Consider the following 57,671-nt stretch of genomic DNA (forward strand, 5'->3'; position numbering starts at 1 on the left):
CACCAGCTGCAGCTGCGATAGTGTTCACAAACGCGAGCGCAGCGATACTATTTGCACTTCCGGCCGAACCTGCATTGAAACCAAACCAGCCAATGAATAATATGGAAGTTCCCATAAATACCATAGGTAGGTTATGAGGTTTAATAGCTTCTTTCCCTAACCCGGTGCGATGCCCCAGTAAGTAAGCACCAACTAAGCCTGCAACAGCCGCATTAATATGAACAACCGTACCTCCAGCAAAATCTAATGCGCCATCTTGCGATAAAATACCGCCTCCCCACACCATATGTGCCATTGGCAAATAAGCAAACGTAGTCCAAATAAGTGTAAAAATTAAAATTGCAGAAAATTTAATTCGCTCTCCTAATGCACCAATCACTAATGCAACCGTTAAGCATGCAAATGCACCTTGAAACACGACGTGAATAAATTGAGGGATCGGTCCAGATAAGCTTTCTACAGTAATATCTTTCAACATGATCTGGCTAAAACCACCGATAAAATCATTTCCCTCACTAAAAGCTAAACTGTATCCATAAACAATCCAAATAACAGACACCAAAGCAAAAATAACTGCAGTTTGAGCCATCAAAGAAAGAACATTTTTACTTCTTAGTAACCCGCCATAAAATAATGCGATACCTGGTAGTATCATAAAAATAACTAAAGCAGTCGCTATCATCATAAATGCGTTATCCGCTTTATCTAGGGTTTCCTCTGCAGCAAACACGGTTATTGGAAAACCACCCATTAATAACAATAAGAATAAGTATTGGAACCCTTTGCGCATAGTTGTTCTCCTACAGTGCTTCGTCTTGTTTTTCACCTGTACGAATACGTACCGCTTGTTCTAATGACAAAATAAATATTTTTCCATCCCCAACTTGGCCCGTATAAGCTTTTTTTTCAATTGTTTCAATTACCTGCTCCACTAACTCATCAGAAACGGCTATTTCCATACGTACTTTAGGTAAAAAGTCGACAGTATATTCAGCACCTCTGTACAACTCGGCATGCCCTTTTTGCCTACCAAACCCTCTAACTTCAGTAATGGTAAGCCCTTGAACTCCAATATCTGATAACGCTTCTCGGACTTCATCTAATTTAAATGGCTTAATGATCGCGATGATATATTTCATGTTCACTCCTATAAGTCAGGTGAATAAACTGCTCAATGCTTTGAACAGCACTGACGTTATAGCAAACCGTGTGCCAAAATATATTTATTCATATAATTCAATAAGAAAGGGCAAAATAAAAAACCACTCGGATGAGTGGCTTTAGAGGATGCATTATAAGAGTGCAGAACAATTAACTAGGTATAGCCTCAACTTCAGCATCACTATGGGCATTCAGTGATTCCCCAACTTGTTGCAACTGGTACATTTGATAATAGCGTCCTTTTTGTTGCAAAAGCTGTGAATGCTTACCTTGCTCAACAATTGCACCACGATGTAACACAACGACCTGATCAGCATCGACGATCGTCGATAAACGGTGAGCTATCACAACTAGAGTCGTATGTTGGCGGATCATACGTAATGCTTTTTGTATCGCTTGCTCTGTTCCTGAGTCAATGTTCGCGGTTGCTTCATCCAAAATTAAAATTTTAGGTGTCACCACAAGAACTCGAGCCATCGCTAGTAATTGTCTTTGCCCAACAGATAACGTATTTCCTTGTTCTCCGAGCACGGTATCTAACCCATCAGGTAACGCACGAACCAACTCAGCAAGCTGAACAGTTTCAAGAACTTCCCAGACTTTATCTTGGCTAATTTCACGTCCTAATGCGACGTTATCAAAAAAAGAAGCGGCGAGAACAACAGGGTCTTGTTGCACCATTGCAATACCATTACGTAATACTTGATGAGATAGTGAACTTAAATGACGCCCATCTAATAAAATATCCCCTTCTTGCCATGGGTAATATCCCATAATTAAATTTGCAATGGTACTTTTACCACTTCCTGTATGGCCGACCAACGCAATAAAATTATGATCAGGCACTTGTAAATTAATGTCTTTAAGCACAATGTTGTTATCACGATAGGCAAAGGATAAATGGTTAATTGAGATTGAACCACCTTGTAACGGCTCAATACTTGCGCCATAGCCTTGTTGCGGGCTATCCATTAATTCAAAAACACGCTCACCAGAAACAACGGCTTGCTGCAACATTGACTGCTGAGAAGTTAATTCAATGAGCGGTTCATTCAAGCGGCCTAAATAATTAATAAAAGCATATAAAACACCAACACCAATGGTGGTCGTTCCTTCGAATCCAAATAGCAATAGTAAACCACATAATACTGAGGCAGAAAGTAAGCTCAACAATGGCCTTAATAATAAGCCATCAAGCTTTAATGCTTTCATTCTTGCAAAATAATGGTCTTGGCTAAGACTTTGCATTTTTTCGCCAAATCTAGCTTGCTGGATAAATTGCTGAATAACTGTCATTCCATTAATAACTTCATTAAAACCGTTATTAATATCAGCAAGATAAGATCTCACACGACGTACAATCGGTGTGCTTAGGCGCTGATAAACAAGCATTACCACAAATACAGCAGGAAAAATCATCACTGCAATTGATGCCATACGCCATTCCAATGAAAACATGGCAACCAGCATAGCGCAGATCAATGCTAAGCTACGAAACACGGTTGGTACAACCATCACAAATAGATCTTTAATAACCTCAGTATCATTTGTAACTCGTGAAATTAATTGACCAACTGGCTGCTTATCAAATGCACTTAGAGGCTGCCTTAGAGCAGCATTCATCACATCTGTTCGTAATGTTTGCACTACCCCCACAGAAGCTTTATTAAATAAAATAATTTGATAGTAATGTAATAGTGCAGCAATAACTTGGAGCAATATAAACCCAACAGCCATATATAAAGCCAGTGGCATGATGATTTGTTTTTTCGCTATCATGTTATCAATAAAATAACTGATTAGCAGAGGCCCACTAACTTCTGCAATAGCAGCTAGCCATAGCATTGCAATGGCAATACCCATGGTTCCTCGGTACGCTTTTCCATAAGCAAGTAAACGCTTAAGTGCTGGCCACAGCGGTTTCTTTTGGCTCATAGATCACCATCCAAAGCTGCTTCAATCTGTTGATATTGATACATATCTTTATACCAACCCGATTGCTCAATAAGCGCGTCATGTCTACCTCGGCTAACAATAGTACCTTGAGATAGCACTAGAATATTGTCCGCCTCCACCAATGCAGATAGGCGATGGGCGCTGATGATCATGGTTCTACCTTGCCGCCAATGACTTAAATTTTGTAAAATTGTAAACTCGGTCTGCCCATCAACTGCAGAAAGAGCATCATCTAACACCAAGATTTCCGCATTCTGCAAGATAGCCCTTGCAATAGAAATTCGTTGTTTCTGCCCGCCAGATAACATGACGCCACGCTCACCAACCTGAGTGGAATAGCCTTCAGGTAAACGTAAAATATCATCATGTACACAAGCAATGCGTGCAGCCTGTTCAATTTCTTCTTGAGTGGCATCAGGTCGCCCAAGCGCGATATTGCCTGCGACGGTATCTGAAAACAAAAATGGAGACTGATTTACGATAGATAACCGAGCACGCCATTCATCTAAACGAATTTCGGGTAACGGTAAACCTTGATAGAAAATAACCCCTTCCGTAATATCAAATTGACGTTGTAATAACGTCAACAATGTTGATTTTCCAGATCCTGTTGGCCCACATATCCCTAAAAATTGCCCAGGTTTTAGGTCAAACTTAATATCATGTAATGCTGTTCTCGAGGTTTCTGGATAACTAAAGTTGATGATATTTACATTCAAATTCCCCTTTTCAGGCTGTAATGAATGCGAACCATCCTGAATGACTAACGGTTCATTGAGTAAACTAAGAATACGGCTATAAGCTGCACTACCCCGTTCAACGATATTAAACATCCATGCGAGCGCTAACATCGGCCAAATCATTAACCCTAGATACATCACAAAGCTCGTTAATTCGCCTAGCGTCAGTGTATCGTTTAATACCATCCAGCTTCCCCCTGCAATAGCGAGTAAGTTGGCCATACCAATCGCCATAAAAATTGTGGGGTCAAAACGGGCATCAACTTTAGCAACATGCATATTGCGACGCCCTGCCTCGGTAGCTACCTGTTCAAATTGATTTGATTGATGATCTTCGAGGCCAAAAGCTTTAATCATGCGAATACTTGTTAAACTTTCTTGTGCATGATTATTTAAAGACGAAAATGCCCCTTGGGCATGCTTGAAACGCTGATGAAGCTGATCCCCATAACGTTTAATGATTAATGCCATAATTGGCATTGGAATAAGTGCAAGTAAAGTAAGCTGCCAACTAATTTCAACGCTCATCATAATGAGCACCGCACATCCCATCACTAATGAGTCAACTAATGTTAAAACTCCCTCTCCTGCAGCAAACACAACTCGGTCAACATCATTCGTTGTACGTGCAATTAAATCTCCCGTTCGGTACCTAAGGTAAAATGCTTGGTTTTGCAGACTTAGTTGCCGATAAAATTTTTGTCGTAGTTGTACGGCTAACTTATAAGAAGCACCAAATAACCATAAACGCCAGACATAGCGCAAACCATACACAACCAATGCAATCAACAGCATGACTAAAACATAAGTGATCAATTGCTTTGTCGACATTGCCCCTTTACTAATTCCATCAACAACAACACCAACAATGCGTGGGGGAACTAATTGTAAGATAGCAATGATAATTAAAAAGCAAACAGCGCCGAGATAGCGCCGCCATTCACTCAAAAAATACCAACTTAGTTGTGAAAATAATCGCACGTAATACTGCCTTGAATATATTGATTTATTGATGCCTAAGAATGAGAGCCCGTAATTATCTAAGTTATTACAGGGTTAATCAGGAATAGGCAATACTGTCGTATACTTGATTTTTTCCATTGCAAAGCTTGAAGTTACATCGATTAAACCATGAACACCATTAACTAACTTTTTATAAAACAAGTCATATGATTTCATATCATGAACTTCCACTTGCATAAGATAATCATACTCCCCAGCCATACGATAAAACATCAGAACTTCAGGAAGTTGACTAACAAAAGAAACAAATTGCTCATACCACTCACTATTATGATGCTGTGTTTTAATTGTCACAATCACCGTTAAACCTAAACCTAACTTCTCACCATCGAGTAAAGTGACTCGCCCTCGAATATAACCTTCATCTTCAAGCCTTTTTAATCTTTTCCAGCACGGAGTAGAGGTTAAATTAACAGCTTCCGCAAGGGTATTTAAGGATAAGCTGCTGTCATTTTGCAATAAACAAAGCAGTTTTTTGTCTATTTTATCTAACATGATTGCTCTCTTGGCTTGGGTGTAAGTGCTTTTATCGTTATTTTATTAGCTGTATAACTATATTATGCAAAATTGAATAATTAAAAAACAATAAAAATGTTACCAAATACCATGATTATAGAATATTTTTATACAGATAACCAAATCAGCATATAAATAGTCCTTCAATCAAACTAATTTGATAAAAATAGAACTATGAATTACATCCCAGTATCGCTAACATGCTTTACTCTCTTTCCATCACATTTTGATAATGATATATCACCAAGGAGTACCTATGAAACGCGCAGTTGTGGTTTTTAGCGGAGGCCAAGACTCAACAACCTGTCTTATTCAAGCTTTGCAAAACTATGATGAAGTTCATTGTGTTACTTTTGATTACGGCCAGCGCCACCGTTTTGAAATCGAAGTCGCACAGAAATTGAGCGTATCTTTAGGTGCTACAGCACATAAAGTGTTAGATGTCACATTACTCAATGAATTAGCAATCAGCAGCTTAACTCGAGATAACATCCCAGTTCCTGATTTTTCAGAAAGCGAGTCCAGTACTTTACCCAGCACTTTTGTTCCAGGGCGCAACATTTTATTCCTCACATTAGCAGCAATTTATGCTTACCAAGTACAGGCAGAAGCAGTGATAACCGGTGTTTGTGAAACTGATTTTTCAGGTTACCCAGATTGCCGAGATGAATTTGTCAAAGCCCTCAATCATGCTGTAGACCTCGGTCTTGCCAAAAATATTCGCTTTGAAACCCCGTTAATGTGGTTAAATAAAGCCCAAACATGGGCTCTTGCCGACAGTTATGGCCACCTTGAAACCATCAGGCAGCAAACACTAACTTGTTATAATGGTATTCAAGGTGATGGTTGCGGTGAATGTGCTGCCTGCCATTTAAGGAGCAAGGGCTTAAATGAATATTTAAATGATAAAGAAGCCACTATGCTCTCATTAAAGCAAAAACTATAATAAATTAGCTAAACACACAGCCTACCATTAGCTTATTCGTAATATTCAAGCTAATGGTAGGCTAGTTTTGAATAAAATCTTCAGAACCCACCTTGAATGACTCTAACTTCTCACGCAGCTGTTCATCGATAATAATTGCTTTATTCTCGATATTATTGATAAAAACAAATGTCACATAAGCATCTGAAACAACCTCTTGAATTCCTGCTTTAGTGCGAATAATTTGTTGATAACATACTGCGCTTTTACTGCCTATTTTGTCCATACGGGTCACCACCGTCAGCTCATCACCGAGTAAGACACCTTGGATATAATTTACATTAATATTCACCGCAGCTATTGTTAAATTGTTTTCTATAGCCCACCTAATAAAATTGCGTTTATTCATCCATTCCCAGCGGTCTGCTTCATAGAATTCTAAGTAACGTGCATTATTAACGTGCTGAAAAATATCTATATGATAACCATGAACTTTAATGTGTGTTGTCATAACTACTCCGACCAGTTTATTTTTTAATAACATAAAAATAACAAATGTACGGAAAATGTGCTGAATGATTATCAAGAATAAGACTTAGCTCTCAAATTATTTACAAGATGCTTAGTTTTCTGCTTAATTATTAACCTTAAATATATTCCCCCCATACTTTGTATGGGGGATTTTAGTTACAAAGTTAACTTATCTTTATTCTTTTCTAAAAATGCAGGACCTATCCCCTGAACTTCTAAAATATTCTCAATGGAATTAAAAGCCCCATATTTTTGCCTATATTCAACTATAGCTTTAGCTTTTTGCCTACCTATGCCATTAAGTTTTTCGGCAAGTTCCTCTTCACCTGCTAAGTTAATATTTACTTTATCAGACTGTTCATGGTTAGTTGATGGTGAGTTATTACTTACTTGTTTTTCTTGAATGACAGCCGTAGTGGCTTTTTCTGGCTCAATTTTCTTAGCCAAAGAAAAAGAAGAAAATGAGCATAATAAAGAAAGGAGCAGAACAATACCTAATCTGCATTTATTGACTGAATTCCATAACATATTTGTTCTCCTGTGTATGTTGAGACACAACGATGCCATAGAAAAATATGGAACACTTTTCAATAAAATTAAAAATACGAAAGGCCACCCAAAGGTGGCCTTCTATTCATAACGTTGCAATTTTACTTGCGAAGCTGCTCGCAATTATTCAATATTCAGCACTTCAATTTTTGCATTTTCACGCAAGTTAAGCATCAAAGCTTCGTTAACCGCAGAACTCATAGCGCCTTGGTATTCACGAGTTAGTTGTTTTAACTCGTCATCCGTTGGCTGACCTAATGTTACTTTATCTAGCTGAATAACCACATAGTTATCAGACTCATCACGTGCAAGTCCGTAGCTTGGTTTACCATCAACAGGTTGTGGCATTTCCATTGTCGCATTGATAACCGCTGTTTGTGGCATTAAACGAGAAACGGTTTGAGCATCAGAGAATTTAACACCCGTGGCACTTAGAGCTTCAGCCCCTTTACCCGCTTTTAACTCAGTAAGTAATTTATCGCCCGTAGCTTTCAACTCTGCTTCGGCTTTTTGGCGTTTAACCAGTGTTTCAATTTCTGACTTAACCTGTTCAAAAGGTTCAACACTTTCAGGTTTGTACTCTGTAACACGCACAACAAATGCACGGTCACCTTCCACGTTAATAACGTCTGAGTTGATTCCTTTAGAACCATTTTTATCCACTAAACGATCGCTAAATACTTCACTGACCACTTTAGGGAAATTAAGCGCAGCAGGTGGGTTTGTTCTATCAAACCAATCCGTTGTCACAGCCTTCAAACCAGATACAGACTCAACTGATACTAATGATTCCATATCACTCGTGGCCGCTTCACTGACTTTTTGCTGTAAGTCATAGAATTGCTTAATGTTTTTATCTTGAAGTAAGCTAGTTTTAATACTTTCTTCAACTTGCTCAAACGGTTTAATCGATTCTGGCTTAATATCATCTAAACGAAAAATAACATAGCTATTTTGTGATTTAACAGGTGCCGAAAGCTGCCCTTTTTCTGTTAATTTAGCATCCACAATTTCGCTTGGCGTTGATGCAGCTTCCATCCAACCAATCAGGCCTTTTTGCCCTGCACTGAATTTATCCGTTGATTTTTCAGCGGCTAACGTTGCAAAGTCTGCACCTTGTTTTAATTCATCCAGAATATCATTCGCTTCTTTTTCAGAAGCAACCTGAATCATACTGTACTGCTTTTGCTCTGCTTGAGTATAATTTTTCAGGTTTTGCTCATAATAGGTTTTTACTTCTTCATCAGACACTGTCGCTGGTGCCATCGATGCTGCATCCATTTCAACATAGCTTACTTGCACCTTCTCAGGTGAAATAAAGCTATTTTGGTTAGCATCATAATAGGACTTTAATTCTTCTTCAGAGGCTGTTTGTTTTGCTTGAACCTCTGCTAAATCTAAAATTGCAGTGCGAATTTCACGCTCTTGCATAAATAATTCAGCATACGCTTTAACTTCAGATGGTAAAGCGAAATCCGTTCCAGTAAAGGTTTTGGCTAGCTGAGCACGTGTAAGATCTTGGCGAATTTGAACCGCAAGGCTATCTGCATTAATGTTGTTACGGCTTAAGATCTCACGATATTTTTCGCTATCAAACCGGCCATCTGTTTGGAAAACAGGCATTGAGAAAATATATTGCTCAATTTGCTGATCGCTTGCTGAGAGTTGTAGTTCATTAGCATACTGATTAATCAATTCATTGTTAATCAAGTTATCAAGAGCTTGGCGGCGCAGTAAATTCATGCTTTCTTCATTACTAGCGACTTCTGAAAATTTATCCCCCAGGTACTCTTGTAATGATTGGCGCTCTTGTTGAAAAGCCTGCTGTAGCTGCTCTCGGCTTATTGACTGCCCGTTAACTTCAGCGGCATTATTTGCACTGTTGCCACCAAGGCCACCCATCATAACGCCACCCAACACGAATGAAAGGATAATCAGCGCCAGTATTATTTTGAGCAAAGGACTATTCGCCTTTGTGCGTAAATTTTCCATCATAAAAAGGCTTAACTCCGCTTTGTTGAATTCAATTTCCTGATAATACGCTAATCTTAACTCAGAAAGAAAAAAAAGCGCACCATTTCAATGGTGCGCTTATATATTAGCTGATTAAAGACATTCCGTCAGTTTGAGTTTTCGCAAAAATACGAGAAAGACAAACTTAAATACCTAATTAGCTATTTACAGCGTCTTTAAGACCCTTACCTGGACGGAAAGCAGGAACTTTCGCCGCAGCTATTTTAATTTCTTTACCCGTTTGAGGGTTACGGCCTGTACGTGCTGCACGCTCACGAACAGAGAAAGTCCCAAAGCCAACTAGAGCAACATCGTCCCCTTTACTCAAAGAACCCGTTACGGTAGCAACGAACGCATCAACAACACGACCTGCTGCAGCTTTAGAAATATTCGCATCAGAAGCGATTTGATCAATCAGTTGAGCTTTATTCACTCTTATCATCCCCATATTAGTTGGACTATAAATCTCTTAATTAACTATAGCAGTTATTAGTATAGTTAATTAATGATGCAGCCGTTATATCAATCCTGATTACCAATGGCAAGAGAACAGATTGCATACAAACAATTATCAGAATCATCGTTAAATTAGCGATGAAAAAAAAGGCTGACAAGCCCTAAATTAGCTGTCAGCCTTAATTTTATACAAACTTCTTGATTCAGCTCACTCTTTTAGCTTTCTTTTTAACTACTTCAGCTCCAAAAGGAGGATTAACTAAAGCCAAAGATAAGACTTCTTCAATCGTTTTCACAGGGTGAATTTCAAGATCTGCGATCACATTTTGAGGAATTTCTTCTAAATCACGTTCGTTTTCTTTAGGAATTAATACTGTTTTAATCCCTCCACGGTGTGCCGCCAATAATTTCTCTTTTAAGCCACCAATTGGGAAAACTAACCCTCTTAATGTAATTTCACCCGTCATAGCAACATCTGCTCTCACCGGATTACCCGTTAGGCAAGAAACTAATGCTGTAGACATCGCAATACCTGCACTTGGACCATCTTTTGGCGTTGCCCCTTCAGGTACGTGCACATGGATATCGCGTTTTTCATAAAAATCGCTATTAATACCCAGTTTTTCCGCTCGAGCTCTAACAACCGTTAATGCGGTTTGAATAGACTCTTGCATCACTTCACCTAAAGAACCGGTATAGGTTAGTTTGCCTTTACCGGGCACACAAGCAGTTTCAATAGTGAGTAAGTCACCACCAACTTCAGTCCAAGCAAGGCCTGTAACTTGCCCAACACGGTTTTCTGTGTCTGCTTGGCCGTAATCAAAACGACGAACTCCCAGATAATCTTTCAGGTTGTCCGCATTGATTTCAATGTGCTTGAGCTTTTTGTCCATAAGTAGCGCTTTAACCGCTTTACGGCACAATTTAGAGATTTCACGCTCTAAACCACGAACTCCAGCCTCACGAGTGTAATAACGAATGATGCTCATTAAAGCACTGTCATCGATAGTTAACTCATTCTTTTTCAACGCATTACGTTCAATCTGCTTAGACAGCAAATGTCTTTTCGCAATATTCAGTTTTTCATCTTCTGTATAACCAGAAAGACGAATCACTTCCATACGATCTAACAATGGCGCAGGGATGTTCATTGAGTTCGATGTTGCAACGAACATCACATCAGACAAATCGTAATCCACTTCTAAGTAGTGGTCGTTAAAGGCAATATTTTGTTCTGGATCAAGCACCTCTAACAATGCAGAGGCAGGGTCACCACGCATATCAGATGACATTTTGTCAATTTCATCCAGTAAAAATAGTGGGTTTTTGACGCCGACTTTTGCCATCTTTTGGATCAGCTTACCTGGCATTGAGCCAATATAAGTACGACGGTGACCACGGATTTCAGCTTCATCGCGCACCCCACCTAATGCCATACGTGTATATTGACGCCCCGTAGCCTTAGCAATAGATTGCCCCAAAGAGGTTTTACCTACACCCGGAGGCCCAACCAAGCAAAGGATTGGCCCTTTAATTTTACTGACGCGGCTTTGTACTGCCAGATACTCTAAAATACGGTCTTTCACACGCTCTAAACCGTAGTGGTCGGTATCTAACACTTCTTGTGCTTTAACTAAGTCTTTTTTGACTTTGCTACGTTTATGCCATGGAACCTGCACCATCCAATCAATATAGCTACGGACAACAGTAGCTTCTGCTGACATCGGAGACATCATTTTCAGCTTCTGCAATTCTGCTTCGGCTTTTTCTTGTGCCTCTTTTGGCATTTTCGCTTCTTCGATTTTACGTTTTAGCGATTCATATTCGTCTGGCGCATCATCCATTTCACCCAGCTCTTTCTGAATAGCTTTCATTTGCTCATTCAGATAATACTCGCGCTGGCTTTTTTCCATCTGTTTTTTAACACGGTTGCGGATGCGTTTTTCCACTTGCAGCAACTCAGTTTCTGACTCCATCATGGCCATCAAAAACTCTACGCGTTCAGCAATATTTGCCATTTCTAAAACGCGTTGTTTATCTGCTAATTTTAATGGCATATGAGAGGCAATGGTATCTGCCAGTTTATCTAGCTGATCTTGTTCAATTGCATGTAACGCAGTTAGTACTTCAGGTGGAATCTTTTTATTCAGTTTTATATAGCTTTCAAACTGACTAACAATAGTGCGATACAATACTTCGTTTTCTTTTTCATCAAGTGCATCTGATGATTGAGAACCCGCTGCCGTTTCATCATACGGTGCGTGTTCAGATTCACTATTTTGCTCTGTTGCCAAATACTCTGCTTGCGCTAAGAAATATTCGCCATTATCTGTCAAACTGGTAATACGTGCGCGTCGTAGCCCTTCAACGAGGACCTTAACTGTACCATCAGGCAGTTTTAGCATCTGGATAACGGATGCAACTGTACCGACAGCAAATAAATCATTCACCCCTGGCTCATCAGTCGAGGCTTCTTTTTGTGCAACCAGCATTACCTGCTTGTCATGATCCATCGCTGCTTCCAGACTGTGAATGGATTTTTCACGTCCAACAAACAGTGGGATCACCATATGTGGGTATACCACTACATCACGCAGAGGCAATACTGGTATTTCAATGCGTTCGGAACGCTCAGGATTCATAAAGCTCTCTCTTCGTTTAGCTCACGCTAGTTTAAGGGTTTCTGTCTCTTGCTTTAAAATTGCTTTCTAAAACAAGGAAACCACACCTCAGAATATAAACTATATGGGGACAAGATTTTAGCATTCAATGGCTAGTTGAACATAAAAAACAAAATGAGGGAAACCCCTCATTTCGTTTGATTAACTATTGAACGTTTTATATGGGATTAGTTATCGCCGGAAGCTTGAGCATCAGGTTTGCTATATATCAATAGCGGCTCTGATTGCTCATTAATGACGTTTTCATCAACGACAACTTTTTCAACATTACTCATTGAAGGAAGGTCATACATCGTATTTAACAATGCAGCTTCAACAATAGAACGTAAACCACGAGCTCCGGTTTTACGTGCCATGGCTTTCTTAGCGATGGCTTTTAATGCTTCCTCACGGAACTCAAGCTCTGTATTTTCAAGACTAAATAAGGCTTGGTATTGCTTAGTTAATGCGTTTTTAGGTTCTTTCAGAATCTGAATTAATGCTTCTTCACTTAATTCAGTTAATGTTGCAACAACAGGCAAGCGACCAATAAACTCAGGGATTAAACCAAATTTAATTAAATCTTCTGGTTCTGCCTGCGTTAATAATTCGCCTTCCGTTGCTTTATCTGATTCACCTTTCACTTCTGCAGCAAAACCGATACCTGAACGGGTATTTAAACGCTGACCGATCACTTTATCGAGCCCTGCAAATGCCCCGCCACAAATGAAGAGGATCTTTGAGGTATCAACCTGCAAAAACTCTTGCTGAGGGTGTTTACGTCCCCCTTGTGGTGGTACTGCCGCAACTGTTCCTTCAATTAGTTTCAGAAGTGCTTGTTGCACACCTTCACCGGAAACGTCACGGGTAATTGATGGGTTATCTGATTTACGTGAAATTTTATCAATTTCATCAATGTATACGATACCACGTTGGGCTTTTTCAACATCGTAATCGCATTTTTGCAGTAATTTTTGAATAATATTTTCAACGTCTTCACCAACATAACCAGCTTCAGTTAATGTCGTTGCATCAGCCATTGTAAATGGTACATCCAAATAACGCGCTAAAGTTTCAGCTAAAAGTGTTTTACCACTACCTGTTGGTCCAATTAGCAAAATATTACTTTTACCTAATTCAACACCATCACTGGTTTTATCACCATTACGTAAGCGCTTGTAATGGTTATATACCGCAACAGCTAAAACTTTTTTCGCTTTTTCTTGACCGATGACATAGTCGTCAAGATGCTGCCGAATTTCATGTGGTGTAGGCAGTTCACTACGCTCACGATGCGGCGTAAGTTCTTTGATTTCTTCACGGATGATATCGAGACATAAATCTACGCATTCATCACAAATATAGACTGACGGACCGGCAATCAGCTTACGTACTTCATGCTGACTTTTTCCGCAGAAAGAGCAGTAAAGCAGTTTTCCTGTCCCCTCTTTGCGTTTATCTGTCATCAGTTGACCTCACTTTTATCCATATTGTTTTGTTTTCGTTGATTAAAAAAACAAAACAACGATTTTCTTTAAAATAGTTTATGGTATGAACTAATTATACCAAAAGTTAACCCATTAACGGCTACTATAAATTTGGTCGACTAAACCATACTCTTTTGCTTCATTTGCAGATAAGAAACGGTCACGCTCTGTGTCTCGAGTAATTTCTTCAATGGATTTTCCCGTATGCAGAGCCATTAACTCGTTCATTCGAGATTTCACTTTAAGAATCTCTTGGGCATGGATTTCGATATCTGACGCTTGGCCTTGATAACCCCCTAACGGTTGGTGGATCATCACGCGTGAATTTGGTAAGCAGAAACGTTTACCTTTGGTACCCGCCGTCAATAAAAAAGCCCCCATGGAACAAGCTTGTCCCATACAAATAGTGCTTACATCAGGCTTGATAAACTGCATCGTATCGTAAATTGACATTCCTGCGGTAATAACGCCACCTGGTGAATTAATATACAAATGAATATCTTTTTCAGGGTTTTCTGCTTCAAGAAATAACATCTGAGCGACGATTAAATTCGCCATATGGTCTTCCACTTGACCGGTCAGGAAGATAATACGTTCTTTTAATAGACGTGAGTAAATATCATACGAGCGCTCACCACGAGAAGTTTGCTCTATGACCATAGGCACAAGGGCCATTTGAGATGCTAATTGTTCCTGACTGCCAAAATGTGACATCGAAATCTCCTATTAAAAACGTTCTGGTGCTTGCGCCTAATTTGCTGTCTGCCTGCTATTTTGAGCAGAGATCATGCCACAAACAACGGTTTTAAAAAATTCCTGTGTCTGCAGGCTCTTTCAATTCTCTTATTTTTCTAGTTTAGCTAATATTTAACCAAATAACTGCAGAAATAAGAAGAAAATGCAGCTAAGTATGCTGCAGTAAATAAGACGCTCTTTAAAAGAGTTTAACACAAGTCTATTGGGTTACATGGAATTATACCATTAGAAAACCATACTTGATTTTCAAGGGAAACAAAATAACTCAGTTGGTTAATATCACCGTTTTCGACAATGTTAAGCTATTCAAAATAGTTCAAATTGCAATTAAAATCCCATTTAGACTACTTGAAGTATAGATAATATAATTAGGGTTTAAATGTGTTTTTCAAGGGTATCCTAATTAAATTCGCTAAAGTGATAATTTAAAGGCTTTAATTGACAAAAAACCCGTAGCAGTACACCACGGGTTTCATTATTTTATACAGCAAGAAAAAATTAACCTGCTTGAACTTGGTTCATCAGTTCAGTGAAGTTAGTTTCTTTTTCTGTCACTTTAGCAACTGCCAATACAGTTTCAACAGCTTGTTCTTCTAAAGCTAAATTACGAACACTGTTCATCAGCTCTTCGTTTTTGCTGTAGTATTCGATAACTTCAGCTGGATCTTCATACGCAGAAGCCATTTCTTCGATCAGCGCTTTAACACGATCTTCATCAGCTTTCAGTTCGTTTTTGTTGATCACTTCGCCTAACAGCAGACCAATCACTACGCGACGTTTTGCTTGTTCTTCAAACAGTTCACGAGGTAATTCCATCGCTTGTTTTTCGTCGCCACCAAAGCGTTGTGCCGCTTGACGACGCAGAACATCAATTTCACCATCAACAACTGCAGCTGGAACTTCGATGTCATTCGCTTTGATTAAGCCATCAAGAACTTGTGCTTTAACACGGTTACGCACGGCATTTTTCAGCTCACGTTCCATGTTTTTACGTACTTCTGCACGCAGGCCATCTAAAGAACCATCAGCGATACCAAAACGCTTGATGAATTCTTCAGTGAATTCAGGCAGTTCACGTTGTTCTACTTTCTTCAGAACGATAGCAAATTTCGCAGCTTTACCTTTCAGGTTTTCAGCATGGTAGTCTTCTGGGAAGTTAACTTCGATATCGAATTCTTCACCCGCTTTATGACCAACAACACCTTCTTCGAAACCTGGGATCATACGACCTTCGCCCATAACCAGAGCGAAATCTTCTGCTTTGCCGCCTTCGAATTCTTCACCATCGATAGAACCGGTAAAGTTGATAGTGATGCGAGAGTCAGCTTCTGCTGCCGCTTCAACTTCTTTCCACTGCGCTTGTTGCTTACGCAGAGTTTCTAACATATTTTCCAGATCTTCGTCTTTTACAGAAACTGCTGGTTTTTCAACTTCAATAGTTTCTAAACCTGCTAATTCGATTTCTGGGTAAACTTCGAATTCAACTGAATAAACAAAATCTTTACCATCTTCGAGTTGCTCAGGCTTGTAGCTAGGCGCACCCGCTGGATTGATTTTTTGTTCAATAATTGCGTTGATGAAGTTACGTTGCATTACATCGCCCAGAACGTCTTGCATAACAGACGCGCCATAACGCTGTTTAACGATGTTCATTGGTACTTTTCCTTTACGGAAACCATCAACACGTACTTTTTTAGCAACACTAACTAATTCGCTATTAACTGCTTTTTCAATATCAGTGGCAGGAACGGTGATTGTTACACGACGCCCAAGGCCTTGAGTCGTTTCAACAGAAACTTGCATCTTCTTACCTCAAAATAAATCTTAGTGATCGGTCTACTCCAGAGTTATGCCATTAAATCATAATGGCTGTCTCCCTTCCAGAACCGGGGGCGTTACTTTCGTAACGGTCAATCCCTGATATCAGAAGCGTCCCGAAACCTTACTGAAAATTAGACGCAGCATTATACCGATGCATGCGCCCTGAGTCGAGAAAAGCTGAGAAAAGAAGCGTTTTTTCCTCATTATTTGTGACTTTTCTGACTAAATTTTTTGTTTTTTCACCTAAAGTGAAGAAAAAACATTCACCAAGCTCATCATTGAGCATGGCTGATTATGTAAAGCATAGTCTCAGTGTATTAACTGAAACGAAAAACTACCGATTAACACCGCCAACACCACGACAAGCTGGTGATTTTAACGCAGTGTCAGCAAGCTCATTCCACTCTTGTTGTGTATATGTATGCAAAGCAAGGGCATGGATCCCTCCCGATAATTCGTCCGCTAAAATAGCATAAATTTCGCGGTGACGGGCAAGCATTCGTTTATTTTCAAATTTATCACTCACTAAAATAACTTTGAAATGGCTTTCAGACCCCGGTAACACATTGTGTTGGTGGCTTTCATTAATGACCTCCAAATGTGTAGGTTCAAAAGCAACGTGTAACTTTTGGTTCACGAGAGATTGCATACTTTGAGCTGCATTAGCGACCATAAAATGTTCCTTAATTAAAAATTATGCCCAGAGGCAATTATTTTTATTGTACGCGTTGATTATTGCTATCTTCTTATTATAGAAATATCCGATAATAACTTGCCAATGTTATGATAGCGGCACATTGATGCGAATTTTTTCAAAAATTGTTGTCTAATAGTTCAGGATAAATAAGCCGCTAAGCTTTATATTGAACGACGGCTACCCGCACCATAACGAAACATTTTCAATTAGGAAAGATGAACTGGAAAAAATTATGTTAAGAAAACTGTGTTTTCCACTTTTAGGGTTATTTCTTCTTGCGGGCTGTGCAACCAGCAGCAATACATTATCACTTGAGCCTAAGATAGCTTTACCTGCGAAAAACCCTACACTGAATGCAACTTCAATTAGTGTCAGCAGTGTCGATAACCGTACGAATAAATCCTTAGCAGAAGTTAATCGTAATGGTAGTTTAGTTGTACTGAACCCTTCACGCGATCCTCGTTATCTGATGCAAGAAGCCGTCGAAAAGCAAATGGCTGCACGTGGGTTTATGGTGACATCACCGGCAAATGTGAATTTAGTCGTTCAATTGAATAAACTCGATACCAAAGTAAGTGAAGGCAGCCTGCGCCATAATATTACTGTAAACTCCAGTGTCAGTATTATTGCAACAGCGCCAAATGGCTCGACAAAAACACGTTCATTTACCCGTAATTTTAATACACAAGAATTATTGGCTGCCAATAATGCCAAGATAGAAACGGCTATCAATAGCGCATTAACTGATTTAATTGCAGATATGGCAACAGACCAAGAAATCACCGATTTTATCAGACAAAATTCACGCTATTAATTGAGCAATCATTATCATTAAGTATTAAGCTACCTAAGCTCTCATTGATTGAGCTTGGGTAGCATAGCGCAGCCAATACCTCTGCAGCGCAATGTATTGCAGCAATATCACACTGGCTTAGAGGGAAATAATGCCTCGTTTTACTCTACCAAATAACATCACTTTAATCCTTTTAGGCTTTGTTTCTGGTCTACCTTTAGCTTTAACTGCAGGTACATTACAAGCTTGGCTAACTGTTGAAAATGTCGATATAAAAACCATTGGTTTCTTTTCATTAGTCGGACAGGCTTATGTCTTGAAATTTCTTTGGTCTCCAATGATGGACCGCTATACCCCACCCTTTCTTGGTCGTCGAAGAGGATGGCTATTAACCACTCAAATTCTGTTGATTATCAGCATTGCCGCTATGGGCTTTATGAATCCGTCAGAACATTTGTGGTACCTTGCTGCACTGGCGGTCACTGTTGCATTTTGTTCAGCCTCGCAAGACATTGTTTTTGATGCTTATAAAACCGACTTGCTGAGTGCAGAAGAACGTGGAATTGGCGCTGCAACCTCAGTTATGGGTTACCGGATCAGTATGTTAGTCTCAGGCGGTCTTGCACTTTGGTTAGCGGATAAGTTTTTAACGTGGAAACAACTTTATTTAGTCATGGCAGGGCTAATGATTATCGGTGTTATCGCTACATTACTCGCGAAAGAACCCGAAGAGAGTTGCGCCGCGCCAACGTCACTAAAAAAAGCGATTTACGAACCGCTGGCTGAATTTTTTAGCCGGAACAATGCTTGGCTAATCTTACTACTGTTAGTTTTTTACAAACTCGGCGACGCCTTTGTTATGGCGCTCAACACCAATTTTCTATTAAATGCCCTTGGTTTTAGTTTAAGTGAAGTGGGTACCGTCAATAAAACTGTCGGTATGGCCGCAACCATTATTGGGGCGTTACTTGGTGGTTACTTAATGAAAAACATGAGCTTATTTAAAGCTCTGTTTATTTTTGGGCTTCTACAAGGTGGCTCTAATATAGGCTATTGGTTCTTAGCGATAACACCACCTCATATCCTAACCATGGGGTCGATTATATTTCTAGAAAATATCTTTTCTGGTATGGGAACCGCTGCTTTTGTCGCCCTATTAATGACACTATGTAATAAATCGTTATCCGCAACGCAATTTGCACTTCTTTCCGCTCTTTCGGCTGTTGGCCGTGTTTACATTGGCCCAGTTGCGAGTATTTTCGTCAGTAATTATGGCTGGCCACTATTCTACCTTATTTCAATCGCAGTTGCGGTTCCAGGTGTTTTGCTTTTATTAGCTTGCCGGACATCCCTAATATACACACAAGCAACAGGGTTATTTCAGCGGCGCCAGCTGTATACAAAAGGCTATCGCATTGCCGTATATGCACTTATTACTGCCGTTAGCTTCCTTGCTATTTGGTTACTTTCATTACTTGTATTTTCATTTAGTGGTATGAAAGTTTATCTATTTACTACACAAATTGAATTTTGGCTGAGTTTACCTCGCTACCAAAATCTTATTTTTAATACTGGCATTAGTATTGGTGCTATCAGCCTAGTTATTGGTGGTAGTTTAGACTACCTCGCCGTTCGCAAGACAGTACAACAATAACCCTTTCTATACTTTTCTCATTAACCTAACAATTACCTAAATAAAGTTTATTTATTTAGGTAATTTGATCTTTTCCTATAAATTAGATCTAAATAACAAAATAAAGCGATAATGTCAGAATATCGTGATTACGATCACTTCATTCGTGTAAAATATTTCTTAATTGCAACTTTCAAGTCTAATATATCACAAGTTACAAGTTGGTTAGCTAAAATGTTAATAACTAACGCTTTACCAAACCCCATCAATCTATAAGTGAAAATAATCTATATATGAAAAAAATCATTTACATTGCCACCTTAATTTCTCTAGCAGGTACGGCATATTCTGACGATATTATTGGCTATAAAAATGGCTTTGCTGATGTCAATGTAAACTATTTAGATTGGTCACATCGTACTGAAAATAAAACAGAAAATACGACACGTAAAAAAGACTTTGCCTATATTGAACTTGAAGGAGGTGCCAATTTTAATTGGGGGGAGTTATATGGTTTTTTTGATCTCGAAAACCCATTCCACAGCCAACACACCGATTCAGGACGAAATAAACGTTATACCATTAAAACAACAGGCCGCTTTTATTTAGGTGACACTGGTTTCAACCTATATGGCCACGTTTATGGTACTTGGTCATTACCTGGTGCCAAATATGGTGGTAATTTCCATGATGTGAACACTTTATATGGTATTGGCTATAACACGGCATTCGGTGACTTATGGTTTAAACCTTTTATTGCTCTTAATTACACCGACCAGACATTCTATTCAGGTAATAATGGATATGTAGCGGGTTGGGTAGCCGGTTATAATTTCAGCGTATTTGACGAAAATTTCATGATAACGAACTGGCATGAAATGGAGTTTGCTAGGAACAAACGCTATAACGGGGGCAAGAGTAATGGCATAAATGGCGCTCTCGCTTTTTGGTGGAATGCCACAAACCATGTTTCTGCTGGGGTACAATACCGCTATGCTGATAATAAATTAGGCGATACTTTCTACCAAGATGCAATCATTTATACATTAAAGTATACCTTTTAGCGCTCGATAGAAAATTGTATCAGAGTTAATAGTTTTCTTTTTTTTATCAGTAAAATAAGAGTTTTTTTTATGATTTAGCCGATAAAGCAACCAAAATAGCTTTATCGGCAATAAAAACTGTAACTTCCCTTAGCATATTGCTAATCATTTATATCAGTTTCACTGTTTTTTCATTTCTTTTGTATATATTTTTCTTTGAAAAATTACTAAGATAATTTACTATTAATTGAGTTTTATCAATGCATACTTATAAATCGCATCAATTTTAACGTTTTCTTTATAAGCTCTTTACATGTGATCATATTAACATAAAGAGCTAACAATTCCGTTTCTTTGCCTTACAATCATTTACACTCGCATAACCTTACCGTAAAATGCCCGCACTGATGAAACGACAATTAGAATCTTTGTCATTTGGGGTCGTGGATGAGACTTATGAACTACAAAAAAAGCATTGGAGCAATCTCACTCGTTGTAGCTACCTTACTATTAGGTGGTTGCGATATGGTGTTGATGGATCCAAAAGGCGCCGTTGGCGTTAAACAAAAAGAGCTAATTCTTATTGCAATTGGCTTAATGCTACTTGTTGTTATTCCTGTTATTTTCATGACGATTATCTTCGCAAGAAAATACCGTGAATCCAACACGTCAGCTACTTACCGTCCTAACTGGGCTCACTCGAATAAAATTGAGTTAGTCTGCTGGACTGTTCCTATCATCATTATCATTATTCTGGGTGCTATCACTTGGAAGACGACACATGAGCTGGACCCGTATCAGCCATTAGTGAGTGATCAGGAACCTGTCACGATTGAAGTTATTTCTGCTGACTGGAAATGGATATTCATTTATCCAGAGCAAGGAATTGCGACAGTTAACGAAATCGCATTCCCTACAGGTGTGCCAGTCAACTTCAAAATCACGTCAGATTCGGTGATGAACTCCTTCTTCATTCCATCTTTAGGTGGCCAAATCTACGCGATGGCGGGTATGCAAACAAAACTTCACTTAATCGCTAACGAACCAGGTACTTATAAAGGCTTCTCTGCAAGCTACAGTGGCCACGGTTTCTCTGATATGAAGTTTAATGCTATTGCAACTCCAGATCGTCAAGGTTTTGATGAGTGGGTACAAAAGGTAAAAGCTTCTCCTAAAACAATGGACACCATGCAGGCATTCGACGAAGTCGCTAAGCCAAGCATGAACGTTCCTGTTACCTACTTCTCTAGCGTGAAGCCTAAACTTTATGAAGATATCGTTCTGAAGTTTGGTCATGAGCACCATAAAGGTCACGCTCCTGTAGAAAATCAAAGTCATTCAATGACTGACCATAACGATGCTACAGGCAATTCAATGCAAATGAGCCACAGTGCTCATGCAGCAGGCGCTGAGGAATAAGGGCATGTTCGGAAAATTAACACTAGATGCAGTTCCGCTCCATGAGCCGATTATCGTTGTTACACTGATTGCTATTGTCCTTGGTGGGCTTGGCTTAGTCGGTGTGATCTCCTACTTCGGTAAGTGGAAATGGCTGTGGAAAGAATGGTTAACCTCTGTTGACCATAAGAAAATTGGTGTCATGTACATCATTGTGGCGATGGTCATGTTATTCCGTGGCTTCGCTGATGCAATCATGATGCGTGGGCAGCAAGTTCTAGCTTCTGCTGGCCAAGAGGGTTTCTTAAATCCTCATCACTATGACCAAATCTTTACCGCGCACGGCGTTATCATGATTTTCTTCATGGCAACTCCATTCGTTGTTGGTCTGATGAACTTAGTTGTGCCTCTGCAAATTGGTGCACGAGATGTGGCGTTCCCATTCCTTAACTCATTGAGCTTCTGGTTCTTTGTTGTTGGTGTTGTATTAATCAACATCTCTCTAGGGGTAGGTGAATTCGCACAGACTGGTTGGCTGGCTTATCCGCCGTTATCAGGCTTGGAGTACAACCCTGGGGTCGGGGTCGATTACTGGCTCTGGAGTCTCCAGATATCCGGTATTGGTACACTATTAACAGGGGTTAACTTCATCGCGACTATTATCCGTATGCGTACGCCGGGTATGTCGATGATGAAAATGCCTGTATTCAGCTGGGCTGCGTTATGTACTAACGTATTGATTGTTGCTGCTTTCCCTATCTTAACTGTTACATTAACGCTTCTGACGTTAGACCGTTATTTAGGTACCCATTTCTTCACTAATGATATGGGCGGCAACATGATGATGTACATCAACCTGATTTGGGCATGGGGTCACCCTGAGGTGTATATCCTTGTTCTCCCAGTGTTCGGTGTATTCTCTGAAGTTGCAGCAACCTTCTCGAAAAAACGTTTATTCGGTTATACCTCATTAGTTTGGGCGACAATCGTGATTACCGTTATGTCCTTCATCGTTTGGTTGCACCACTTCTTTACGATGGGTTCAGGAGCGAACGTTAACGCCTTCTTTGGTATCGCCACAATGATTATCGCAATCCCTACAGGGGTTAAGATTTTCAACTGGTTGTTTACCATGTACCAAGGTCGTATCGAATTTAAATCACCTATGCTGTGGACTATCGGTTTCATCATCACCTTCTCTGTCGGTGGTATGACGGGTGTTCTGCTTGCTGTTCCAGGTGCAAACTTTGTTCTGCATAACAGTTTATTCCTGATTGCTCACTTCCATAACGTTATTATTGGTGGTGTTGTATTCGGATGCTTCGCGGGTATGACTTACTGGTTCCCGAAAGCATATGGCTTCACGCTAAATGAGAAATGGGGTGTTCGTGCCTTCTGGTTCTGGATCATCGGTTTCTTCATGGCCTTTATGCCACTGTATATTCTTGGCTTTATGGGTATGACCCGTCGTTTAAGTCAGAATATTGACCCGACTTACCACACAATGCTAGTTGTTGCTGCGGGTGGTGCTGCGTTAATCGCAATCGGTATTGCATGCCAAGTTATCCAAATCATCGTGAGTATCCGTGACCGTCATGAAAACCGTGATTTAACCGGTGACCCATGGGGTGGACGTACACTTGAGTGGGCGACATCTTCTCCACCACCATTCTATAACTTTGCGATTGAACCTCACGTTCAAACTCGTGATGCGTGGTGGGATCTAAAAGAAAAAGGCCTTGCTCACAAGAAACCGGCTTCATATGAAGAAATTCATATGCCTAAAAATACAGGCGCTGGCGTTATCATCGCTGCATTTAGCTTGGTTTTAGGTTTCGCAATGATCTGGCACATCTGGTGGCTCGCAATCATTGGTTTCGGTGGAATGATCGTAACTTGGATTGCAAAAAGCTTCGACGAAGATGTTGATTACTACGTACCTGTGGCTGAAATCGAAGAAATCGAGAATAAGCACTTTGAAGAATTGCGTAAGGCAGGTGTGAACGATGTCAACTAATACAATGACTAACCAAAATATCGCCCATGCTGAGCATGGGCACCACGATGCAGGTGGAACAAAAGTATTCGGTTTCTGGCTCTATATTATGAGCGACTTGATTCTGTTTGCTTGTTTGTTTGCTACCTATGTTGTTTTGGCCGATGGAACTGCCGGCGGACCAGCTGGTAAAGATATCTTCAGTCTGAAGTTCGTATTAGGCGAAACCTTCTTACTGTTAGTGAGTAGTATTACTTACGGCTTCGCAATGATCGCGATGCATAAAGGTAAGATTGCTGCCGTTAACTTATGGCTGTTTGCAACGTTCCTGTTAGGCCTTGGCTTCGTGATCATGGAAGTCTATGAGTTCCATGAACTGATCGCAGAAGGCTTTGGTCCTGACCGTAGCGGTTTCTTATCTGGCTTCTTTGCACTTGTTGCAACACACGGTCTGCACGTAACAGCAGGTCTGATTTGGATTATCATTATGATGATTCAAGTGACTCGCCGTGGCTTGACTGATGTCAATAAAACACGTTTAAACTGCCTAAGTTTGTTCTGGCACTTCTTAGACGTTGTTTGGATTTGTGTATTTACCGTTGTTTATCTTCTGGGGGCTATTTAAATGAGTCATGCAAAAGATGCTCACACTGGAGCAAGCCACGGTAGCGTTAAAACATACCTAATTGGCTTTATTCTATCAGTTATCCTGACAGTGATCCCTTTCTGGATGGTGATGGAAGGTACAGCGTCAACCTCAGCAATCCTTTGGACTGTAGTAGGTATGGCCGTTGTGCAAATTCTAGTTCATTTGGTTTGTTTCTTACATATGAATACATCATCAGATGAGCGCTGGAATTTAGTTGCCTTCCTGTTCACGATGCTAATTGTTGGTATCGTGGTCATCGGCTCGCTGTGGATTATGTACAACCTGAACATCAATATGATGCTCGACTAAAGAGTTGCCGATATGTTTAAGCAATACCTGCAAGTGACCAAACCAGGAATTATATTCGGAAACTTGATTTCTGTGATCGGTGGTTTTTTATTGGCTTCAAAAGGGTCAATTGATTACCCACTGTTCGTTGCGACTTTGCTAGGTGTATCACTGGTCGTGGCTTCTGGTTGTGTTTTTAACAACTACATCGACCGTGATATCGACCGTATCATGGAAAGAACGAAGAATCGCCCTTTAGTTAAAGGGTTGATTGATCCGAAAGTTAGCCTGATTTACGCTGCTGCATTGGGTATTGCTGGTATGGTGCTGCTACTTGTAGCAGCCAATGCGCTGGCAATGCTGCTTGCAGTTATCGGTTTCATTGTTTATGTAGGTGTTTATAGCCTATATATGAAACGTAAATCCGTTTATGGCACGCTGATTGGCAGCCTTTCAGGCGCAGCACCACCGGTTATCGGTTACTGCGCTGTTACAAATGAATTCGATATGGGTGCTCTTATCCTGTTATTGATATTCAGTTTGTGGCAGATGCCTCATTCTTATGCCATTGCTATCTTCCGTTTTAAGGATTACAAAGCCGCAAACATTCCTGTGTTACCGGTTATTAAAGGAATTTCCGTCGCGAAGACGCACATTTTCCTGTATATCCTAGCGTTTATGGTCGCAACATTAATGTTAGCTATCAGCGGATACGCGGGCTATAAGTACCTCATCGTAGGTGCAGCAGTCAGCTTATGGTGGCTAGGTATGGCAATTTCGGGTTTCAAAACCGAAAATGACGACCGAGTCTGGGCAAGAAAACTATTCATCTTCTCAATCGTAGCAATTACTTCATTGAGTGTAATGATGTCAGTTGATCCTATAGTCTCAAGCGATACTGTTATAGCTCTCGTCAGATAACTTATCTGTTTACTGATGATAACAATGTCTAAACGGCGGGCCTTCCCCGCCGTTTTTATTTGTCTCTAACTGCTTTTACAACTCACTTTTACTTATTCTGCCTATCCTTATGAATCTATTTTATGGTTAAATAGCCGCTTGCCATTGATAAGCTAGATATTAAATGCACTATTAAAATTCTAATAGATTGATACTAAAAATATAACACCACAACGTACTGCATATCTGTTCAAGTTGTTGTATTTACTAATATGTGACCTAAGTAGCAGAGAGAAGCCAACACCGCTACAGCACGAAATATGAAGAATAAAAATGAATGATAACAAAATGACATCCGCAGAGCTTAGATCCACTTGGGGATTAGGCTCTGTTTTCTCCTTGCGAATGCTTGGAATGTTTATGGTATTACCTATTTTGACCAGCTATGGGATGCATTTACAGGGAGCTAACGAGTTCTTAGTAGGTGTCGCTATTGGTATCTACGGTCTTAGCCAAGCTATTTTCCAAATCCCTTTTGGTTTGATGTCAGACAAAATCGGAAGAAAGCCTTTAATTATTATTGGGTTAGTCATTTTTATTATCGGAAGTATCGTTGCAGCATTAAGCGATTCTATTTGGGGAATTATTATTGGGCGTGCTTTACAAGGCGCCGGAGCAATTTCTGCTGCTGTTATGGCGCTACTCTCTGACCTAACTCGAGAGCAAAATCGGACTAAAGCCATGGCATTTTTGGGTATTAGTTTCGGTTTAACTTTTGCCATTGCCCTAGTTCTTGGCCCAATACTCACCAACGTGGTGGGGTTAAGTGGCCTATTTTGGGGAATTGCACTACTTGCAGCTGGTGCTATTGCAGTGACTGTTTTTATTGTTCCTAGTACCAATACTCATGTTCTAAACCGTGAGTCTGCATTTGTGCAAGGTAATTTAAAAACGGTTTTAATGCACCCTCAGCTATTCAAGTTAAATATAGGTATCCTCAGCTTACATACCCTACTGATGTCCAGTTTTGTTGCTCTACCTCTTATTATGACTGATTCTGGTTTTTTAGCGAAAGACCACTGGAAAGCCTATTTAATCACAATGTTAATCGCCTTTGTTACCGTACTTCCTTTCATAATTTATGCGGAAAAATACCGCAAAATGAAGCAGGTCTTCTTATTTTGTATTGTCGTTTTAGCATTAGCTGAAATTACCTTATGGCTTTCTGGTAATCACTTATGGGTGATTTTCTTAGGTATCCAACTATTTTTTATTGCTTTCAATATCATGGAAGCTATTTTGCCGTCTCTCATAAGCAAAGAGGCACCTGCGGGTTATAAAGGAACTGCCATGGGCGTATACTCCACCAGCCAGTTTTTAGGTGTTGCCATTGGCGGTATTGTCGGTGGGTGGTTGTACAGCTTTGAAGGTGCTAATACGGTTTTTATTGGCGGACTAATATTAACCATTATCTGGTTTATCATTAGCTTAACTATGCAGCAACCTCCGTATGTCAGCAGTATTCGTATTGAATTACCCAATCATATTGGAGATACAAGGGCTCTTGAGAAGAAATTACAAGCCCAGAAAGGGGTGATGGAAGCACTCGTCGTTGACGAAGAATATAGTGCTTATGTTAAAGTTGATAGAAAAATCATCAATCGAGAACAACTTGAAGCGCTCATAAATCAGTAAAAATTAGCCCGCTAGCGCGGGCTTTAAACGAATACTTGAAAAATAACTAGTCGCGGAAGTTATTAAACTGAAAAGGTTGTCCTAAGTTCCCGCCACGAACTAATGCCATAACCGATTGTAAATCATCGCGGGCTTTACCTGTCACACGCACTTGGTCACCTTGAACTTGTGCTTGGACTTTCAGTTTACTGTCTTTAATCAATTTAACGATTTTTTTGGCAATTGCAGCATCAATACCTTGCTTGAACGTAACTTCAACACTATAGGTTTTTCCACTATGAACGATATCTTCAGGCACATTCAATACCGCACCATCAATACCACGTTTTGCCATTTTTTCTCTTAAAATATCAACTAACTGAAGTACCTGGAAATCAGATTCGCTAGTGATTTTAACTGATTCATTTTTGTCATTGAGCTCAAAACTGGCTTCGACATTTTTAAAATCCCAACGGCTGGTTAACTCACGCTGCGCATTCTCCACCGCATTACGTACTTCATTCATTTCCACTTCAGATACAATGTCAAATGATGGCATAGCTAGAACCTCACTGATAATTTTTAGATTGTGCGCATGATAACGTTTTTACTCACATTACTTCAAGTTATCGGAGCCTATGATATTTCGTTAACTACAACTTCGTATGGTAAAAGGTTATACTGGCGATAAATCAATTCCGCCTTACCTTATAAGACGTTAAAGTCCCATATTCAAAGGGGAAACAATGAAAATAACTCTAATTGGTTGTGGTGCGATAGGTAAACTGTGGCTTGCTTCACTTGCAATACAAGGGCATGACATACAAGGTTGGCTACGTGTTGCACAGTCTGATTTATTCGTCGATGTTAATGAACCTGATGGACGTACTTTCCGAGAGCTGATTCCTTCTAATAATATTAACCACTTACAAACCAGTGAATTAATCATTGTCTGTTTAAAAGCATGGCAAGTTTCTGATGCTTTATTACCTTTGATTAATACTATCCCAGAAAATACGCCTATTTTATTACTGCATAATGGCATGGGAACGGTTGAAGAGCTGACGCCTTTACGCCATCCTATCTTAGCGGGCGTCACAACCCATGCGGCTTGGCAAGAAAATAACCAAGTATTTCATGTCGCAAATGGGATCACACATATTGGCGCTATCAATTCCCAAGCACAAGCATACTACCCAATAGCAGATATCTTGCATGAAGCCTTACCTGATGTGGCTTGGCATAATAATATTTTAACCACTTGCTGGCGTAAATTGATTGTAAACTGTGTCATTAACCCACTAACAGTAGAACATGACTGTAAAAATGGCGAATTAATCCAACATTCTGCACAAATATCTCGGATCATTGATGAAATATGTCATGTTATGGCAGCAGAAGGGCTGCATACGGATAAAGCAGAGCTAACAGAGTATATTTACGGCATTATTGATAATACCGCTGATAACTATTCTTCTATGTTACAAGATATACGAAACAATCGCCGGACAGAAATTGATTACATCACTGGCTTTTTAATCAAACAAGCACGAGCTCATGGGATCAGTACACCTGAAAACGATCGCCTTTACCATTTAGTCAAAAATAGAGAACAACAATATGACGACTTCCGTTCTAATCTGCATCGCTCATGGTAGTGAAGAAATTGAATTTACCATTACTGCTGATTTATTAGTTAGAGCAGGCATTGATGTGACTTTAGCGAGCGTGACGGAAGATGGTTCTTTAACCATTACCGCTTCACGAGGGCTAAAAATTAGTGCCGATACCCCATTAATTAAAGTTGCTGATGAACCTTTTGATGCCATTGTACTGCCTGGTGGTATGACTGGAGCGGAAACATTTCGTGATAGCCCACTGGTTGTGGAAAAAGTTCGCCGAATGCATCTTGATGGTAAAATTGTGGCGGCTATTTGTGCGGCGCCAGCGCTTGTACTTGAATATCACCAATTGTTTCCGCTAGGTAATATGACTGGTTTTCCATCAATGAAAGATAAAATCCCAGCCCATAAATGGGTCGACCGCCGAGTCTACTTTGATGAACGCGTTAATTTATTAACAAGTCAAGGGCCCGCAACGTCCTTTGATTTTGCCTTAAAATTGATTGAGTTATTGGTCGGACGCGAAATTGCAGGACAAGTTGCAGCCCAATTAGTTTTACCTAATGGTATTAATGATTATTTAGAGGATTAACGGAAAAATTCGCTATTAACAACGAATAATTAAAATAATTTAATTGTTTGAATAATAAAGAATTAAAATCAAAACCCTCAACAAAAAACCTTTGTTTATCACCATTTTTTGCTATGATTGCCGCGGGTGCTTGGATCAGTTTAGTTCAAGCATTTGTGAGAGCCAAAAAGACGAAAGCCCCGAATTTAGATGTTAATCTTAATCCGAGGCAGTTTCCAAATCTCAACAATTTGATTCTGTCTCCTTTTAGAAAAGGAGTCAAGAGGAATGGCCAAAATTGCCCTTCTGGGGCTAGTTACCGTGTGCCTTACGGTGTTGTGTTTTTCGTTATTGATGCAAGAAAGGCTGTGCTCTTTCAGTATCAGTAGCGGAAACACACTGGTTCAAGCTACGTTATCTTGCGATAACTAGTCTTGTGGGGGAAATTCCCCCACATTTCTCTTTAATGATGATTTGGTGGTACAAGCACCCTGTTATTCTTCTACACGCTTTTTCATTGCTATCTCAGCTAAATCAACAATCATATTAATACCAATGATTATCAAACCATCTTAATTGCATGAATTTAAACAATTTATTATCGAGATTTAGCTGTAATTAGATTTGTTTATCACCATTTTTTGCTATGATTGTCGCGGGTGCTTGGATCAGTTTGGTTCAAGCATTTGCCAGAGCCAAAAAGACGAAAGCCCCGAATTTAGATGTTAATCTTAATCCGAGGCAGTCTCAAACCCTCACAATTTGATTCTGTCTCCTTTTAGAAAAGGAGTCAAGAGGAATGGCCAAAATTGCCCTTCTGGGGCTAGTTACCGTGTGTCTTACGGTGTTGTGTTTTTCGTTATTGATGCAAGAAAGGCTGTGCTCTTTCAGTATCAGTAGCGGAAGCACGCTGGTTCAAGCTACGTTATCTTGCGATAACTAGTCTTGTGGGGGAAATTCCCCCACATTTCTCTCTGATTGTGAATTGGTGATACAAGCACCCTGTTTTAAACTATGGGCGATAAACCTTTATATTTTCATAACCTTGCTCTTTTAGGTATAGCGCTTGCAAGCGGCTCATTACCCCACGGTCACAATATAATAAATAGGTTTTATCTTTTGGTAAGTCACCAAATTGCGTGCTCAACTTATAGAATGGAATATGCTTAACTTCCATTCCATCGACATTCAGTGGCTTATCTTCAAATTCATCAATTGAACGAATATCTAAAATCACTTCATTTTCAATTGAAAGCTCACTCACCATTTCAATTTCAGGAACTTTTTCAAGGCTTTCTTGTGCAATTTGTCGAATATCAATATTTTGCGCTTGCTCAACAACAGACTCTAAAATACCAAAATCAAAATTGGCTTCTTCTGCTTCAATACGCGCTTTCACCGCTTTAACGGTTGGGCTTTTTGAAATCACACCGCAATATTCGGGCATGGTTTTTGCGAAATCTTCAGTGCCAATTTGGCGAGCTAGTTTGATAATGTGTTCTTTATCATGGGAAATTAATGGCCTTAATACTAAGGTATCAGACGCATTATCAATCAAACGTAAGTTTGTTAGGGTTTGGCTGGAAACTTGCCCAAGAGCTTCACCCGTGACAATCGCCTGCACGCCATAACGCTCTGCAACTTTAGATGCAGCTCTTACCATCATACGTTTGAGCACAACCCCCATTTGGCCATCATCAACTTTTTCTAAAATTTCAGCGACAACAGGCTCAAAATTTACAGCAATAAAACGGACTTTATGGGAGCTACCAAAACGGTTCCACAGATAATGTGCGATTTGCTTCACACCAATTTCATGAGCTGCACCGCCTAAATTAAAGAAACAGTAGTGAACACGACAACCACGGCGCATCAACATATAGCTAGACACACCTGAATCAAAACCACCAGAAATGAGTGATAACACATCTTCTTGAGTCCCAATAGGGAAACCACCGATACCTTCAATACGTGCTTTAACTAAAATAAGTTTATCATCTTCGATTTCTAAGTGAATCGTGGTATCAGGGTCTTTAAGCTTAACTTTTGCAGAGGCAATGTGTTGATTTAACCCACCACCGATATACCGTTCAGCGTCAATAGATGAAAATTCATGTTTACCACGACGTTTTACCCGCACACAGAATGTTTTATTTTCTAATGATTCACCATAGGCTTCGTGTGTCATTTCGTAAATATGATGTAGACTGGTAAACGGTTTTTCTTCCACTTCGAGAATATGGTGAATACCTGGAATGCGCCCTAGCATGTCACAAATTTCGTCGTGTTTTGTTTCTCCCTTCACACGCACTTCAATGTTATCCCAATTACGGACAACCGAAATCTCTTCGCCAAGTGGTTTAAGCACGTTACGGATATTACTGGTCAAAATTTTAATAAAACGTAGCCTAACAGTTTGGCTTTTAATGGTAATTTCTGGGAATAACTTAATGATAAACTTCATAATAGCTGCATGTTCATGGTGGTTGGGGGCAAACGAATGTGCCTTAACAGAGACACATGACACGTTACCAATTGTCAATAAAGAGGCGTATTATAACACTATCTTGCGGGTTGAATCTAAAAACCCCAATAATAAATTGTAACCGTAGCAAGACTGCGTTAGTCTGCTGAATATTTAAAATCCCTCGAATTAACTGATTTCACATTAGTGGCTAAAGACTATGGCTAAAGAAAAAACTCAGCAAGTTCCGACTGTTAGTTTTGAAAACTCGCTTCAAGAGCTAGAGCAGATCGTCGCTCGCCTAGAATCTGGTGAACTTCCCTTAGAAGATGCCCTTAATGAGTTTGAACGTGGTGTTCAAATTGCTAAACAAGGTCAAAAAGTATTACAGCAAGCAGAGCAACGTGTACAAATTTTGCTAAGCGATGACGAAAATAAACCTCTAGCCGATTTTTCACCTGATACAGAATAAATTATGTCTGAACAACATTTAGATAGCTTTACGCAGCAACAAAAGCAAGCCTACGACAGAGTCAATCAATACCTATTAGATGCCTTAAATGCGCTGCCATTTGCAGACCTCCCACTTGCTCAGGCGATGCGCTATGGCACATTATTGGGTGGAAAACGCTTACGTCCATTTTTAACTTATGCCGTCGGTTCTATGTTTGGTGTTAGCCAAGAAAACCTTGACGCTCCAGCTGCTGCAGTCGAATGTATTCATGCTTATTCATTAATCCATGATGATTTACCTGCAATGGATGATGATGATTTGCGTCGTGGCCAACCGACTTGTCACATTAAGTATGGTGAAGGCAATGCAGTGCTTGCTGGAGATGCATTACAAACATTGGCATTCCAATTACTGTCATCTGCGCCAATGCCTGATGTGACAGACAAAGACCGCATAGCGATGATTGCAGAGTTATCATACGCAAGTGGCTTAGCGGGAATGTGTGGCGGGCAAGCTCTTGATTTAGAAGCAGAAGGAAAGCAAGTTGACCTTGAATTTCTTGAGCGCATTCATCAACATAAAACAGGGGCATTAATTCGTGCAGCAATCCGTCTTGGTGCTTTTGCTGCTGGTGAAAAAGGTCAAAAATTACTGCCTGTTTTAGACAAATATGCACAATCCATCGGTCTTGCCTTTCAAGTACAGGACGATATCCTAGATGTTATCGGTGATAGCGAAGTCACAGGTAAACGCCAAGGAACGGATGCCGAACATGAAAAAAGTACCTATCCATCGCTATTAGGGCTTGAAGTTGCTCAGAAAAAAGCACGTGAGCTATATCATGATGCGGTAGACGCTTTAGAGACTCTCCAGTCCCATGGATATAATATAGAAATGTTAAGCGCTTTAGCTAATTTCATTATTGAACGTAAAAGCTGACAATATGCTTTGCCTTTTGGCTACAAGAAGATCGATAATTACGGCAATTTATTACCCTAATGCATCTTCGAATCATTCCTATAACCAAAAAAATAGATGGATTACTTCTTAATCACTCGAGTTATAGGCAGACGATAAACGAAGGCAACCCAACAGCAGATAGAAGCTTTATGCTGCTAAATACTGAGAATAGTCATTTTATTGTGGCTAAATAAGTTGGGTTTTTTATTAATTATAAGTGAGCAACTAATGAGTATTGATATCGCTAAATATCCCACGCTAGCCTTGGCAGAGACACCAGATGAGCTTCGTCTGTTGCCTAAAGAAAGTTTGCCTAAGCTTTGTGATGAACTCAGACAATTCTTGCTGAGTAGCGTGGGTCGCTCTAGCGGTCACTTTGCTTCTGGCCTCGGTGCTGTTGAACTCACCGTCGCATTACATTATGTCTATAAAACTCCATTTGATAATCTTGTTTGGGATGTCGGCCACCAAGCCTACCCACATAAGATATTAACGGGTCGCCGTGACCGTATTGATACCATCCGTCAAAAAAATGGTCTACATCCCTTTCCATGGCGCGAAGAAAGTGAATATGACATTTTAAGCGTTGGCCATTCCTCAACATCCATTAGTGCCGGTTTAGGTATGGCCATTGCTGCAGAAAAAGAGCAACAAAGCCGTAAAACAGTTTGTGTGATTGGTGATGGCGCCATCACCGCTGGAATGGCATTTGAAGCAATGAATCATGCAGGGGATGCCGCACCTGACATGTTGGTTATCTTAAACGATAACGAAATGTCTATTTCAGAAAATGTTGGCGCACTAAACAATCACTTAGCTCACTTACTTTCTGGAAAGCTCTATACAACATTACGTGAAGGTGGGAAAAAAGTTTTTTCTAACATGCCACCTATCAAAGAATTATTGAAAAAGACAGAAGAACACATTAAAGGCATGGTCGTACCGGGGACCATGTTTGAAGAATTAGGTTTTAACTATATTGGCCCCGTTGACGGTCATGATGTTGTTGCCTTAGTTCAAACGTTAAAAAATATGCGTGACTTAAAAGGACCGCAATTTTTACATATCATGACCAAGAAAGGTCGCGGTTATGAGCCGGCAGAAAAAGACCCAATTAGCTGGCATGCAGTTCCTAAATTTGACCCAAGTACATTCACTTTGCCCAAAAGCAAAGAGACCGGACCGACATTCTCTAAAATTTTTGGTGATTGGCTGTGTGAAGAGGCTAAAAATGATGGCAAGTTGATGGCTATCACCCCTGCAATGCGTGAAGGCTCTGGTATGGTTCGGTTTTCTAAAGAATTCCCTGATCAATACTTCGATGTCGCGATTGCAGAGCAACATGCTGTCACCTTTGCTGCAGGCCTTGCTATTGGTGGCTATAAGCCTATCGTTGCTATCTATTCGACTTTCTTGCAGCGTGGTTACGACCAAGTCATTCATGATGTGGCTATCCAAAAGGTGCCTGTCATGTTTGCGATCGACCGAGCCGGTATTGTAGGAGCTGATGGGCAAACTCACCAAGGTTCTTTTGATATTTCATTCCTGCGCTGTATACCAACCATGGTTATTATGGCTCCAAGTGATGAAAATGAGTGCCGCCAAATGCTACATACTGGCTACCATTATCAAGATGGTCCATGTGCGGTTCGTTACCCTCGAGGCACAGGAACAGGCGCTGAGTTACAGCCGCTATCACCGCTGCCTATTGGTAAAGGTATTGTTCGTCGCCAAGGTGAGAAGGTCGCTATCTTATGCTTTGGTACCTTATTAAGCCACGCATTGGTCGCCGCTGAGCGGCTTAATGCAACTGTTGTTGATATGCGCTTTGTGAAGCCTTTAGACGAAGCGCTTATCCTTGAAATGGCCAATACTCATGATGTACTTGTCACTCTCGAAGAGAATGCCATCATGGGTGGAGCAGGTAGCGGTGTGAATGAATTCTTAATGCATGAGAAAAAAATCATTCCAACCTTAAACCTTGGCTTACCTGACTATTTTATTTCTCAAGGTACCCAAGAAGAACTTATTGCTGAACTGGGCTTAGATTCCACAGGTATTGTTAATTCTATTAATAACTACTTAGCCAAATAATTTTTATCTCTAGGAGGGCATTGCATCAACACGCAATGCCCTATTCAATCACAAAGCCAATCACTCTTATTCTCTTTCTTAATATATTAGAAAATTATTTAACTCTTTGTTATTGCTTATTCGCTAATATCCAATTAAAAAAATCACCCATGTCACATTTTTATTATATTTCAAGATCATTACAATCAAATATAAAACCAAATATAATCAGTTTATCTACAACGATATTCAGTTATTTACCTAAAATCAGAATATAAACAAAACTTTTGTCTTGAATGTAAATTTTCACAATAAAGGCATGCAAATCATTTTGAAATCCATTAATATGAAGCTTGTCACTGTATGACGGCGTAATTTAGGCTCTGAATTATATTCGACACCTATCATTATGAAATATAAGTTTTATATTAAAACAATGATAATTAACATTAAAAACGAATATATTATTTTAACAATTTTAACCAGAAGTTAATAATTGATTATTTTGTTTTCTTAATTAACAAACCAGGAAACAAATAAACGCTATTCCAACTACAATTTGCATATAGTTTCTTTTTATTTAGCCAATTTTAATAAATAGATTTGGGAGCGCTTATGTGTGGACAATATATTAATGAACCCTTGTATTTATCTATCGCAAACTGGGTAATGAAACAAGGCCATTGGACTACAGCTAGAGAAATATCTAATCACTTTGATATTCCGCATCCTAATGCTGTCAATATTGTTTCTTATATTTTATCTGATGTTGCTGAAATTCAGTGTGAAGTAAAAATGATCCCAAATAAATTATCGGGACGAGGCTGCCAATGTCAGCGGCTTATTAAAGTTAAGAAAATTGATAACCAGCTTTATGCTCGTTTAAGAAGCCATCAAACTGAAAAAGTCACTATCGATTCCCCAATGAAAGCGGCCTCTATGCCACCAAGTGAATTAAATCGAGAGCAAAAATGGCGATGGATGCTGTCAAAAGCACAACGTCGTTAAACTTATTTTTCAGTTTTATACCAATAAAAAACGCAGACTTCACCATCTGCGTTTTTTATTTTACGGCCTTTTAGTGAATCACTGGCCCTTAGGTTTTACATCTGTTGTACCAAATAATTTGGGTCGATTAACTTCAAGCTCTGTCAGCGGTTGGGTTTCCTGTAATTGTTGATGATATCGGCCTGCTAAGTCTTGATATTCTTTCGTATTTAACCGTTTCCAATGCAGTTCTTCATCAGTCACTGAGCGTAAAAAGCGCGCAGGACTTCCGACCAACATCTGACGATTTTCGCCTTGAAAACCGGCCTTAACAAAACTCATCGCAGCAACAATACTTTCCTCACCAATCACTGCGCCATCCATAACGACACTGTTCATTCCGACCAAAGCATCACGGCCAATAATGCATCCATGTAAAATAGCTCCGTGGCCTACATGCCCACATTCATGGACAATGGTTTCGACACCACTATAGCCATGCATAATGCAGCAGTCCTGAATATTTGCCCCTTTTTCTATGATCAAGCGGCCATAATCCCCACGTAAAGAGGCATTCGGCCCAACGAAAACCCCTTCACCAATAATCACATCACCAATCACTACCGCTGATGGGTGAACATATGCAGTAGGATGAACAACCGGGATAACACCTTCAAAAGCGTAAAAACTCAAAATTCACCTCACTGCTAGATTAATTAGCGACCTTTCCAGTTTGGAGAACGTTTCTCAGAGAAAGCCAATGGCCCCTCTGTGGCATCTTCGGAATGAAGAACCGCAGGATAATGAGTCAGTACACCACTGCGCATTAATTTATAGCCCTCTTCGACAGTAAGCTCCCCTGTCGCGCGGAAAATTTCTTTTAGAGCAGCAACTGCTAATGGCGCACTTTGCGTAACTTGTTCTGCAAGTTCACGGGCTTTATCCATCAGACTCTCAATAGGCACTACATCGTTAGCTATTCCCCAACGTAAAGCTTCTTGTGCATCCATTCTTCTGCCAGTCATAACCATTTCATTCACGATTGGCGCAGGTAAAATTTTAGGTAAACGTAAAACCCCCCCGCTATCTGGAACAATACCGAGCTGAGCCTCAGGTAATGCAAAACTGGCATTTTCAGAACAAATTATCATATCTGCCGCTAAAGCCAGTTCAAAACCGCCACCAAATGCATATCCATTCACCGCCGCAATAACAGGTTTGTTTAAATTAAAAATTTCAGTCAAACCGGCAAAGCCACCTGGGCCAAAGTCAGCATCAGGGGCTTCACCTTCTGCCGCCGATTTTAAGTCCCAGCCTGCAGAGAAAAATCGCTCTCCTGCCCCTGTGATAATTGCAACACGCAACGAAGGGTCATCGCGAAAATTAAGGAAAACCTCCCCCATTTTGAAACTGGTTTTTGCATCTATTGCATTGGCTTTAGGCCTATCGAGTATGATTTCTAAAATAGCGCCATTTCGGGTAATTTTTAATGATTCGCTCATAATATAATCCTTTCTTCGTCGTGCAGTGACGCTTCAGGTTGCAGGTATGCAGCCCGAAATGTATGCAAAATTAATCAAGTTTGTCGATTATTGCAGATGTTTTTTCAATACTTTTCCAGAGCAGTTACGCGGTAAATCTTTACGTACCTCAACACTCGTTGGCACCTTAAATTTCGCCATTTGTTTTTCACAAAAAGCAAAGAACTCTTCCTGAGTTAAGGTTTCCCCTTCTTCAAGCACAATAAAGGCTTTAATCGCTTCATCTCGGATATCATCCGCAACGCCGATCACCGCCACATCCACAATGGCAGGGTGTGAGGTGATAATATTTTCGATTTCACTGCAAGAAACATTTTCTCCACCGCGTTTGATCATATTGCTGCTTCTATCGACAAAATAGAAAAATCCATCTTCATCTTGGTAGGCAAAGTCCCCCGTGTGCATCCATCCCGCTTCATCAAAGGTTTTTGCTGTCGCTTCAGGGTTGTTGTAATACTCTTTAAAAAGGGTTTTACCACGCTCACCTTTCACACAGAGCTCACCAATAACCCCCGCAGCAACACGTTGGTTATTTCTGTCCCGAATTTGTGCCTGATAACAAAAACCCGGGCGACCAATGGACGGCCAGCGACGCATATCACCAGGCCGGTCACCAATCAAACCAACAATAGTCTCCGTCATTCCATACGAAGTTAAAAACCGCTTCACCCCAAACCGGGCCATAAACTGGTCGCGTTCCTCTTCACTTAAATTGAGGTAAAACATCGCTTCTCGTAAACAATGATCTTTTTCGTTATCCGCCAGCGGCTGGCTTAACAATGTGCGGATCATCATGGGGATAAGTTCGATGACAGTCGCTTTGTATTTCACCACTTGTTGCCAAAAACGGCGTGCGCTGTATTTCTCTAATAACACAAACGTTGCACCGACAGAAAATGCAGCCATAGAAGCTGTACATTGGCAGTCAATATGAAAAGCAGGCATGACTGTTAAATAAATATCATCAGAGCGTAAGCTGTTTTGCCAAGAAGAGTAATAACCGGCAAAGCGGAGGTTATAGTGGGTAATAATTACCCCTTTAGGCCTCGAGGTCGTTCCAGAGGTAAATAAAATCTCGGCCGTATCATCGACACTCAATTCAACAACCTGAGTCAATTGCGTATGTTGTTGTGACTGTTCAAACCAAAAGTCAGAAATATGCTCTACGGGTTCAATTTGTGTGTCTGTAATCAAAAAAATATGTTTTAGACTTGTCGCTACGTCAGCGAATACTTGTTGATAAATATCTAAGAAAGAGGAACGAGTGACTACCATTTTGGGTTGGCAGTTCTGCATGATCCAAGCACTTTCATTGTATTTATAACGCGCATTAATTGGGACCATAATCGCCCCAATTTTAGCCAAGCCAAACCAGCAAAAGAAAAATTCCGGGCAATTATCTAAATGTAAAGCCACTTTATCGCCTTTTTGAATGCCATAGGCTAAAAAGAGATTGGCGGTGCGATTAATGTGCTGGTTCATTTCTAAATAGCTGAACTTGCTAGTTTTTCCATCGCAGGATTCAAAGATAAGCGCCTGGCTGTTTCCATGGGTTAACGCTAAATCATCCCACATTTGACGCAAATTTTGTTTACCGATTACATCCATTAATTGTTACCCATCATTTCCCTGATGAATATTCAGCTCAATAGTCATCATTGACCTGAGTACCCATTCAATTAATCAACTATTTTGGCTAGCCCTTTATCGACTAACCCCCGAATATCAGTTTCGCTGTATCCAATATTTTTTAAGATATCTGTCGTGTCCATACCGTGTGATGGCATGCCTCGCCAAATCTGTCCGGGGTTATTTTTGAATTTAGGCATGACGTTAGGACCACGACAGGTTTTTCCTTCCATTGTTTGCCAACTGGTAATAGATTCGCGTGCAATGTATTGAGGATTGGTTTCTAACTCAGGAATAGTAAGGACTTTGGCGCTAGCAATATTCAATTCCGCGAGTCTTGTTAACACTTCATCAATCGAACGTGAACCTAGCCATTCATCGAGTTTTTCTTCAACTAAAGGCCCATAAGGGCATTCCACACGGTGAATTAACTGTGTGCCTTCGGGTATTTCTGGTGTACCTAACAGATGCGCCAACCCAATATCTTTAAAAATTTCCTGAATTTGCGTGATACCAACAATTTCCATCACGATATAGCCATCATTACAACTATATAGGCCACAACCTGCGTAATAGGGGTCTTTCCCTTTTGTCATACGTGGGCAGATCTCTCCACCATTGAAGTAGTCCATCATGAAGTATTGCCCCATACGCAACATCACTTCATACATAGCAACGTCAATGCTTTCACCTTTTCCAGTCTCACGTGCTTTATACAATGCAGCCAGTGCGGCAGTTGTCGCCGTCATGCCAGAAAAATAGTCTGCGGTATAAGGAAAAGCCGGCATTGGCTGGTCTTTATCACCGTTTTGAATCAGATAGCCACTGAAGGCTTGAGCAATGGTGTTATACGCTGCGAGGTTGGTATATTGTGGGTCACCGTACTGCCCAAAACCGGATAAGTGTGCAATGACCAGTTTAGGGTTATGTTCCCAAAGTACTTCGTCCGTGATACCACGACGAGCAAATGCGGGGCCTTTACTCGCTTCAATGAAGATATCGGTTGTTTCCATCAGTTTTAGAAACGCGTCACGCCCTTCATCTTTGAAAATATTCAATGATAACGCACGTAAATTACGCCGTGACAGCTGTGGGTAGTTGGGTTGAACGCGAATAGTGTCTGCCCAGGCGACATTTTCTATCCAGATCACTTCAGCGCCCCATTCTGCAAACATTTGCCCTGCAAATGGGCCAGCAATTTCAATTCCTGAAAATACCACTCTAACCCCAGCTAGAGGGCCAAATTCTGGCATAGGTAGATGCTCTGCCATGTTCTTATCTCCTGTGAAGCAGGGTTGGCCTTCTCTTGAAAACCATCCCATTACGTTCAGTTATTAGCGGTATTGTTTCAGTACGCTACGGCCTAATGTCAGTATTTGCATTTCATCTGAACCACCTGATACGCGATCCACACGAAGGTCACGCCAGAAACGGGCGATCCGGTGCTCACCTGCAATTCCTACACCACCGAGTACTTGCATCGCAGAGTCCACGACTTCAAATGCCGCATTTGCACAGAAGTATTTACACATTGCTGCATCACCAGAGGTGATCAATCCGTTGTCACTCTTCCATGCAGTTTCATATAACATGTTGCGCATTGAATTGAGCTTGATCGCCATATGTGCAAATTTTTCTTGAATTAACTGAAAACGACCAATGGCTTCACCGAATTGAACACGCTGGTTAGCGTAACGCGCCGCATCTTCGAACGCACACATCGCGGTACCATAGTTAGTTAATGCCACTAAGAAACGCTCATGGTCGAACTCTTCTTTTACACGGTTAAAACCGTTACCTTCGCGGCCAAACATGTCTTTTTCATCCAGCTCGACATTATCAAAAGTAATTTCACAACAGCTATCCATGCGTAAACCCAGTTTTTCAAGTTTGTTCACCTTGATACCTGGTTTGCTCATATCTAAGAACCATTCGGTGAAAACAGGTTTGTCTGGTGAATCCGCATCACGACTCATCACCACAATGTATGGGGTGTAAGCACTACTGGTGATAAAACATTTGCTACCGTTCAAATACACTTTGCCATTACGGCGTTGGTAAGTGGTTTGTAGGCTACCAACATCAGATCCTGCACCCGGTTCAGTGATCGCCGAGTTCCACATTTGTTTACCCGTACCACGGAACGCCATGATTTTGTCAATTTGCTCTTGAGTCCCTTCTCTAAGCACCGTATTAAAACCGCCCGGTAATTGGTACAACACATAGGTTGGTGCACCTAGGCGACCAAGCTCCATCCATACCGCAGCAACGGTGATAAACCCTGCATTTAAGCCGCCATGTTCTTCTGGGATCAGCAGGTTATCGATTTCCATATCCGCTAAGGCTTTGACAAAGCGTTCAGGATATTTACTGTCGCGGTCACATTCGGCGAAATAGCTTTCCCAGTTTTCACTGGCCATCAGTTCACGGATCCCTGCGACAAACAGTTCCTGCTCATCATTCAATCTAAAATCCATATCAATAACCTCTTACATGTTGTTTTTGAATAAATTAGTCATTTTTCCAATGCACTTTGGCATCTTTAATAAAGGAGAGCGTTACCATGATGTTGACGAAAAAAAGTGGGCATCCTCCGGCAATTATCGCGGTTTGAATTGGTTTTAATCCGCCTAAAGCCAGCAAGACAATGCCGATAACGCCAACTAAGACAGACCAACCAATGCGCACTAATAACGGTGGCTCATCGCCATCTTTAACTGCGCGACAAGTTGACATCGCGAGTGTGTAAGAACACGCGTTGATCAGTGTCACCGTGGCGATAAAGCAGAGGATGAAGAAGCCCCAAATTGTTGCAGTGCTCAAAGGTAAAGCCGCCCATGTTTCAATGATGGCGCGTGCGACGCCGAACTCTTCGATCAGCTTTGGAATGTTAATAATGTTTTGGTCTACCAGTTGTAGGGTATTACTGCCTAATATTGTCCAAATTAGCGTAGTTCCTGCCGTCAAGCCTGCTACCATACCGATACACAGCTCACGGACGGTACGGCCTTTAGAGATACGTGCGAGGAAAATACACATTTGGATGGCATAAATTACCCACCACGCCCAATAGAATACGGTCCAACCTTGTGGGAAACCGCCTTTGCCGACTGCATCTGTATAGAACAACATGCGTGGCATATACATCATTAGAACCCCGATAGAATCGGTAAAATAGTTCACAATGAAGCTAGCACCGCCAACAATAAATACCCATCCCAGCATCAAGAAACTCAGGTAACTACGGACGTCACTGGCGATTTTCACCCCTTTTTGCAAACCAAAAGCCACACAAATTGCATTTAGGATGATCCAGCAGAAGATAATGATGGCATCGAGCTCAAGGGTATGAGGAATTCCAAACAGGTATTGAATACATTCGGTAACCAGCGGTGTCGCTAGCCCTAAACTCGTCCCCATTGCTAAAATCAATGCGACCAAGTAAAAGTTATCAATAATGGTTCCAAACCAGCCATTTACGTGTTTCTCACCCACTAATGGAACCAGCGTACTACTTGGGCGAATAACATCCATTTTACGAACGAAGAAAAAGTAACCAAATGCGACCGATAAGAAGCTATAAGTCGCCCATGGGAGCGGTCCCCAGTGGAATAAGCTATAGGCTAACCCGATATTTTTCGCTTCATTTGAATAAGGCTCAAAACCAAATGGAGGCGCTGATACATAGTAGAATATTTCAATCGAACCCCAGAAAAGTACGGCAGCTGAAGTACAAGATGCGAACATCATGAAAATCCAGCTTGCTCGGCTAAACTCAGGTTTTTCTTCCCCTAAGCGCTTCTTCGCATAAGGCCCTAAAATCAACCAAAACCAGCCACCAAACATGACAACCATATACCACTCAAATGCCCAGCCCCACACATTGGTGACATAGCTGAAAACTTGGTTGATAACTTCATTTGACGCATCTAAATCACGAACAGTTAACCAACACAGTAGTCCAACAATGATCAACGGTGGAAAAAAAACCTTCGGTTCTATTCCACCTTTTTTATTTTCTTTGCTCATAGTTCGGTCCCAATTTATTATTTAATATATAAGTTTTAAAATAGATATTATTCTCATTACCTAATATCTATATGCATTTAAAACTTATATTTATTATTAAATCCCAACAAACCTAATTAAGTATTAATTCAAATTCTATCCAAATCATGTCTAGTCCCCATAAACAATTCTGTTATTAAGGTCACAATATTATTCGTGATAAATAATTGTTATTAACTTTAATAATTAAAACACCAATAAATACATAGAGATAAAATATTGTGTAACGTTAATGTTATTAAATACCTTCAGTATTGGTGATTCCAGTAGCAATATTGAACATTTCATTGATAACTAGATGATTTTTACAGTATTGGTGAGTAGGGTATCAGTATGAATATTTAAACCCACTTTAATTTAAGGTTTTCAATATTGGTGACTTAGGTTTTATTTTTAAATACCCAGTTCATGATAATTATATAATCCGAAACCGAAACGGATCATATTTATTAATATTATTTTAGGAGATGTAATGAATATTATTACATGCTATAAATCTGTTCCTGATGAACAAGATATTATTGTAAATAGCGCAGATGGTTCTTTAGATTTTTCACGTGCCGATACCAAAATCAGTCAATATGATTTAAATGCAATTGAAACCGCTAATCAAATAAAAGCACAGCAAGCTGACAGCAAAGTGATTGCGTTAAGTATTGGTGGTAAAGCACTCACGAATATGAAAGCACGTAAAGATGTGCTATCGCGTGGCCCAGATGAGCTCGTTGTTGTGATTGATGACCAACTTGAGCATGCACTTCCCCATCAAACTGCCATTACCCTTGGTGCAGCGGCACAGAAAGTGGGCTTCGATTTAATTATTTGTGGTGATGGCTCCGCGGATCTCAATGCACAACAAGTGAGCATTTTATTAGGTGAAACGCTGCAAATTCCTGCCATCAATGGTGTGAAAAAAATTGTTTCCATCACAGCTGATACGGTCATTGTAGAACGTGAGCTAGAAGATGAAATTGAAACGCTATCCATGCCATTACCGGCCATTATCGCTGTAACCTCCGACATTAACGTTCCTGTTATTCCTTCAATGAAAGCCATTTTAGGTGCCGCTAAAAAACCCATCCAAGCTTGGATGATGGCAGATATTGGCTTAGATAACGTTGCCGCATTATCGTCTCAATCTATCGCCGCGCCGAAACAAAAAGTCCGCCAGCGGGTCATCATTGAAGGTGATGGCGATGACCAAATTGCGCAATTTGCTGAACATTTAAGAAAAATTATTTAATTGGAGGAGTTATGAGCAAATTATCAACCGTTTGGGTATTTAGTGATATGACTTCTCGCTTACCTGAACTTATCGGTGGTGCCCTCTCGCTTGGCGAGCAAGTGAATGTTTTTGCCCTTGATGAAGCACTAAGCGCACAAGCTTTCCAACTTGGCGCTTCGCAAGTCTTTCTATTAACAGGTAAACCCGATGACCGCATTATTGAAGACTATGCGGACACGATGGTTTCCACCATCAAACAACAAAGCGATAACGGTTTACTGTTGTTACCAAATACCCGCAGAGGAAAATTACTTGCAGCACGCTTAGGCGCGAAACTACAAGCCGCGGTTTCCAATGATGCCGCCGCAATCACAATTGAATCTGAAAAACCGCTGATTAAACATATGGTTTATGGTGGCTTAGCCTTCGGCCAAGAGACCCTAGATAGCGCATTTTCAATTGCAACCCTTACCTCTGGTACATTTGAAGCGGCACCGAGTGATGCATCACGTAGCGGCACAGCTCAAGCTACACAATGGATCGAACCAAAACAATCTATTGTACGTACCTCGATTCAGAAAAAAGCAGGTAACTCAGTGGAATTAGATAAAGCACGCTTAGTTGTCAGTGTCGGGCGAGGTATTGGTAGCCAAGAAAACATTGCTATCGCCAAGACGCTCGCCGATACCATTGGTGCTGAAATCGCTTGTTCTCGCCCAGTCGCAGAAAATGAAAAATGGATGGAACATGAGCGCTATGTGGGTATTTCTAACTTAATGCTCAAACCTGAACTTTATCTTGCCATCGGCATTTCAGGGCAGATCCAACATATGGTCGGTGCGAATGGCGCACAAACGATCGTCGCAATCAACAAAGATAAAAACGCCCCTATTTTCCAATTTGCAGACTACGGGATCGTTGGCGATCTGTTCAAAATCTTACCTGCGTTAACGCAACAACTGGCGAAATAAACTCAATAACAGTGAGGCATTTTCCTCACTGTTTTCGTGGCCTTTGGAGAAACTATGTCCGATGATATTTTTGATGCAATCATTGTAGGCGCAGGTCTAGCTGGCTCTGTAGCTGCATTGGTGCTTGCCCGTGAAGGTGCGCAAGTTCTCCTAATCGAAAGAGGAAACTACGCGGGCGGCAAAAACGTAACAGGTGGGCGAATGTATGCCCATAGCTTAGAACGCATTATTCCAGGCTTTACCCAAGAAGCGCCTATTGAGCGCATGATCACACGCGAAAAACTGTCATTTATGACCGAAACTGGCGCTGTTACAGTTGATTTCCAAAATGGCTCAGAACAAAGCCCTGATGAAACGTCTTGGTCTGTACTACGCGGTAAATTAGATCCATGGCTAGTTGAACAAGCCGAAAATGCTGGTGCACAGTGTATTACGGGGATTCGGGTTGATAAGTTAGTTGAACGTGATGGCAAGGTAGTTGGTGTTGAGGCTGATGGTGATGTACTTGAAGCTAAAGTGGTCATTTTAGCGGATGGCGTCAACTCACTGCTGGCTGAACAACTTGGCATGACTAAACGCGTCAATGCAGAACATGTCGCTGTTGGTGTAAAAGAGCTCATTGAACTACCAAAAGATGTCCTAGCTAACCGTTTTAACCTTAAAGACAAAGAAGGTGTTGCTTGGCTATTTGCTGGCTCACCAACCGATGGCTTGATGGGAGGTGGGTTCCTCTATACCAATGAAGATACCATTTCACTCGGCTTAGTTTGCGGCCTACACCATATTAAAGATGCTAAAAAATCTGTTCCGCAAATGCTTGAAGACTTTAAACAACATCCGGCTGTTGCACCTTTGATTGAAGGTGGAAAAATGGTCGAATATGCCGCGCACGTCGTCCCTGAAGCGGGTTTAAAAATGCAATCCGAATTGGTTCGTGATGGTGTATTAATTGCTGGTGATGCCGCGGGTATGTGTATGAATTTAGGTTTTACTATTCGAGGTATGGATTTAGCCGTTGCTTCAGGTGAAGCGGCAGCAAAAGCGGTACTTAGCGCAATGAAAACTGACGATTTCAGCAAACAAAATTTAAATCAATACCTCACACTGCTCAACGAAGGCCCACTGCGGGACATGAAAATGTACCAAAAAATGCCTGAGTTTTTGGATAACCCGCGCATGTTTTCTGCTTACCCAGAAATGGCGGTTGGTATTGCAAAAAAACTCTTCACTATTTCAGATGAAGCTCCAGTGCCTTTACGTAAGACCATGTTACAACACGCGAAAAAAGTGGGCTTTATGAACTTGCTCAAGGATGGAATTAAAGGAGTCAGAGCAATATGAATAATCCAGTCAACGTTGATGTCAAACTCGGTATTAATAAATTTAATGTCGATGAAGAAAACCCGCATATTGTGATAAAAGAGCATCCAGATATGAATGTGCTCGACACATTAACTAAAGCTTGCCCTGCGGGATTATATAAAAAACAAGAAGATGGCTCAGTACGTTTCGATTATGCCGGCTGTCTCGAATGTGGAACCTGCCGCATTCTTGGCTTAGATAGTGCATTAGAAAAATGGGAATACCCACGCGGCACTTTCGGTATTGAATTTCGTTACGGCTGATTTATTTAGCATCACTCTCGAAGCTAATAACTTCGAGAGTTTTCAGGCGTTTATTTGCGCTGATCAGGGACACATCCATAATGAAACCAAAAAGTTTTGATGATATTCAATTTTCCTCCGTTCACCGACGGATTATGCTGTGGGGTAGCGGTGGGCCTTTTCTGGATGGTTATGTATTAGTCCTGATCGGCGTTGCATTAGAACAACTCACCCCCGTATTAAGTTTAAGTAGTGAATGGATTGGCTTATTGGGTGCTGCAACATTGGCAGGCCTATTCATTGGTACTTCTCTATTTGGCTATATTTGTGACCAAGTCGGTCGTCGTAAAATGTTTTTAATTGATATTGTTGCCATTGGTGCCATTTCAGTCGCGACCATGTTTGTCTCAACACCGATGGAGCTGCTTATCATGCGGTTCTTAATCGGGATTGTAATAGGTGCAGACTACCCAATTGCAACGTCAATGATCACCGAATTTTCCAATACCAAACAACGTGCATTTGCTGTCGGGTTTATTGCAGCAATGTGGTATGTCGGTGCCACCTGTGCCAATCTCGTCGGCTATATGCTATATGACGTGGAAGATGGCTGGCGCTGGATGCTTGGTAGCTCAGTGATCCCCTGTATTATTATTTTGATTGGTCGTTTTGATTTACCTGAATCACCTCTTTGGCTGATTCGCAAAGGGCGCATTAAAGAATGTGAAAAAATGATGGAAAAGCTGTTTGGCCAACCCGTAATATTTGAAGCCGAAGAACAACAAAAAACACACTTTCTTCAATTATTCACTAAGAGGCATTTTTCTTTCGTCCTATTCACCGCCATTATTTGGACCTGCCAAGTGATCCCGATGTTTGCAATTTACACCTTTGGACCACAAATCGTTGGGCAGTTGGGGTGGGATCAAGGAAAAAACGCTGCACTCGGTAACGTAGTTATCAGCTTATTCTTCATGTTAGGTTGTCTGCCAGCGATGTATTGGCTAAATAAAATGGGAAGGCGGCCACTTTTGATTGGCAGTTTTGCCTTAATGACTTTTGCACTAGCGATACTCGGGTTCTTCTCTAACCTTGGTATTTGCCTCGTTATCATTATGTTTGGTATCTATGCCTTTTTCTCAGGAGGGCCCGGTATTTTGCAATGGCTCTACCCTAATGAGCTGTTTCCAACGGATATTCGTGCCTCTGCCGTTGGGGTAATTATGTCCATCAGTCGTATTGGAACCATTTTTTCAACGTGGGCATTACCGCTATTTATCACTAAATACGGTGTCAGTTCGGTGGTCTTGATGGGGGCTGGTGTCTCGCTAATAGGATTAATTGTCTCGATTTTATTTGCTCCAGAAACCAAAGGGTTAACCCTAGCCCAAACCTCAGTGATGGGTATTCGACACAAAAAGAAGCAAAAGAAGTTACTACGATAAACAATCACATCAAATACGCTAAACAATTCTTACTGCACCAAGACAGCAAGCGAATAAGACCCTAGGAGCATACACAAGTATGTGACTAGGGCGAATAAGCGAAGCCAACACCCCTACAATTTGAAATATGACACGTATTTATACGCTAAATAGTTTGTGTTGTGGCTAGGCGGCAATCGAGGTTATCCCGATGAGCATACACAAGTATGTGATTCGGGTAACCAAGTGCGGCCAACAACGCCACAGCGCAAAATATGACGCGTATTTAGTTGGTAGAGAATGGCATGATGTCATACCATACCAACAACCAAATAGTCACATAAGCAAAAATCGCCGCAATAATATCGTCAATCATGATGCCAAAACCGCCGCTGACTTTTCGGTCAAAAATCCTTATCGGCCATGGCTTCCACATGTCATAAATGCGGAAAATAAAGAAGGCGGTGATGACCCATTCATAATCAACAACTGGGATCGCCATGAGAGTAATCCACATCCCGATAAATTCATCCCAAACAATGCTGCCGTGGTCATGAATTTTCATATCATCGGAAGTGCGCTGGCAAATTAAGCAACCAATCCAAAAACCCGCGATAATAAGCACCCACAGGCTCCAAATTGGCATGTTGGCCATTAATAACCAGAAAGGTATCGCAGCAAGAGAGCCCATTGTGCCTGGCACAATAGGTGAAAGGCCGCTACCAAATCCTGTAGCCAATAAGTGCCAAGGATTACGCATATTCAGCCGTTTTTTTGCTTCTGCTTTTTCTTGGCGACTAGCCATTCTATGCACCTTCCGAAACAAAATGATCGAAACCTTTTAGGTTTACATCAACTTCTTGGTTATTGCAAAAGTAGCTAATTCCTTCAGACTGCGGCTTAATTTGCCCAATACACGTAAAGCCTGAGCCTGTATGTGCAAGTGCCATCTCTAGCGCCCCACGGTTAATTTCAGGAACGGTAAAGCAAAGTTCGTAGTCTTCACCACCACTCAAAGACCATAAACGCCCTTGTTCGATACTACAACTTTGTTTCAACGCTTCTGATTGAGGCAATGCATCTAAATTAATGCGCGCACCACAACTGCTCGCTTTCAAGATGTGGTTGAGATCAGAAACTAAACCATCCGAAATATCAATCGCAGAAGAAGCCAGGTTTCTCAATGCTTGGCCTTGTAAAATTCGTGGCTGTGGACGTAAATGACGCGCAATTAGCCATTCTTGATGTTCTACATTTTTAACATTCAGTTTATCTTGTAAAATAGCAAGGCCAGCAGCGCTATCACCGAGAGTCCCCGTTACATAAATCCAATCGCCATTACGCGCCCCCGCACGGGACATCGCTTTGCCATTTGGCACTAAGCCATGAACCGTGTAGGTCAAGCTCATAGGGCCGCGGGTTGTATCACCACCAATTAATTGCATGCCATAATAGTTAAGCTGTTCAAACAAACTATCACTAAAAGATTGTAACCAATCACAATCAACACAAGGCAATGTAATTGCCAAAGAAACCCATGCAGGGTCTGCGCCCATCGCTGCGAGGTCACTTAAATTAGATGCTAATGATTTATAAGCAAGATCAGCTGGTGAAATGGTTGGTAGGAAATGAATACCAGAAACGAGAGTGTCAGTGCTTACAGCAAGTTGCTGTTTTTCTGGAATGGTCATCAACGCACAGTCATCCCCAATACCGATATTAACATCACGTCGGTTAGTGATTTGACGGTTAAAATAACGCGCGATGAGGTCAAATTCGCCATATGACATGGTAGATTTTCCGTTTTCGCTATATCTATTTTCGTTTAAGACGAAGCAAATAATTTACACCCTAATAATTCAATAATAGGTAAATAGCACCGAATTGCTAACCTGAAGAGTCTATCTAATTGGCTGCAATTATTCTTCGCTCACCGACCATTGAAATATCGCGAGCATATAAACACAAAGGTAGACTGGAACCCAGGCTACCTATTTATTACCGTAGTGCTACAGGAGGGAACCCTGATATTATTATTTTTTACGGCGTACCGCAGGTGCAGCTTTGTCTAATACACCGTTAACGAATTTATGGCTATCTTCTGCGCCAAAAACTTTCGCTAATTCAATACCTTCGTTGATTGCGACTTTATAAGGTACATCTTCACGGAAACTTAATTCAAACATGGAGACGCGTAAAATCGCTTTTTCTACCTGCCCTAACTCTTCGAGCTGACGAGATAAATAAGGCGCCATCTGTTGATCTAGTTTTGTTGCGTTAGTCGCAACACCTGATAACAGTTCACGAAAATAGTTTACGTCGACGTCTGACATGTCCTGTTCAGCAATAAACTCATATTCGACTTCAGCAATTGGATTGCCAGATAATTGCCATGAATAAATGGCTTGTACAGCACACTCACGAGCGCGGCGACGAGCAGCAGGTTTCACAAGATTCCCCTTAAATTTAAAAACTGTACACAATAAATACTTGTTGCATTGCGTAATCTACACCGTAGTGGCGAAAAAATAGCAACATAGAGCAAATTGTGTATTATTTGCCTTTGATGGCCTTAATTACATTAATCATTTCAAGTGCTGTCAGTGCAGCTTCAGCACCTTTATTACCTGCTTTAGTACCCGCACGTTCAATAGCTTGTTCAATATTTTCAGTGGTTAACACACCAAAAGTCACTGGAACTTCACTGTTCATCGCAACATGAGATAAACCGGAGCTACATTCACCTGCAACGTATTCAAAGTGAGCAGTCCCACCACGAATCACAGTACCTAATGCAATCACTGCATCATATTTATTCGTTTCAACCAATGCTTTTGTGGTCAATGGCAGCTCATAAGCGCCTGGAACCCACACAATTGTAATATTGTCATTTGAAACCTGACCAATGCGTTCTAACGCATCAACAGCACCTTCCAGCAGACTATCATTAATAAAGTTGTTAAAACGAGCGATAGCGATAGCAACACGCGCTTGTGGAGCAGCAACAACACCTTTAATTACGTTCATAGCCTTCCTCTAATATTAATTATAACCCGCGGGGCGCGGATTTTATCACATTCTTTCGTGTATCGTACGTATGATTTTCAAAAAAACCACTTACCATACGGGACGAAGCCTGACACGAAGGTCTGGCCCGACTTGCTTCACTTCTGTAAATTCAAATTTTGGCGCATCAACAAGGGCGTTAAGCGGCGGAAAGTCCACCAAACCTCGAGCGCTGTCACCTAATAATTTAGGTGCAATATAGACAATCAGTTCGTCAACTAAACCTAGCTTAAGTAATGAGCCTGCGAGTTTTGCTCCCGCCTCAACCCAAATGCTATTCACATTACGTTTAGCCAGCTGCATCATCAAAATAACCAGATCGGTGCCGTTTTCATCTGCTGGAATAGCGATTTGCTCAATTTTTCCTTGCCATACCGCATTTTCATCTGGGGTTGAGCGCACTAACCAACATTCACCATCTAATTGAGTAACTTTATGGTCAGGAGTCACTCGATTGTGATTATCTAACACAATACGAATGGGTTGGCGTACTTGGCTTTCTGGATACACTTGTTGGATATCTGAAGGGAGCTCATTCCAACGTACCGTTAAAGAAGGGTCATCAGCAACAACCGTGCTGCTCGTACTTAAAATAGCACTTGCCTCGGCTCGAAGAGCTTGTACATCTTTGCGAGCTGCCGGGCTGGTAATCCATTTGCTTTCCCCAGATTCAAGGGCGGTCTTGCCATCAAGCGAAGCAGCAAGTTTCAACTGGATATAGGGAAACCCGGTACGCATACGTTTTAAAAAGCCACGGTTCGCCGCTTCAGCATCGTCTAATAAAACATTACTACGTGTTTCAATTCCTGCTTGCGACAACATATACAGACCACGGCCTGCAACCTGAGGATTTGGGTCTTGCATCGCCGCTACAACTCGGCTTACACCTGCATTAATCAGTGCTTCTGCACAAGGCGGAGTGCGGCCGTGATGACTACAAGGCTCAAGGGTGACATAGGCCGTTGCCCCTTGCGCTTTTTCTCCTGCCATACGCAATGCGTGAACCTCAGCGTGAGGTTCCCCTGCTTTCTGATGATACCCTTCACCGACAATGGCACCATCACGCACAATCACACACCCGACATTTGGATTAGGTGATGTAGTAAAACGCCCTTTTCGTGCCAATTCAAAAGCACGAGCCATATACATGTTGTCTTGTTCAATCATTGGCGTTAATCCTGTAATTTAGCGATTTCTTCGCCAAATTCGCGCACATCTTCAAAGCTGCGGTAAACAGAAGCAAAACGGATATAGGCAACTTTATCGAGCTTTTTCAGTTCATCCATAACCAAACTACCAATCAATTTAGACGGAACTTCACGTTCCCCCGTAGCCCGAAGCTGAGATTTTATAGAAATAATAGCTTGCTCAATGTCATCAGAACTTACAGGCCGTTTTTCTAATGCCTTTTGCATACCTCGATTAAGCTTTTCTTCATCAAAAGGTTCACGAATATCGTCGCTTTTAATGACTCTAGGCATGACAAGCTCAGCGACTTCAAAAGTGGTGAAGCGTTCATGACAAAGTAAGCACTGGCGGCGTCTACGGACTTGGGCCCCTTCACCGACCAGACGCGAGTCAATAACTTTCGTATCTACAGCTGAGCAGAATGGGCAGTGCATAGCGTTTCCTGAATCTATTTAGGGGGAGATAGTTTACCCTACTGTGCGAGAAAAAACACCCTAGAAGATGCCTCCTAGGGTGTTCTCGTTGCTCTTCATATTTCGCGTTGTAGGGGTGTTGGCATCGTTTATTAACCCTAGTCACATACTTTTGTATGCTCCTAGGGATTAATTACACTTGCCGCCTACCTACAACACGAACTATTTTGAGCACTAATTGGCTTAACTCTTTATTATTCCCGTTGTAGGGGTATTGGCATCGCTTATGAACCCTAGTCACATACTTTTGTATGCTCCTAGGGATTAATTACACTTGCCGCCTACCTACAACACGAACTATTTTGAGTGCTAATTGGCTTAGTTACCATCGTTTTTAAAACTAAGGCAGTAATGACTCTTGGTCTGCGCCTTCTTTTTCGACTTTCGCTTGCATCAAGTGTTCACGCTTCATACCCATCTTCAGTGCTAATGCAGAAGCCACATAAATAGATGAGATAGTACCGATAGTTACACCGATTAACATAACCAATGAGAAGCCTTCTAACATTGCGCCACCGAACAGGTATAGCATCAGAACCACTAATAATGTGGTGGCTGATGTCATGATGGTACGGCTCAATGTTTGCGTCAAAGAGACGTTCATGATTTCGTACGGTGTACCACGGCGTATTTTACGGAAGTTTTCACGGATACGGTCTGATACAACGATACTGTCGTTCAGTGAGTAACCAATAACTGACATCAATGATGCCACAATAGTCATATCTATCTCTATATGGAACAAAGACAGAATACCTAAAGTGATCACCACATCATGCGCAAGAGATAACACGGCACCCGCGGCCAAACGCCATTCAAAACGGAAACCAACGTAGACTAGGATACAAATCAACGCAGTTAACAGAGCCAAAGCCCCTGTTTGCGCTAATTCAGCCCCAACACTTGGCCCCACGAATTCAATGCGTTTTACGGTTGCTTTATCATCCACATTTTGGTTGATAATCGTGATAATTTCTTTACCGACTTCTTGACCAGCAGTGCCTTCAATTGGCGGAATACGGATCATGATATCGCGGCTGCTACCAAAGTTTTGGATTAATGGATCTTTATGATTCGAGTTAGACAAGCTATCACGAATTTTATCCAAATCAGCTGGCTGACTTAAGTTGATTTCAATTACCGTACCACCGGTGAAATCTAAGCCCCAGTTAAAACCTTTGACGCCAATAATCACAAAAGAAGCTATCAGTAATACGATAGAAATGCTAAAGGCAACGTTGTCCCAGCGCATAAAGTCATAAACTTTACGGCCATAGTTCAATTGTTCAACAGTATAATCCTGTGCCACAACGTGCTCCTTAAATTGACAGCTTGTTAATACGTTTACCGCCGTAAAGCAGGTTCACGATAGCACGTGTACCAACGATAGCTGTAAACATAGAGGTTGCGACACCAATCGCTGTCGTAATCGCAAAGCCTTTAATAGACCCAGTACCCACTGCGTAGAGAATAATCGCGGTGATCAGTGTCGTTAAGTTTGCGTCTGTAATACTTGAGAAGGCGCCTTTATACCCTTCATGAATTGCTTGCTGAACAGATCGACCGTTCTTGAGCTCTTCTTTAATCCGTTCGTTAATTAGAACGTTCGCATCGACGGCAACCGCAAGGGTTAATACGATACCGGCAATACCAGGCATAGTCAGTGTTGCGCCCGGTAATAAGGACATCACCCCAACAATTAACACCAAGTTTGCCAACAGCGCGCTACTCGCAATCAGACCAAATTTACGATAGTAAATAATCATAAACAGGATAGAAGCTAACAGACCTGCGATACAGGCTTTCAGCCCTTGCTCGATATTTTGCATACCTAGTGTTGGACCAATGGTACGTTCTTCAACAATTTGGATTGGCGCAATCAACGCACCTGCACGTAACAGTAATGAAAGCTGGCGAGCTTCAGTGCCGTTAGTAATACCAGTAATACGGAATTTGCTACCAAAACGTGCAGAAATACGTGCCGCATTGATGACTTTTTCATCTTTCACCAAAATTGAACGGCCCGTTGCATCTTTCTTGCCACTGTCTTTGTATTCAACAAACAGCGTTGCCATCAGCTTGTCTTGGTTATCACGTGTAAAGTCAGACATGATAGAACCACCAGAACTATCAAGACTGATACTCACTTGTGGTTGACCGTTTTCATCCGCATCAGATGTTGAGTCGGTAATATGGTCACCCGTTAAGATCACTCGCTTATATAAGACATAAGGCATGCCTTCACGGTCATATTTAACTTCTGAATCACCTGGTACACGGCCACTTTCCGCTGCAGAAGAATCCACGGCGGTATTCACTAGACGGAATTCTAATGTCGCAGTCGCACCTAAAATTTCTTTTGCGCGCGCGGTATCTTGAATACCCGGTAATTCAACCACAATTCGGTCAGCGCCTTGGCGTTGAACGAGTGGCTCCGCAACACCTAATTGGTTTACACGGTTGCGAATAATAGTAATGTTCTGAGAAACCGCGTAGTTACGTGCTTCACGTAAGCGCTCGTCGGTCATCACTGCGATCATGGTGTTATCGCTGCCATCACTAAAGACTAAGTCTGGGTATTTACGAGACAATGCTTTTTCAGCTTGGCTACGATCATCCGCGTTACGGAAACGAACTTCCACGCTATAATCATTGCCTTTACGAATAGAAGAGTACGCAATGCCTTCTTGACGCAGGTCATTACGCAAACCATCCATGTTTTGTTCCTGCAATTTACCTAATGCAGTGTCCATATCAACTTCCATCAGGAAGTGAACCCCACCACGCAGATCAAGACCAAGCTTCATCGGTTCACCACCGATAGCTTCGAGCCACTTAGGCGTTGCAGGTGCAAGGTTTAATGCAACAACATACTGGTCACCCAGTGCATTCATGATCACTTCACGCGCACGTAACTGAACATCAGAGTTGTTGAATCGGGCTAAAATGGCCCCATTTTCTAGAGAGATAGATTTACTCTCAATTTTATCGTCTTTTAACGATTTCTGGACTTGGATCAGCGTTTGTTCATTGGCGGCGGTTCCCCGCACGCCAGTGATCTGAACAGCCGGATCCTCACCATATAGGTTTGGAAGTGCATAAAGCAAACCGATGAGGATCGCGAAGATCAACATCAGATACTTCCACAAAGGATAACGGTTTAGCACGGCAGTTCCCTTCGGGAGAATCAGAATTAAATTGCTTTCATTGTGCCTTTAGGTAAAACAGCAGCAACGAAATCACGTTTGATGGTTACTTCTGTGTTCTCACTCAGCTCAAGAACCACATAACCGGTTTCAGACACTTTAGTTACACGTCCGATTAAACCGCCAGTTGTTAAAACTTCATCACCTTTAGTGATAGATTCCATCAATTTACGGTGTTCTTTCGCACGTTTTTGCTGTGGACGCAAAATCATGAAATAGAAGATCAGCGCGAAAACAACAAGCATGATAACCATAGTGTACGGGCTACCTTGCGCTGGTGCACCTGCTGACGCCGCTGCTTCAGAAATAAAAAAACTCATTCAACTTTCCTCATTGTTTTATTGAAAGCAATTTTACATACAAAAAAGCTAAGTTTGATATGCTACACAGATTAATGGCATTTCGCACTTAAATTCATTCGATATTTAATGAAGGTTCAGGTTTACCAATCTTTTGGTAAAAATCTTTAGCAAACTCTTC

Annotated in this window: 55 protein-coding genes (2 of these 55 running past the window's edge); 23 read left to right on the forward strand and 32 right to left on the reverse strand. The window is 41.0% G+C overall.

The window, feature by feature from the left end:
* From amtB to PSE72_RS10655, 5 genes are all read right to left on the reverse strand, one after another.
* On the reverse strand, window positions 1-751 hold the 5' portion of the coding sequence (gene amtB / locus PSE72_RS10635) for an ammonium transporter AmtB (RefSeq protein ID WP_228367686.1). The gene continues 497 nt to the left of window position 1, outside the view; 751 of the gene's 1,248 nt are visible here — the first part of the coding sequence; the start codon lies at window positions 749-751; its stop codon lies off the left edge, out of view.
* 49 nt (window positions 752-800) lie between these two features.
* Window positions 801-1,139: a P-II family nitrogen regulator gene (gene glnK, locus PSE72_RS10640; protein ID WP_004905421.1), complete on the reverse strand. Its 339-nt coding sequence runs from the start codon at window positions 1,137-1,139 to the stop codon at window positions 801-803.
* 172 nt (window positions 1,140-1,311) lie between these two features.
* Window positions 1,312-3,096, reverse strand: coding sequence for a SmdB family multidrug efflux ABC transporter permease/ATP-binding protein (locus PSE72_RS10645; protein WP_115166650.1), 1,785 nt, complete (start codon window positions 3,094-3,096; stop codon window positions 1,312-1,314).
* Window positions 3,093-4,838: a SmdA family multidrug ABC transporter permease/ATP-binding protein gene (locus tag PSE72_RS10650; RefSeq protein WP_217007892.1), complete on the reverse strand. Its 1,746-nt coding sequence runs from the start codon at window positions 4,836-4,838 to the stop codon at window positions 3,093-3,095. The genes PSE72_RS10645 and PSE72_RS10650 overlap by 4 nt, the downstream gene beginning before the upstream one ends.
* 75 nt (window positions 4,839-4,913) lie before the next feature.
* Window positions 4,914-5,375 (reverse strand): Lrp/AsnC family transcriptional regulator, encoded by a 462-nt coding sequence (locus tag PSE72_RS10655; RefSeq protein WP_004905429.1) that lies wholly within the window; start codon window positions 5,373-5,375, stop codon window positions 4,914-4,916.
* A 277-nt stretch (window positions 5,376-5,652) separates the two neighbouring features.
* On the opposite strand from PSE72_RS10655, the gene queC reads away from it, so the two are divergent.
* Window positions 5,653-6,342, forward strand: a complete 690-nt coding sequence (gene queC / locus PSE72_RS10660) for a 7-cyano-7-deazaguanine synthase QueC (RefSeq protein ID WP_115166649.1) — start codon at window positions 5,653-5,655, stop codon at window positions 6,340-6,342.
* A gap of 61 nt (window positions 6,343-6,403) precedes the next feature.
* On the opposite strand, the gene PSE72_RS10665 is transcribed toward queC, so the two are convergent.
* From PSE72_RS10665 to bolA, 9 genes are all read right to left on the reverse strand, one after another.
* Window positions 6,404-6,832, reverse strand: coding sequence for an acyl-CoA thioesterase (locus tag PSE72_RS10665; RefSeq protein WP_115166648.1), 429 nt, complete (start codon window positions 6,830-6,832; stop codon window positions 6,404-6,406).
* A gap of 176 nt (window positions 6,833-7,008) precedes the next feature.
* Window positions 7,009-7,380, reverse strand: coding sequence for a ComEA family DNA-binding protein (locus tag PSE72_RS10670; protein WP_198641850.1), 372 nt, complete (start codon window positions 7,378-7,380; stop codon window positions 7,009-7,011).
* A gap of 144 nt (window positions 7,381-7,524) precedes the next feature.
* On the reverse strand, window positions 7,525-9,396 hold the full coding sequence (gene ppiD / locus PSE72_RS10675; RefSeq protein WP_272690959.1) for a peptidylprolyl isomerase: 1,872 nt from the start codon (window positions 9,394-9,396) through the stop codon (window positions 7,525-7,527).
* A gap of 175 nt (window positions 9,397-9,571) precedes the next feature.
* Window positions 9,572-9,847 carry a nucleoid-associated protein HU-beta gene (gene hupB, locus PSE72_RS10680; RefSeq protein ID WP_004914513.1) on the reverse strand — a complete coding sequence of 92 codons (276 nt, stop codon included), beginning with the start codon at window positions 9,845-9,847 and terminating at the stop codon, window positions 9,572-9,574.
* A gap of 226 nt (window positions 9,848-10,073) precedes the next feature.
* Window positions 10,074-12,512: an endopeptidase La gene (gene lon / locus PSE72_RS10685; protein ID WP_004914515.1), complete on the reverse strand. Its 2,439-nt coding sequence runs from the start codon at window positions 12,510-12,512 to the stop codon at window positions 10,074-10,076.
* A gap of 206 nt (window positions 12,513-12,718) precedes the next feature.
* Window positions 12,719-13,996, reverse strand: coding sequence for an ATP-dependent protease ATP-binding subunit ClpX (gene clpX, locus PSE72_RS10690; RefSeq protein WP_004914518.1), 1,278 nt, complete (start codon window positions 13,994-13,996; stop codon window positions 12,719-12,721).
* Between the two features lie 114 nt (window positions 13,997-14,110).
* Entirely contained in the window at window positions 14,111-14,731 is a 621-nt protein-coding gene (gene clpP, locus PSE72_RS10695) for an ATP-dependent Clp endopeptidase proteolytic subunit ClpP (protein WP_004905443.1), read from the reverse strand.
* Between the two features lie 540 nt (window positions 14,732-15,271).
* A complete protein-coding gene (gene tig / locus PSE72_RS10700) occupies window positions 15,272-16,576 on the reverse strand; it encodes a trigger factor (protein WP_004914522.1) in 1,305 nt (434 codons plus the stop codon).
* Between the two features lie 352 nt (window positions 16,577-16,928).
* Window positions 16,929-17,267, reverse strand: coding sequence for a transcriptional regulator BolA (gene bolA / locus PSE72_RS10705; protein WP_004914525.1), 339 nt, complete (start codon window positions 17,265-17,267; stop codon window positions 16,929-16,931).
* A gap of 256 nt (window positions 17,268-17,523) precedes the next feature.
* Between bolA and PSE72_RS10710 the strand changes: the two genes are divergently transcribed.
* The 9 genes from PSE72_RS10710 (at window position 17,524) to PSE72_RS10750 (ending at window position 27,686) form a co-directional block, all read left to right on the forward strand.
* Complete coding sequence (locus tag PSE72_RS10710) at window positions 17,524-18,105, forward strand: YajG family lipoprotein (RefSeq protein ID WP_004914528.1); 582 nt, start codon at window positions 17,524-17,526, stop codon at window positions 18,103-18,105.
* 130 nt (window positions 18,106-18,235) lie between these two features.
* Window positions 18,236-19,738, forward strand: coding sequence for a muropeptide MFS transporter AmpG (gene ampG / locus PSE72_RS10715; RefSeq protein ID WP_115166647.1), 1,503 nt, complete (start codon window positions 18,236-18,238; stop codon window positions 19,736-19,738).
* A 272-nt stretch (window positions 19,739-20,010) separates the two neighbouring features.
* Entirely contained in the window at window positions 20,011-20,781 is a 771-nt protein-coding gene (locus tag PSE72_RS10720) for a nucleoside-specific channel-forming Tsx family protein (protein WP_004914534.1), read from the forward strand.
* Window positions 20,782-21,207: 426 nt separating this feature from the next.
* Window positions 21,208-22,179 carry a cytochrome o ubiquinol oxidase subunit II gene (gene cyoA / locus PSE72_RS10725; RefSeq protein ID WP_042851662.1) on the forward strand — a complete coding sequence of 324 codons (972 nt, stop codon included), beginning with the start codon at window positions 21,208-21,210 and terminating at the stop codon, window positions 22,177-22,179.
* Window positions 22,180-22,183: 4 nt separating this feature from the next.
* The gene (cyoB, locus tag PSE72_RS10730) at window positions 22,184-24,175 is read left to right on the forward strand and encodes a cytochrome o ubiquinol oxidase subunit I (protein WP_004914540.1); all 1,992 of its coding nucleotides are present in this window, start codon (window positions 22,184-22,186) and stop codon (window positions 24,173-24,175) included.
* A complete protein-coding gene (locus PSE72_RS10735) occupies window positions 24,165-24,779 on the forward strand; it encodes a cytochrome o ubiquinol oxidase subunit III (protein WP_042846920.1) in 615 nt (204 codons plus the stop codon). Before cyoB ends, PSE72_RS10735 begins: the two co-directional genes overlap by 11 nt.
* The gene (locus PSE72_RS10740; protein ID WP_004905459.1) at window positions 24,780-25,112 is read left to right on the forward strand and encodes a cytochrome o ubiquinol oxidase subunit IV; all 333 of its coding nucleotides are present in this window, start codon (window positions 24,780-24,782) and stop codon (window positions 25,110-25,112) included. It abuts the gene before it with no gap.
* 12 nt (window positions 25,113-25,124) lie between these two features.
* Window positions 25,125-26,012, forward strand: coding sequence for a heme o synthase (gene cyoE / locus PSE72_RS10745; protein ID WP_004914545.1), 888 nt, complete (start codon window positions 25,125-25,127; stop codon window positions 26,010-26,012).
* A 312-nt stretch (window positions 26,013-26,324) separates the two neighbouring features.
* Complete coding sequence (locus PSE72_RS10750) at window positions 26,325-27,686, forward strand: MFS transporter (RefSeq protein ID WP_115166646.1); 1,362 nt, start codon at window positions 26,325-26,327, stop codon at window positions 27,684-27,686.
* Window positions 27,687-27,732: 46 nt separating this feature from the next.
* Here PSE72_RS10750 and PSE72_RS10755 read toward each other — a convergent pair whose 3' ends face one another.
* Window positions 27,733-28,224 carry a YajQ family cyclic di-GMP-binding protein gene (locus PSE72_RS10755; protein ID WP_004914551.1) on the reverse strand — a complete coding sequence of 164 codons (492 nt, stop codon included), beginning with the start codon at window positions 28,222-28,224 and terminating at the stop codon, window positions 27,733-27,735.
* Between the two features lie 187 nt (window positions 28,225-28,411).
* Between PSE72_RS10755 and panE the strand changes: the two genes are divergently transcribed.
* From panE to PSE72_RS10775, 4 genes are all read left to right on the forward strand, one after another.
* Entirely contained in the window at window positions 28,412-29,323 is a 912-nt protein-coding gene (gene panE, locus PSE72_RS10760; RefSeq protein WP_004914553.1) for a 2-dehydropantoate 2-reductase, read from the forward strand.
* Window positions 29,286-29,879, forward strand: coding sequence for a protein deglycase YajL (gene yajL / locus PSE72_RS10765; protein WP_004914556.1), 594 nt, complete (start codon window positions 29,286-29,288; stop codon window positions 29,877-29,879). Before panE ends, yajL begins: the two co-directional genes overlap by 38 nt.
* A gap of 267 nt (window positions 29,880-30,146) precedes the next feature.
* Window positions 30,147-30,290, forward strand: coding sequence for a Hok/Gef family protein (locus tag PSE72_RS10770; protein WP_004905468.1), 144 nt, complete (start codon window positions 30,147-30,149; stop codon window positions 30,288-30,290).
* A 367-nt stretch (window positions 30,291-30,657) separates the two neighbouring features.
* On the forward strand, window positions 30,658-30,801 hold the full coding sequence (locus PSE72_RS10775) for a Hok/Gef family protein (protein WP_004914564.1): 144 nt from the start codon (window positions 30,658-30,660) through the stop codon (window positions 30,799-30,801).
* Between the two features lie 69 nt (window positions 30,802-30,870).
* Here the strand turns inward: PSE72_RS10775 and thiI are convergent, their stop codons facing one another.
* Window positions 30,871-32,322, reverse strand: a complete 1,452-nt coding sequence (gene thiI / locus PSE72_RS10780; protein WP_198641845.1) for a tRNA uracil 4-sulfurtransferase ThiI — start codon at window positions 32,320-32,322, stop codon at window positions 30,871-30,873.
* A 220-nt stretch (window positions 32,323-32,542) separates the two neighbouring features.
* Here thiI and xseB point away from each other — a divergent pair, with 220 nt between their 5' ends.
* From xseB to caiF, 4 genes are all read left to right on the forward strand, one after another.
* Entirely contained in the window at window positions 32,543-32,794 is a 252-nt protein-coding gene (xseB, locus tag PSE72_RS10785; RefSeq protein WP_004914571.1) for an exodeoxyribonuclease VII small subunit, read from the forward strand.
* A 3-nt stretch (window positions 32,795-32,797) separates the two neighbouring features.
* Window positions 32,798-33,715: a (2E,6E)-farnesyl diphosphate synthase gene (gene ispA, locus PSE72_RS10790; RefSeq protein ID WP_115166644.1), complete on the forward strand. Its 918-nt coding sequence runs from the start codon at window positions 32,798-32,800 to the stop codon at window positions 33,713-33,715.
* 249 nt (window positions 33,716-33,964) lie between these two features.
* Window positions 33,965-35,830, forward strand: a complete 1,866-nt coding sequence (gene dxs, locus PSE72_RS10795) for a 1-deoxy-D-xylulose-5-phosphate synthase (protein WP_115166643.1) — start codon at window positions 33,965-33,967, stop codon at window positions 35,828-35,830.
* Window positions 35,831-36,424: 594 nt separating this feature from the next.
* Window positions 36,425-36,817, forward strand: a complete 393-nt coding sequence (gene caiF, locus PSE72_RS10800; protein WP_115166642.1) for a carnitine metabolism transcriptional regulator CaiF — start codon at window positions 36,425-36,427, stop codon at window positions 36,815-36,817.
* 78 nt (window positions 36,818-36,895) lie between these two features.
* Here the strand turns inward: caiF and caiE are convergent, their stop codons facing one another.
* The 6 genes from caiE to caiT all read right to left on the reverse strand — a co-directional run bounded on the left by caiE (window position 36,896) and on the right by caiT (window position 43,995).
* Complete coding sequence (caiE, locus tag PSE72_RS10805) at window positions 36,896-37,489, reverse strand: carnitine operon protein CaiE (RefSeq protein WP_272690960.1); 594 nt, start codon at window positions 37,487-37,489, stop codon at window positions 36,896-36,898.
* Between the two features lie 23 nt (window positions 37,490-37,512).
* Entirely contained in the window at window positions 37,513-38,298 is a 786-nt protein-coding gene (gene caiD / locus PSE72_RS10810) for a crotonobetainyl-CoA hydratase (RefSeq protein WP_115166640.1), read from the reverse strand.
* An 87-nt stretch (window positions 38,299-38,385) separates the two neighbouring features.
* Window positions 38,386-39,945 (reverse strand): crotonobetaine/carnitine-CoA ligase, encoded by a 1,560-nt coding sequence (gene caiC, locus PSE72_RS10815; RefSeq protein WP_115166639.1) that lies wholly within the window; start codon window positions 39,943-39,945, stop codon window positions 38,386-38,388.
* 71 nt (window positions 39,946-40,016) lie between these two features.
* A complete protein-coding gene (gene caiB / locus PSE72_RS10820; RefSeq protein ID WP_213942367.1) occupies window positions 40,017-41,237 on the reverse strand; it encodes an L-carnitine CoA-transferase in 1,221 nt (406 codons plus the stop codon).
* A gap of 63 nt (window positions 41,238-41,300) precedes the next feature.
* Complete coding sequence (caiA, locus tag PSE72_RS10825) at window positions 41,301-42,443, reverse strand: crotonobetainyl-CoA dehydrogenase (RefSeq protein WP_004914593.1); 1,143 nt, start codon at window positions 42,441-42,443, stop codon at window positions 41,301-41,303.
* Window positions 42,444-42,477: 34 nt separating this feature from the next.
* Complete coding sequence (caiT, locus tag PSE72_RS10830; protein WP_004914596.1) at window positions 42,478-43,995, reverse strand: L-carnitine/gamma-butyrobetaine antiporter; 1,518 nt, start codon at window positions 43,993-43,995, stop codon at window positions 42,478-42,480.
* 511 nt (window positions 43,996-44,506) lie between these two features.
* Between caiT and fixA the strand changes: the two genes are divergently transcribed.
* The 5 genes from fixA to PSE72_RS10855 all read left to right on the forward strand — a co-directional run bounded on the left by fixA (window position 44,507) and on the right by PSE72_RS10855 (window position 49,279).
* Window positions 44,507-45,277: a putative electron transfer flavoprotein FixA gene (gene fixA, locus PSE72_RS10835; protein WP_115166638.1), complete on the forward strand. Its 771-nt coding sequence runs from the start codon at window positions 44,507-44,509 to the stop codon at window positions 45,275-45,277.
* An 11-nt stretch (window positions 45,278-45,288) separates the two neighbouring features.
* A complete protein-coding gene (locus PSE72_RS10840) occupies window positions 45,289-46,230 on the forward strand; it encodes an FAD-binding protein (RefSeq protein WP_115166637.1) in 942 nt (313 codons plus the stop codon).
* Window positions 46,231-46,284: 54 nt separating this feature from the next.
* Complete coding sequence (fixC, locus tag PSE72_RS10845) at window positions 46,285-47,571, forward strand: FAD-dependent oxidoreductase FixC (RefSeq protein ID WP_115166636.1); 1,287 nt, start codon at window positions 46,285-46,287, stop codon at window positions 47,569-47,571.
* On the forward strand, window positions 47,568-47,855 hold the full coding sequence (gene fixX, locus PSE72_RS10850; RefSeq protein ID WP_115166635.1) for a ferredoxin-like protein FixX: 288 nt from the start codon (window positions 47,568-47,570) through the stop codon (window positions 47,853-47,855). Before fixC ends, fixX begins: the two co-directional genes overlap by 4 nt.
* 80 nt (window positions 47,856-47,935) lie before the next feature.
* Window positions 47,936-49,279 (forward strand): MFS transporter, encoded by a 1,344-nt coding sequence (locus tag PSE72_RS10855; RefSeq protein WP_371021382.1) that lies wholly within the window; start codon window positions 47,936-47,938, stop codon window positions 49,277-49,279.
* Between the two features lie 265 nt (window positions 49,280-49,544).
* Here PSE72_RS10855 and pgpA read toward each other — a convergent pair whose 3' ends face one another.
* From pgpA to tgt, 10 genes are all read right to left on the reverse strand, one after another.
* Window positions 49,545-50,063, reverse strand: a complete 519-nt coding sequence (pgpA, locus tag PSE72_RS10860) for a phosphatidylglycerophosphatase A (RefSeq protein WP_109911879.1) — start codon at window positions 50,061-50,063, stop codon at window positions 49,545-49,547.
* A 1-nt stretch (window position 50,064) separates the two neighbouring features.
* The gene (thiL, locus tag PSE72_RS10865; protein ID WP_115166633.1) at window positions 50,065-51,048 is read right to left on the reverse strand and encodes a thiamine-phosphate kinase; all 984 of its coding nucleotides are present in this window, start codon (window positions 51,046-51,048) and stop codon (window positions 50,065-50,067) included.
* A 243-nt stretch (window positions 51,049-51,291) separates the two neighbouring features.
* The gene (gene nusB, locus PSE72_RS10870; RefSeq protein WP_004914619.1) at window positions 51,292-51,708 is read right to left on the reverse strand and encodes a transcription antitermination factor NusB; all 417 of its coding nucleotides are present in this window, start codon (window positions 51,706-51,708) and stop codon (window positions 51,292-51,294) included.
* A gap of 103 nt (window positions 51,709-51,811) precedes the next feature.
* On the reverse strand, window positions 51,812-52,285 hold the full coding sequence (gene ribH, locus PSE72_RS10875) for a 6,7-dimethyl-8-ribityllumazine synthase (protein WP_004905531.1): 474 nt from the start codon (window positions 52,283-52,285) through the stop codon (window positions 51,812-51,814).
* Between the two features lie 90 nt (window positions 52,286-52,375).
* Window positions 52,376-53,491, reverse strand: a complete 1,116-nt coding sequence (ribD, locus tag PSE72_RS10880) for a bifunctional diaminohydroxyphosphoribosylaminopyrimidine deaminase/5-amino-6-(5-phosphoribosylamino)uracil reductase RibD (RefSeq protein ID WP_004914622.1) — start codon at window positions 53,489-53,491, stop codon at window positions 52,376-52,378.
* A gap of 5 nt (window positions 53,492-53,496) precedes the next feature.
* Window positions 53,497-53,946 (reverse strand): transcriptional regulator NrdR, encoded by a 450-nt coding sequence (gene nrdR / locus PSE72_RS10885; protein WP_198641839.1) that lies wholly within the window; start codon window positions 53,944-53,946, stop codon window positions 53,497-53,499.
* A gap of 379 nt (window positions 53,947-54,325) precedes the next feature.
* Window positions 54,326-55,294: a protein translocase subunit SecF gene (gene secF, locus PSE72_RS10890; protein ID WP_004914625.1), complete on the reverse strand. Its 969-nt coding sequence runs from the start codon at window positions 55,292-55,294 to the stop codon at window positions 54,326-54,328.
* A gap of 10 nt (window positions 55,295-55,304) precedes the next feature.
* A complete protein-coding gene (secD, locus tag PSE72_RS10895) occupies window positions 55,305-57,152 on the reverse strand; it encodes a protein translocase subunit SecD (protein WP_004914628.1) in 1,848 nt (615 codons plus the stop codon).
* A 26-nt stretch (window positions 57,153-57,178) separates the two neighbouring features.
* A complete protein-coding gene (gene yajC, locus PSE72_RS10900; protein WP_004905542.1) occupies window positions 57,179-57,511 on the reverse strand; it encodes a preprotein translocase subunit YajC in 333 nt (110 codons plus the stop codon).
* 94 nt (window positions 57,512-57,605) lie between these two features.
* Window positions 57,606-57,671, reverse strand: partial view of a tRNA guanosine(34) transglycosylase Tgt gene (gene tgt, locus PSE72_RS10905; protein ID WP_004914630.1) — the 3' end only. 1,062 nt of this gene lie beyond the right edge of the window; 66 of the gene's 1,128 nt are visible here — the last part of the coding sequence; its start codon lies beyond the right edge, outside the window; the stop codon is at window positions 57,606-57,608.

The sequence above is a fragment of the Providencia sp. PROV116 genome, assembly GCF_028482485.1.
Lineage (GTDB): Bacteria > Pseudomonadota > Gammaproteobacteria > Enterobacterales > Enterobacteriaceae > Providencia > Providencia rettgeri.

Bases quoted from the DNA above. Each gene is read 5' to 3' on its own strand.
- glnK (WP_004905421.1), bottom strand. From the start codon at position 1,139: ATGAAATATATCATCGCGATCATTAAGCCATTTAAATTAGATGAAGTC.
- PSE72_RS10645 (WP_115166650.1), bottom strand. From the start codon at position 3,096: ATGAGCCAAAAGAAACCGCTGTGGCCAGCACTTAAGCGTTTACTTGCT.
- PSE72_RS10655 (WP_004905429.1), bottom strand. From the start codon at position 5,375: ATGTTAGATAAAATAGACAAAAAACTGCTTTGTTTATTGCAAAATGAC.
- queC (WP_115166649.1), top strand. From the start codon at position 5,653: ATGAAACGCGCAGTTGTGGTTTTTAGCGGAGGCCAAGACTCAACAACC.
- PSE72_RS10665 (WP_115166648.1), bottom strand. From the start codon at position 6,832: ATGACAACACACATTAAAGTTCATGGTTATCATATAGATATTTTTCAG.
- PSE72_RS10670 (WP_198641850.1), bottom strand. From the start codon at position 7,380: ATGTTATGGAATTCAGTCAATAAATGCAGATTAGGTATTGTTCTGCTC.
- ppiD (WP_272690959.1), bottom strand. From the start codon at position 9,396: ATGATGGAAAATTTACGCACAAAGGCGAATAGTCCTTTGCTCAAAATA.
- lon (WP_004914515.1), bottom strand. From the start codon at position 12,512: ATGAATCCTGAGCGTTCCGAACGCATTGAAATACCAGTATTGCCTCTG.
- clpX (WP_004914518.1), bottom strand. From the start codon at position 13,996: ATGACAGATAAACGCAAAGAGGGGACAGGAAAACTGCTTTACTGCTCT.
- clpP (WP_004905443.1), bottom strand. From the start codon at position 14,731: ATGTCACATTTTGGCAGTCAGGAACAATTAGCATCTCAAATGGCCCTT.
- tig (WP_004914522.1), bottom strand. From the start codon at position 16,576: ATGCAAGTTTCTGTTGAAACGACTCAAGGCCTTGGGCGTCGTGTAACA.
- bolA (WP_004914525.1), bottom strand. From the start codon at position 17,267: ATGGTCGCTAATGCAGCTCAAAGTATGCAATCTCTCGTGAACCAAAAG.
- PSE72_RS10710 (WP_004914528.1), top strand. From the start codon at position 17,524: ATGTTAAGAAAACTGTGTTTTCCACTTTTAGGGTTATTTCTTCTTGCG.
- ampG (WP_115166647.1), top strand. From the start codon at position 18,236: ATGCCTCGTTTTACTCTACCAAATAACATCACTTTAATCCTTTTAGGC.
- PSE72_RS10720 (WP_004914534.1), top strand. From the start codon at position 20,011: ATGAAAAAAATCATTTACATTGCCACCTTAATTTCTCTAGCAGGTACG.
- cyoA (WP_042851662.1), top strand. From the start codon at position 21,208: ATGAGACTTATGAACTACAAAAAAAGCATTGGAGCAATCTCACTCGTT.
- cyoB (WP_004914540.1), top strand. From the start codon at position 22,184: ATGTTCGGAAAATTAACACTAGATGCAGTTCCGCTCCATGAGCCGATT.
- PSE72_RS10735 (WP_042846920.1), top strand. From the start codon at position 24,165: ATGTCAACTAATACAATGACTAACCAAAATATCGCCCATGCTGAGCAT.
- PSE72_RS10740 (WP_004905459.1), top strand. From the start codon at position 24,780: ATGAGTCATGCAAAAGATGCTCACACTGGAGCAAGCCACGGTAGCGTT.
- cyoE (WP_004914545.1), top strand. From the start codon at position 25,125: ATGTTTAAGCAATACCTGCAAGTGACCAAACCAGGAATTATATTCGGA.
- PSE72_RS10750 (WP_115166646.1), top strand. From the start codon at position 26,325: ATGAATGATAACAAAATGACATCCGCAGAGCTTAGATCCACTTGGGGA.
- PSE72_RS10755 (WP_004914551.1), bottom strand. From the start codon at position 28,224: ATGCCATCATTTGACATTGTATCTGAAGTGGAAATGAATGAAGTACGT.
- panE (WP_004914553.1), top strand. From the start codon at position 28,412: ATGAAAATAACTCTAATTGGTTGTGGTGCGATAGGTAAACTGTGGCTT.
- yajL (WP_004914556.1), top strand. From the start codon at position 29,286: ATGACGACTTCCGTTCTAATCTGCATCGCTCATGGTAGTGAAGAAATT.
- PSE72_RS10770 (WP_004905468.1), top strand. From the start codon at position 30,147: ATGGCCAAAATTGCCCTTCTGGGGCTAGTTACCGTGTGCCTTACGGTG.
- PSE72_RS10775 (WP_004914564.1), top strand. From the start codon at position 30,658: ATGGCCAAAATTGCCCTTCTGGGGCTAGTTACCGTGTGTCTTACGGTG.
- thiI (WP_198641845.1), bottom strand. From the start codon at position 32,322: ATGAAGTTTATCATTAAGTTATTCCCAGAAATTACCATTAAAAGCCAA.
- xseB (WP_004914571.1), top strand. From the start codon at position 32,543: ATGGCTAAAGAAAAAACTCAGCAAGTTCCGACTGTTAGTTTTGAAAAC.
- ispA (WP_115166644.1), top strand. From the start codon at position 32,798: ATGTCTGAACAACATTTAGATAGCTTTACGCAGCAACAAAAGCAAGCC.
- dxs (WP_115166643.1), top strand. From the start codon at position 33,965: ATGAGTATTGATATCGCTAAATATCCCACGCTAGCCTTGGCAGAGACA.
- caiF (WP_115166642.1), top strand. From the start codon at position 36,425: ATGTGTGGACAATATATTAATGAACCCTTGTATTTATCTATCGCAAAC.
- caiD (WP_115166640.1), bottom strand. From the start codon at position 38,298: ATGAGCGAATCATTAAAAATTACCCGAAATGGCGCTATTTTAGAAATC.
- caiC (WP_115166639.1), bottom strand. From the start codon at position 39,945: ATGGATGTAATCGGTAAACAAAATTTGCGTCAAATGTGGGATGATTTA.
- caiB (WP_213942367.1), bottom strand. From the start codon at position 41,237: ATGGCAGAGCATCTACCTATGCCAGAATTTGGCCCTCTAGCTGGGGTT.
- caiA (WP_004914593.1), bottom strand. From the start codon at position 42,443: ATGGATTTTAGATTGAATGATGAGCAGGAACTGTTTGTCGCAGGGATC.
- caiT (WP_004914596.1), bottom strand. From the start codon at position 43,995: ATGAGCAAAGAAAATAAAAAAGGTGGAATAGAACCGAAGGTTTTTTTT.
- fixA (WP_115166638.1), top strand. From the start codon at position 44,507: ATGAATATTATTACATGCTATAAATCTGTTCCTGATGAACAAGATATT.
- PSE72_RS10840 (WP_115166637.1), top strand. From the start codon at position 45,289: ATGAGCAAATTATCAACCGTTTGGGTATTTAGTGATATGACTTCTCGC.
- fixC (WP_115166636.1), top strand. From the start codon at position 46,285: ATGTCCGATGATATTTTTGATGCAATCATTGTAGGCGCAGGTCTAGCT.
- fixX (WP_115166635.1), top strand. From the start codon at position 47,568: ATGAATAATCCAGTCAACGTTGATGTCAAACTCGGTATTAATAAATTT.
- PSE72_RS10855 (WP_371021382.1), top strand. From the start codon at position 47,936: ATGAAACCAAAAAGTTTTGATGATATTCAATTTTCCTCCGTTCACCGA.
- pgpA (WP_109911879.1), bottom strand. From the start codon at position 50,063: ATGGCTAGTCGCCAAGAAAAAGCAGAAGCAAAAAAACGGCTGAATATG.
- thiL (WP_115166633.1), bottom strand. From the start codon at position 51,048: ATGTCATATGGCGAATTTGACCTCATCGCGCGTTATTTTAACCGTCAA.
- ribH (WP_004905531.1), bottom strand. From the start codon at position 52,285: ATGAACGTAATTAAAGGTGTTGTTGCTGCTCCACAAGCGCGTGTTGCT.
- ribD (WP_004914622.1), bottom strand. From the start codon at position 53,491: ATGATTGAACAAGACAACATGTATATGGCTCGTGCTTTTGAATTGGCA.
- nrdR (WP_198641839.1), bottom strand. From the start codon at position 53,946: ATGCACTGCCCATTCTGCTCAGCTGTAGATACGAAAGTTATTGACTCG.
- yajC (WP_004905542.1), bottom strand. From the start codon at position 57,511: ATGAGTTTTTTTATTTCTGAAGCAGCGGCGTCAGCAGGTGCACCAGCG.